48 protein-coding genes and 1 pseudogene (1 of these 49 only partly in view) are annotated in these 56556 nt (G+C 73.8%); 24 read left to right on the top strand and 25 right to left on the bottom strand.

Translation table 11 applies throughout. The annotated features are described in order from the left end of the window. Window positions 1-548, bottom strand: the 5' portion of a protein-coding gene (locus ABT048_RS34480) for a hypothetical protein (RefSeq protein ID WP_350525537.1). Its footprint begins 304 nt before the window's first position; the window shows 548 of its 852 coding nt (coding positions 1-548); the start codon lies at window positions 546-548; its stop codon lies beyond the left edge, outside the window. A gap of 247 nt (window positions 549-795) precedes the next feature. Here ABT048_RS34480 and ABT048_RS34475 point away from each other — a divergent pair, with 247 nt between their 5' ends. The 3 genes from ABT048_RS34475 (at window position 796) to ABT048_RS34465 (ending at window position 3463) form a co-directional block, all read left to right on the top strand. Further along, window positions 796-1239, top strand: coding sequence for a pyridoxamine 5'-phosphate oxidase family protein (locus ABT048_RS34475; protein WP_350525536.1), 444 nt, complete (start codon window positions 796-798; stop codon window positions 1237-1239). Between the two features lie 212 nt (window positions 1240-1451). After that, entirely contained in the window at window positions 1452-1904 is a 453-nt protein-coding gene (locus ABT048_RS34470; RefSeq protein WP_350525535.1) for a MaoC family dehydratase, read from the top strand. Between the two features lie 332 nt (window positions 1905-2236). Further along, a complete protein-coding gene (locus ABT048_RS34465) occupies window positions 2237-3463 on the top strand; it encodes an MBL fold metallo-hydrolase (protein WP_350525553.1) in 1227 nt (408 codons plus the stop codon). Between the two features lie 121 nt (window positions 3464-3584). Here ABT048_RS34465 and ABT048_RS34460 read toward each other — a convergent pair whose 3' ends face one another. Next, entirely contained in the window at window positions 3585-6302 is a 2718-nt protein-coding gene (locus ABT048_RS34460; protein ID WP_350525534.1) for a DUF7824 domain-containing protein, read from the bottom strand. Next, entirely contained in the window at window positions 6299-7741 is a 1443-nt protein-coding gene (locus ABT048_RS34455; RefSeq protein ID WP_350525533.1) for an SWIM zinc finger family protein, read from the bottom strand. Before ABT048_RS34455 ends, ABT048_RS34460 begins: the two co-directional genes overlap by 4 nt. A 136-nt stretch (window positions 7742-7877) precedes the next feature. Here ABT048_RS34455 and ABT048_RS34450 point away from each other — a divergent pair, with 136 nt between their 5' ends. Then, window positions 7878-8786 carry an acyl-CoA thioesterase gene (locus tag ABT048_RS34450; protein WP_350525532.1) on the top strand — a complete coding sequence of 303 codons (909 nt, stop codon included), beginning with the start codon at window positions 7878-7880 and terminating at the stop codon, window positions 8784-8786. 136 nt (window positions 8787-8922) lie between these two features. Beyond that, window positions 8923-9573: a TetR/AcrR family transcriptional regulator gene (locus tag ABT048_RS34445; RefSeq protein WP_350525531.1), complete on the top strand. Its 651-nt coding sequence runs from the start codon at window positions 8923-8925 to the stop codon at window positions 9571-9573. Window positions 9574-9703: 130 nt separating this feature from the next. Here the strand turns inward: ABT048_RS34445 and ABT048_RS34440 are convergent, their stop codons facing one another. Continuing rightward, a complete protein-coding gene (locus ABT048_RS34440; RefSeq protein WP_350525530.1) occupies window positions 9704-10951 on the bottom strand; it encodes a sulfite oxidase in 1248 nt (415 codons plus the stop codon). A 346-nt stretch (window positions 10952-11297) separates the two neighbouring features. Here ABT048_RS34440 and ABT048_RS34435 point away from each other — a divergent pair, with 346 nt between their 5' ends. From ABT048_RS34435 to ABT048_RS34420, 4 genes are all read left to right on the top strand, one after another. Continuing rightward, on the top strand, window positions 11298-12080 hold the full coding sequence (locus ABT048_RS34435; RefSeq protein WP_350525529.1) for an alpha/beta fold hydrolase: 783 nt from the start codon (window positions 11298-11300) through the stop codon (window positions 12078-12080). A 97-nt stretch (window positions 12081-12177) separates the two neighbouring features. Beyond that, window positions 12178-12549: a MerR family transcriptional regulator gene (locus ABT048_RS34430; RefSeq protein WP_350525528.1), complete on the top strand. Its 372-nt coding sequence runs from the start codon at window positions 12178-12180 to the stop codon at window positions 12547-12549. Window positions 12550-12787: 238 nt separating this feature from the next. Then, the gene (locus tag ABT048_RS34425) at window positions 12788-12973 is read left to right on the top strand and encodes a hypothetical protein (RefSeq protein WP_350525527.1); all 186 of its coding nucleotides are present in this window, start codon (window positions 12788-12790) and stop codon (window positions 12971-12973) included. A gap of 161 nt (window positions 12974-13134) precedes the next feature. Next, on the top strand, window positions 13135-13380 hold the full coding sequence (locus ABT048_RS34420) for a hypothetical protein (RefSeq protein ID WP_350525526.1): 246 nt from the start codon (window positions 13135-13137) through the stop codon (window positions 13378-13380). 180 nt (window positions 13381-13560) lie between these two features. Here ABT048_RS34420 and ABT048_RS34415 read toward each other — a convergent pair whose 3' ends face one another. Next, window positions 13561-15396 carry a DUF2398 family protein gene (locus ABT048_RS34415; protein ID WP_350525525.1) on the bottom strand — a complete coding sequence of 612 codons (1836 nt, stop codon included), beginning with the start codon at window positions 15394-15396 and terminating at the stop codon, window positions 13561-13563. A 307-nt stretch (window positions 15397-15703) separates the two neighbouring features. Between ABT048_RS34415 and ABT048_RS34410 the strand changes: the two genes are divergently transcribed. Beyond that, window positions 15704-16471, top strand: coding sequence for a lysoplasmalogenase (locus ABT048_RS34410; RefSeq protein WP_350525524.1), 768 nt, complete (start codon window positions 15704-15706; stop codon window positions 16469-16471). A 141-nt stretch (window positions 16472-16612) separates the two neighbouring features. On the opposite strand, the gene ABT048_RS34405 is transcribed toward ABT048_RS34410, so the two are convergent. The 7 genes from ABT048_RS34405 to ABT048_RS34375 form a co-directional block, all read right to left on the bottom strand. Next, the gene (locus ABT048_RS34405; protein ID WP_350525523.1) at window positions 16613-17209 is read right to left on the bottom strand and encodes a hypothetical protein; all 597 of its coding nucleotides are present in this window, start codon (window positions 17207-17209) and stop codon (window positions 16613-16615) included. 192 nt (window positions 17210-17401) lie between these two features. After that, a complete protein-coding gene (locus tag ABT048_RS34400; RefSeq protein WP_350525522.1) occupies window positions 17402-18205 on the bottom strand; it encodes an exodeoxyribonuclease III in 804 nt (267 codons plus the stop codon). A 159-nt stretch (window positions 18206-18364) separates the two neighbouring features. After that, entirely contained in the window at window positions 18365-20155 is a 1791-nt protein-coding gene (gene ggt / locus ABT048_RS34395) for a gamma-glutamyltransferase (protein WP_350525521.1), read from the bottom strand. 258 nt (window positions 20156-20413) lie between these two features. Further along, window positions 20414-21520, bottom strand: a complete 1107-nt coding sequence (locus tag ABT048_RS34390) for an ROK family glucokinase (RefSeq protein ID WP_350525520.1) — start codon at window positions 21518-21520, stop codon at window positions 20414-20416. After that, the gene (locus ABT048_RS34385; RefSeq protein ID WP_350525519.1) at window positions 21517-22362 is read right to left on the bottom strand and encodes an ATP-binding cassette domain-containing protein; all 846 of its coding nucleotides are present in this window, start codon (window positions 22360-22362) and stop codon (window positions 21517-21519) included. Before ABT048_RS34385 ends, ABT048_RS34390 begins: the two co-directional genes overlap by 4 nt. Continuing rightward, window positions 22359-23405 carry an ABC transporter permease gene (locus ABT048_RS34380; RefSeq protein WP_350525518.1) on the bottom strand — a complete coding sequence of 349 codons (1047 nt, stop codon included), beginning with the start codon at window positions 23403-23405 and terminating at the stop codon, window positions 22359-22361. Before ABT048_RS34380 ends, ABT048_RS34385 begins: the two co-directional genes overlap by 4 nt. Continuing rightward, window positions 23402-24427: a sugar ABC transporter substrate-binding protein gene (locus ABT048_RS34375; protein ID WP_502894104.1), complete on the bottom strand. Its 1026-nt coding sequence runs from the start codon at window positions 24425-24427 to the stop codon at window positions 23402-23404. The genes ABT048_RS34380 and ABT048_RS34375 overlap by 4 nt, the downstream gene beginning before the upstream one ends. 355 nt (window positions 24428-24782) lie before the next feature. On the opposite strand from ABT048_RS34375, the gene ABT048_RS34370 reads away from it, so the two are divergent. Further along, window positions 24783-25859 carry an alpha/beta hydrolase gene (locus ABT048_RS34370; RefSeq protein ID WP_350525516.1) on the top strand — a complete coding sequence of 359 codons (1077 nt, stop codon included), beginning with the start codon at window positions 24783-24785 and terminating at the stop codon, window positions 25857-25859. 106 nt (window positions 25860-25965) lie between these two features. Here ABT048_RS34370 and ABT048_RS34365 read toward each other — a convergent pair whose 3' ends face one another. Further along, window positions 25966-27558 (bottom strand): PucR family transcriptional regulator, encoded by a 1593-nt coding sequence (locus tag ABT048_RS34365; RefSeq protein WP_350525515.1) that lies wholly within the window; start codon window positions 27556-27558, stop codon window positions 25966-25968. A 409-nt stretch (window positions 27559-27967) separates the two neighbouring features. On the opposite strand from ABT048_RS34365, the gene ABT048_RS34360 reads away from it, so the two are divergent. From ABT048_RS34360 to ABT048_RS34335, 6 genes are all read left to right on the top strand, one after another. Next, the gene (locus ABT048_RS34360; RefSeq protein WP_350525514.1) at window positions 27968-28855 is read left to right on the top strand and encodes an FAD binding domain-containing protein; all 888 of its coding nucleotides are present in this window, start codon (window positions 27968-27970) and stop codon (window positions 28853-28855) included. Continuing rightward, window positions 28852-29337, top strand: coding sequence for a (2Fe-2S)-binding protein (locus tag ABT048_RS34355; RefSeq protein WP_350525513.1), 486 nt, complete (start codon window positions 28852-28854; stop codon window positions 29335-29337). Before ABT048_RS34360 ends, ABT048_RS34355 begins: the two co-directional genes overlap by 4 nt. Further along, complete coding sequence (gene pucD, locus ABT048_RS34350; RefSeq protein WP_350525512.1) at window positions 29334-31700, top strand: xanthine dehydrogenase subunit D; 2367 nt, start codon at window positions 29334-29336, stop codon at window positions 31698-31700. The genes ABT048_RS34355 and pucD overlap by 4 nt, the downstream gene beginning before the upstream one ends. Window positions 31701-31947: 247 nt before the next feature. Continuing rightward, on the top strand, window positions 31948-33429 hold the full coding sequence (locus ABT048_RS34345) for an NCS2 family permease (RefSeq protein ID WP_350525511.1): 1482 nt from the start codon (window positions 31948-31950) through the stop codon (window positions 33427-33429). Between the two features lie 143 nt (window positions 33430-33572). Beyond that, window positions 33573-34781 (top strand): XdhC family protein, encoded by a 1209-nt coding sequence (locus ABT048_RS34340; RefSeq protein WP_350525510.1) that lies wholly within the window; start codon window positions 33573-33575, stop codon window positions 34779-34781. Between the two features lie 80 nt (window positions 34782-34861). Next, on the top strand, window positions 34862-35155 hold the full coding sequence (locus ABT048_RS34335) for a hypothetical protein (protein WP_350525509.1): 294 nt from the start codon (window positions 34862-34864) through the stop codon (window positions 35153-35155). A gap of 43 nt (window positions 35156-35198) precedes the next feature. Here ABT048_RS34335 and ABT048_RS34330 read toward each other — a convergent pair whose 3' ends face one another. The 12 genes and pseudogenes from ABT048_RS34330 to ABT048_RS34275 form a co-directional block, all read right to left on the bottom strand. Further along, window positions 35199-35819 (bottom strand): LysE family translocator, encoded by a 621-nt coding sequence (locus ABT048_RS34330; RefSeq protein ID WP_350525508.1) that lies wholly within the window; start codon window positions 35817-35819, stop codon window positions 35199-35201. Between the two features lie 152 nt (window positions 35820-35971). Continuing rightward, window positions 35972-37714 (bottom strand): SDR family oxidoreductase, encoded by a 1743-nt coding sequence (locus tag ABT048_RS34325; protein ID WP_350525507.1) that lies wholly within the window; start codon window positions 37712-37714, stop codon window positions 35972-35974. Then, the gene (locus ABT048_RS34320; protein WP_350525506.1) at window positions 37711-38646 is read right to left on the bottom strand and encodes a M24 family metallopeptidase; all 936 of its coding nucleotides are present in this window, start codon (window positions 38644-38646) and stop codon (window positions 37711-37713) included. The genes ABT048_RS34325 and ABT048_RS34320 overlap by 4 nt, the downstream gene beginning before the upstream one ends. Window positions 38647-38663: 17 nt before the next feature. Continuing rightward, entirely contained in the window at window positions 38664-39770 is a 1107-nt protein-coding gene (locus ABT048_RS34315) for a PDR/VanB family oxidoreductase (RefSeq protein ID WP_350525505.1), read from the bottom strand. 197 nt (window positions 39771-39967) lie between these two features. After that, complete coding sequence (locus ABT048_RS34310) at window positions 39968-40885, bottom strand: metal-dependent hydrolase (protein WP_350525504.1); 918 nt, start codon at window positions 40883-40885, stop codon at window positions 39968-39970. A gap of 242 nt (window positions 40886-41127) precedes the next feature. Beyond that, window positions 41128-41907, bottom strand: coding sequence for an IclR family transcriptional regulator (locus ABT048_RS34305; protein WP_350525503.1), 780 nt, complete (start codon window positions 41905-41907; stop codon window positions 41128-41130). 341 nt (window positions 41908-42248) lie between these two features. Further along, window positions 42249-43709, bottom strand: a complete 1461-nt coding sequence (locus ABT048_RS34300) for a catalase (RefSeq protein ID WP_350525502.1) — start codon at window positions 43707-43709, stop codon at window positions 42249-42251. 294 nt (window positions 43710-44003) lie between these two features. Then, a pseudogene (gene alc / locus ABT048_RS34295) lies at window positions 44004-45113 on the bottom strand (allantoicase); the annotation flags it as partial. Next, entirely contained in the window at window positions 45061-46494 is a 1434-nt protein-coding gene (gene allB / locus ABT048_RS34290) for an allantoinase AllB (protein ID WP_350525501.1), read from the bottom strand. The pseudogene alc and the gene allB, both read right to left, overlap by 53 nt. Before the next feature lie 183 nt (window positions 46495-46677). After that, the gene (locus tag ABT048_RS34285; protein ID WP_350525500.1) at window positions 46678-47820 is read right to left on the bottom strand and encodes a glycerate kinase; all 1143 of its coding nucleotides are present in this window, start codon (window positions 47818-47820) and stop codon (window positions 46678-46680) included. A 469-nt stretch (window positions 47821-48289) separates the two neighbouring features. Beyond that, entirely contained in the window at window positions 48290-49177 is an 888-nt protein-coding gene (locus ABT048_RS34280) for a 2-hydroxy-3-oxopropionate reductase (protein ID WP_350525499.1), read from the bottom strand. Between the two features lie 72 nt (window positions 49178-49249). Then, the gene (locus ABT048_RS34275; protein WP_350525498.1) at window positions 49250-50095 is read right to left on the bottom strand and encodes a TIM barrel protein; all 846 of its coding nucleotides are present in this window, start codon (window positions 50093-50095) and stop codon (window positions 49250-49252) included. Between the two features lie 215 nt (window positions 50096-50310). On the opposite strand from ABT048_RS34275, the gene ABT048_RS34270 reads away from it, so the two are divergent. The 7 genes from ABT048_RS34270 (at window position 50311) to ABT048_RS34240 (ending at window position 56327) form a co-directional block, all read left to right on the top strand. Then, window positions 50311-50556 (top strand): thiamine-binding protein, encoded by a 246-nt coding sequence (locus ABT048_RS34270; RefSeq protein ID WP_502894105.1) that lies wholly within the window; start codon window positions 50311-50313, stop codon window positions 50554-50556. Then, window positions 50553-50933, top strand: coding sequence for a helix-turn-helix domain-containing protein (locus ABT048_RS34265; protein WP_350525496.1), 381 nt, complete (start codon window positions 50553-50555; stop codon window positions 50931-50933). Before ABT048_RS34270 ends, ABT048_RS34265 begins: the two co-directional genes overlap by 4 nt. A gap of 226 nt (window positions 50934-51159) precedes the next feature. Beyond that, entirely contained in the window at window positions 51160-51663 is a 504-nt protein-coding gene (gene uraD, locus ABT048_RS34260; RefSeq protein ID WP_350525495.1) for a 2-oxo-4-hydroxy-4-carboxy-5-ureidoimidazoline decarboxylase, read from the top strand. 144 nt (window positions 51664-51807) lie between these two features. Next, window positions 51808-52143: a hydroxyisourate hydrolase gene (gene uraH, locus ABT048_RS34255; protein WP_350525494.1), complete on the top strand. Its 336-nt coding sequence runs from the start codon at window positions 51808-51810 to the stop codon at window positions 52141-52143. Window positions 52144-52175: 32 nt separating this feature from the next. Further along, window positions 52176-53096, top strand: a complete 921-nt coding sequence (gene pucL / locus ABT048_RS34250; RefSeq protein WP_350525493.1) for a factor-independent urate hydroxylase — start codon at window positions 52176-52178, stop codon at window positions 53094-53096. 303 nt (window positions 53097-53399) lie between these two features. Then, a complete protein-coding gene (locus tag ABT048_RS34245) occupies window positions 53400-54863 on the top strand; it encodes a nucleobase:cation symporter-2 family protein (RefSeq protein ID WP_350525492.1) in 1464 nt (487 codons plus the stop codon). A gap of 78 nt (window positions 54864-54941) precedes the next feature. Continuing rightward, entirely contained in the window at window positions 54942-56327 is a 1386-nt protein-coding gene (locus tag ABT048_RS34240) for an 8-oxoguanine deaminase (protein ID WP_350525491.1), read from the top strand. Window positions 56328-56556 lie beyond the last annotated feature (229 nt).

Raw genomic sequence — 56556 nt, 5'->3', positions numbered from 1 at the left:
GGCAGTACGGCGTCCCGGCCGCGTCTGCCCGGGGTGTAGCGGCCGATCCGGCCCCACAGCGGGACGCGCGAAAAGCTCAGCAGTTCGCCCGCGCTGTCCTCGCCGCCGCGCTCCAGGGCCGCCCAGGTGTCCCGGTCGGCCACCGCGTCGACCACCAGCAGCGCCTCCTCCTGGTCCCCGTGCACCATCGCGCTGACCACCCAGTCCCAGGCGAGGCCCCGGCGGTAGGCGTTGTCGGGGGTGCTGCCGCCGGTGACCAGGGCGAGCCGGCGCCCGCGCGGGTCGGAGACCAGCTGACCGACCAGGCAGACCACCAGCCAGCGGCCGGGGTGCTGCGCCGCGTCCCGCACGGCGGTGAGCATCGCGTTGGCGTCCGCGTCCGGCGGCGCCGTGACGACCCGACAGCCGGCCGCGCCGGTGTCGAAGCACATCCCGGGCAGCACCTCCGCGAGCAGCCGGGCACCGTCCGGTGCGAGCGCCGCACCGCCGAAGGCCCGGTCGGGCCCGCCGTCCGCCCCGATCACCACCAGATCGACCCCGCCCGCCATCGGTTCCCCCCTCCTGGCCGGCCCCGGCGCACCCGGGGCCGCCGCCCTCACTGCGGTCCGCCGCGCTTCGCGGACGGGCCGCCGTCCGCGTCACCGCTCCCGGTCCGCGTCACCGTTCCCGGTCCGCGTCACCGTTCCGCCGCCGGGCAGGCTATCGCCCGGGCGGCCTCCGACGGGGCTCCCGACCCGCCCGCTCAGGGACCATGGGCCCTATCGACGCACGCGCCGACCGAGGACGATCGGACGCATGGAGCGTGAGGACCGAGTGGAGACCCTGAGCGAGGCCGAGTGCCTGCGGCTGCTCAGCACCGTGCCCGTCGGGCGCGTGGTGTACACCGAGCACGCACTGCCGGCCGTCCTGCCGGTCTCCTTCGAGGTCCTGGACGGGCGGCTGGTGCTCGCGGTGCGCCGGGGAAGTGCCACCGCGCGCGGGCTCGACGGCACGGTGGTGGCCTTCCAGGCCGATCTGCTGGACCCGGTCACCCGCACCGGGTGGAGCGTGCTGGTGCACGGGCGGGCCGACGTGGTGCGCGATCCCGAGCAGGTGCGGCGGGTGCTGCGTTCCGGGCTGCGGCCGTGGGTGGGCGACCCGGAGCCGCTGTTCGTCGCGCTGGTGCCGGAACTGGTGAGCGGTCGGCGGCTGTTCCCGACCGGGCAGGGCGCCGTGGGGGGCGCCGCGCTGCGGCCCTGAGCAGCCGGGCGGCCGCCGCGGCCCGCGGGCCTGGTTCCGGTTCCCGTCTCGGACTCGGTTCCGGTTCCGGGCTCGGTTCCCGGCTCGGGTCGGTTTCCGTCTCGGGCTCGGGCTCGGGCTCGGGCTCGGGCTCCTGACAGATACCGGTGGGTAGGCATACGCTTCCGGCGTCCTGGCCCCTCCGCGGGCCCGTCCCCCTCCAGGAGCGCACCGTGACGACCTTCGCCTCCCTCGCCGACCTCACCGCCGCCGTCGGCACCGAGCTGGGCACCAGCGAGTGGCACACCATCGAGCAGCGGCAGATCGACCTGTTCGCCGAGGCGACCGGCGACCACCAGTGGATCCACGTGGACCCGGAGCGGGCCAAGGAGAGCCAGTTCGGCTCGACCATCGCGCACGGGTACCTGACCCAGTCGATGATCCCGGTGCTGGCGAAGGAGTGCTACGCCGTCGAGGGCGTACGGATGGCGCTGAACTACGGTTCGGAGAAGGTGCGCTTCCCGGCGCCGGTGCCGGTCGGCACGGCGATCCGGGCCACCGCCGAGCTGCTCTCGGCGACCGAGGTGCCCGGCGGCGTCCAGGCCGTGGTGCGCTTCACCATCACGAGCGAGCGGAGTGCCAAGCCGCACTGCGTCGCGGAGACGATCACGCGCTTCTACGCCTGACCGGGCCGGCCCGGACGCCGCAGCCCGGCCGGGCCGGCGGCGCCGGAGCCCGCCCCGGGTACGCCGATTGGACCGCGCCGGGCCCTCCACCAGGTCCGGACGGCCCACGGCGAGTAACCTCCGACGAGATGGTTGTCGTACCGCAGTGACCCCGGCCGACGGCCGTGACCACGGCCGTCACCGAGGTGCGCGCCCCGGCCTGCCCGGTAGCCGTGACCGTCCTTGGAGGAGCCGTGCCCCGCCCCGTCCCCTGGTTCTCCCGCCTCGCCGGTCTGTCCTCGCAGTTCGCCCCGCCCGCCGCCGGCCCCGCCGCCGACCGCGCCGTCCCCGGGCTGGCCGGACTGCCCCGGGCCGCCTGGCACCGGGTGCGGACCGACGCGTTCGGCGCCGAGCCCCGGGGCGAGAGACTGGCCCGGATCCGCCGCTCCCCGCAGTTCGCCGACGGCGCCTTCCGCAACCCGGTACCGACCCGCCGCCTGGTGTACGAGCGCAGCCCGCTGGAGATCACCCGCGCCCAGCTGACCGGGGACAAGACCCGACGGGCCCCGGCCGCCGCCGTACCCGTGCACCGGCTCCTCCCGGGCGACCTGGCCACGCCGCCGGACTCCGGACTGCGGCTGACCTGGCTGGGCCACGCCACCGTGCTCGCCGAGATCGACGGACGGCGCGTCCTGCTCGACCCGGTCTGGGGCGAGCGCTGCTCCCCGTTCGGCTGGACCGGCCCCAAGCGGCTGCACCCGGTGCCGCTGCCGCTGTCCGAACTCGGGCCGGTGGACGTGGTCGTGGTCTCCCACGACCACTACGACCACCTGGACATGGCCACCATCCGGGCACTGGCCGGGACGGCGGCCGTGTTCGCCGTGCCGCTCGGGGTCGGGGCGCACCTGGAGCACTGGGGCGTACCGCCCGAACGGATCGTCGAGCTGGACTGGTGGGAGTCCGCCGAGGTCGCCGGACTGACCCTGACCGCCACGCCGGCCCGGCACTACTGCAGCCGCGGCCCGCGCACCAGCAGCCTGTTCCTGTGGGCCTCCTGGGTGGTGGCCGGCGACGGTCACCGGATCTTCCACAGCGGGGACACCGGCTACTTCCCAGGCTTCGCCGAGATCGGCCGCCGGCTCGGCCCGTTCGACGCGACGATGGTGCAGGTCGGCGCGTACAGCGACTTCTGGCCCGAGGTGCACATGACGCCCGAGGAGGGCGTCCGGGCGCACCTGGACCTCGGCGGCGAGCTGCTGCTGCCGATCCACTGGTGCACCTTCAACCTGGCGCTGCACCCGTGGGAGGAGCCGGCCGAGCGGGTGGTCACCTCCGCCCAGGTGCTCGGGGCACGCCTCGCGATGCCCCGGCCCGGCAAGCCCTTCGAGCCCGCCGACCCGCCCGCCCTGCGCCTCTGGTGGCGCGCCGTCACCGCCCCGCGCGGCATCGAACCGCCGACCGAGGAGCGGGCGGCCGCAGCGGGGGCTGAGGCAGAGGCTGCCGCCCCCGCGTCGGCGGCGTCGGCCGCGTCGGCCGCGGAGGCGGCCGAGCCGCGCGAGCAGGTGACGGAGTTCAGCTGACAACTTTCAGCGAACAGATTTCAGCGAACAGATTTCAACATCTGTTCGCTGAGATCTGTCTTCTGAAATCTGTTCGCTGTCGGCTGTCGGCTGCCGGCCGTGAGCCGCCCCCACCCTCACCTCACCCCGCGAGGACGTCCCGCAGTGCCCGGGCCTCCTTGACCAACCGGCTCGACCCGGCGCGCTCCGCCAGCGCCGTCACCTCGGCCAGCGGCCCGCGGGCCCCGGTGCGCCGGGCGCAGTCGGCGGCCAGCGCGACCAGATCGCCCAGCCCCCGCATGGACGGTTCGGCCCCGCCCAGCAGACCCGGCAGGGCCGGACCGAGCACCGACCACACCGTCGCCCGGGCACCGGTCTCCGCCGCCAGGGTGAGCGCCGCGCCCAGCCGGGTGGCCAGGACCGTACCGCAGGCCACCAGCCCACCCAGCTCCCGCCCGAGCAGGTCGCCGTCGAGCTCCCCGCGCGCGGCGAGCACCAGGAGCGCGTCCACCGCCGCCGTCCGGTCCTCGGCGTACCGGGCGCCCAGGCCGTACGCCAGTGCGAGGTGCAACGCCGGCCCGGCCGGGCCGCCGGACTCGGCGAGCAGCGGCAGGTAGCGGCCGGTGCCGCGCTCGTCCCGGTCGGCGCCCGCGGCGAAGGGGTCGAGCCAGCGCGCGGCCAGCTCCTCCCGGTGCCAGGGCAGCATCGCGAACCAGTGCGCCAGGGGCCGCCGGCTCCAGTCGTACACCTTGCGGGCGCGGGCGACGCTGGGCTCGGTGGCGTCCAGCAGGGCCCGCAGCTCGGGCCGGAGGCGCTCGCCGTCCGGCCCTGTGGGCCCGGTGCCGATGCCCGGCTGGGCGACGGCGGTCCGCTGGACGTCCTCCCACCAGCGGTCCCCGTACATGTTGGCGCGCCGCACACCCCGGCCGGGGGCGAACACGACCCGCTCGGACGGCTGTCCGGGCAGACCACCGGTGCGCAGCCAGTGCGCCAGCCGGCGTCCGGCCGGGGAGGTGAGCGCGTCCGCCGCCCTCACCACCGCCCCGTCCGTGCGCACACCGACCCGCAGCAGGGCGGCGGACAGGTCGACCTGCCCCGGCGCGACGCCCGCCGCCTCGTACCCGGCGAGCCGTTCGACCAGTACGGCGGCGTCCAGCGCGCCGGTGGCGTCCGTCGGGGTGGCCAGCAGGTACGGCGGCCGGGTGGCGGTCACCTGCCAGGCCGCCTCCTCCAGCCGGGCGGCGATGACGGTGCCGTGGACGGTGACGTGCGCGCCGCGCAGCGGGGAGCCGCCCCGTCCGCGCAGGGCGTCCCAGAGCCGGTGCGGCGGCGTCTCGCCCGCCACCGCGGCCACCACGAACAGGACGTCCCGGGGCTCGCAGTCCCCCCACTGGTCGGTGCCGCTCCACGGGTGCGCGCGCCGGACCGGTTCCAGGGCCTCGATCAGCGCGGCCCGGTCGAGGTGGGACTGCCGGACGAGCCCGTCCAGCACCCGTTCGAAGGCCGCGACGCCGGGCTCCCGGGACGCGAGCAGGGCGGACAGCTCCTCCGCGAGCTCAGCCGCCGAGGCGAGCGGCGCGCCCAGCGGGCTCGGCACGGGGACGGGCGGGAGGACTTCGGTCCACCCGGTGTCCGGGGCGTCGTCCTCGCCGCTTCCGACCGGTGCGCCGAACAGTTCGCCCGCCCGGCGGTGGTGGACCGGGTTCAGGGCCTCGGCCGCGGACCGCAGCTCCGGCAGCACCTCCCCGCCCGCCGCCCCGAGGTGACGGGCCACCACGTTGAGGGCCCGCTCCTGGACCCCTGGGTCCTCGTGGCCGAACGCCCGGGCCGCCGCGAGCACCACCGGCCCGGAGCGCACGGGGGCCCGCCGGGCGGCCCGCTCCAGCCGGCCGAGCTGGGCCCGCACCAGCTTCTTCTCCGTCCGGAACAGCACCACCTCCGAGGCCTCGTGGAGCACCTCGGGCTCGATCAGCCCGGCCTCGTCCAGCTCCGCGAGGACCTCCTGGGCGTGCCCGGCGATCACCGACGGCCCGTCCAGCAGGGCCACCACGTCCCGCACCCGGGCCGCGTACTCCCCCGGTGTCGGGGCGAGCGCCCGCAGCACGTCCAGGAAGGCCCGCTGGTCTGCCGGTTTGCCCCCGCGCAGCAGCCGGGCCACGCAGCGGTCGAGCACCGCCGCCCGGTCCAGCAGCCCGGCCGCGACCAGCTCGCCGAGCGCCTCCGTCCAGACGTCGCCGGGGCGCGGGCTCAGCCGGGACGTCAGCGGGTGGCCGACGTCCGCGAGTTCGAACAGCTCGGGGAGCAGCACCGGGGCGAAGGGGTCCGTGCGCGCCTTGCCGGCCAGGGTCGGACGGGGGCCGCCGGTTTCGAGGGTGCGGTTCAGCCAGGCCCGGACGAAGGCCTCGCCGCGCGGCACCGCGCAGCCGGTGCGCCGGACCACCGCCTCGATGAGCGGGTACATCGACCAGCCCCACCGGTGCGCCGGCCGGGCGGCCAGCCGGGTGACGACCTCGACCTGCCACTCCTGGGGCTGGGCCTCGACGACCGCGTTCAGCACGGGGTCGCGGGCCCAGTCGCGGACGCCGAGGTCGGCGGCGCCCAGCCAGACGGCGGCGCCGGCCGGGCCGACGTGGCAGGCGGCCCCGGCCACCAGCAGTCGACCCTTGGTCTCGGCCGCGTCCTGCGACCAGTCCTGGCGCAGCTCCTTGCGCAGTTCCTTGAGCCCGGGCAGGCAGGCCCGCCGTTGCGCGGCGTCCAGCCCGGCCAGCAGCTCCGGTATCCGCGCCGACCGCCCGGACCGCACGGTGGTGAGCAGTTCCTCGACCGGGCCCGGCCGCCCGGTGTCCGTGGTCGTCCTCACGCTCCGGCCCCCTGCGTCTCCGCGGCCTGCGTCTCCGCGGCCTGCGCCCCCGCCGGCTGCGCCACCTGCGACGCCCGCACCATCCCGACCGCGAGCGCGTGCTTGCACGGCCCGCGCCCGCCGCGGTACTTGCCCCACCACAGGCAGGTGCAGCCGGTCCGCCCCGCCTCGTCCGTCCGGACCCGCTGGATGTGGTCGTCGACCGTGACCACGGCCGTCGCGCCGCCCTCCTCCAGTCGCACCGCTCCCGCCTCGACCAGCGCCCGGGCCGCCCGCAGCCGCGGGTTGGCGGCCTCGGCGTGCCCGGCCTCGTAGGGGAGCTGACGGTGGAAGTACGCGGCTTCGGCGGTGTCGTACCCGATCTGCCCGCCGGTGCCGAGCCTGGTGAGCGCCGCGCGCACCCGCTCGGGGCTCAGACCGGACTGCTCGGCGAGGTCCCCGACCTCGATCCGCGGCTCCCAGGCGAGCAGGACCGACACCAGCTCGGCGTCCCGCTCGGCCGTACCGGTGGCGAGCGCGTCCAGCACCCCGCCCTCGCCGGAGAAGCCCCGCGAGGCGTCGGGCGACAGCGTCAGGGTGAGCCGCATGCCGGGCAGCACCACCTCCCAGGCGGAGGCGGTCGGCTCCCCGGTGGCCACCGGCGCGTACACCCGCAGGGCGAGCGCGTGCCGCAGCACCCTCCCCCCGCCTCCGGCCGGCGCCCCCAGCAGTGCCGCCAGCCGCTCGGGCCCGGGCAGGCAGACCGCGCCGGGCACCGGCCGGGTGGTCGGCCGCAGCGTCCGTCCGGCCGGGGCGACCCAGCCGACGCCGCCGCGCCCACCGCGCGGCAGCGAGCGCAGGAACCGCACCGCCTCGGCAGCGGGCAGTTCGGCGCGCAGCTCGAACCCGGCTGCGACGACCTGGGTCTCGGCGAAGCCGCGCAGCCACCGCTCCGGCAGCGGCACCTTCTTCTCGACCAGCGGGCCGTCGAAGCTCGTGACCTCCAGCGCGTCCGGCCCGACCGCGAGGTGCAGCGGGTCGGCGGGGCCGATCCTGGTCAGCGCCTCGCGCAGCGGGTTGTTGACGTCCACGTTGGTGGTGCCGTGCCCGATCTCGCCGCCGTCGAGCCCGGCCTGCAGCACGTCGAGCCGGGCGTAGACGCCGCAGCAGCCGGAGAAGGACTCGAAGCGCAGCCGGTCCCCGTTGGCCGTCACCACCGGGTCGAGCGAGGCCCGCAGCTGCGGCTGGTAGTAGCGCGCGGCGGCGACGTCCGCGACCGCGAGCAGCGCCGCGGCGGCCGGCGCCGGATCGGCCAGGAAGCCCGCGAAGAAGCGCGGGTTGGCGGTGGCGCCGAGCGGGGTGGCGCCGCCGGAGGTGGCCAGGTCGAGGCGCCGGCCGTCGGCGCCGTCCAGGACGGCCGACGGACGCAGATAGGCGTACGCGTGTGCGGATTGCGTCATGGCGAACACGCTAGGTGAGGGGTCTGACAGTCCGGCGGGGCACGACCGGACTGGAACGTGTTCTACACCGCCTTCGGGGTCGGCCGAGTTATCCAGGTCACACCACGGCACGGTTGGCTTCTGCCACTATGACCTCGTGACCGACCTGACCGCACCGCCCGTCCCGGCCGCCCCGGACACCCGACCGACCTCCCCGTTCGCCGAGCTGCTGGAGCTGGAGCAGCTGGACGAGAACACGTTCCGGGGCTACTGCCACGCCGGTGCCCCGATGCGCGCCTTCGGCGGCCACGTCGCCGCACAGGCGATCGTCGCCGCCGGGCGCACCTGCGAGGACCGCCGCCCGGTGCACTCGCTGCACGGCTACTTCCTGCTGCCGGGCACCCCGACCCGCCCGATCGACTACGTGGTCGAGCGGGTGCGCGAGGGCGTCTCGTACACCACCCGCCGGGTGACGGCGGTGCAGAAGCGGAACGAGATCTTCTCGCTCACCGTCTCCCTCAAGCACCCCGAGCCGGGCGCCGACCGCCACCGCGAGATGCCGCCGCTGCCCGGCCCCGAGTCGCTGCCGGACGCCGTCGCCAACGCGCCCGAGGAGGTCCGCCGGACGGTCGCCCTCACCGGCGGTTTCCGCGACCTCGACGTCCGCTTCGTCCCGCCGGGTGCTCCCGGGGTGCCGCCGTCCGTCCCCGGGCTGCTCCAGCACTTCGTCTGGATGCGCACCGCCTCCCGGCTGCCGGACGGCGACCCGCTGCTGCACGCCGGCGCGCTGGCCTACCTGTCGGACCTCACCCTGGCCTCGACCGCCGGGCTGGACGAGCAGCCGAACTTCTTCCAGCGCACCGAGCCGCCGACACTGCTGATGGCCTCGCTGGACCACGCGATGTGGTTCCACCGCCCGTTCCGGGCCGACGAGTGGCTGCTGTTCGCCCAGCGCAGCCCGTCCTCCTCGGACGGCCGCGGACTGGCCATCGGCGAGTTCTACGACCGGGACGGCCGGCTGGTCGCCTCGGCCGTCCAGGAAGCGCTGATCCGCCGGCAGGACTAGGGCCCCAACGCCGCCCCGCAGGCGAGGGTTTGAAGACGGGCCCCGGCCCTGCCGCACCCGGGTGACCCCCGGGCGAACGGAAGGGGGCCGGTCGGCGTCATACTCCTGAGCGGCCCCGGCCCGTATCATGGTGCGGGTGACCAAGGTTGACCTGTCACCACGGCCGGTGGAGGCGATGTCTCCGCGTCAGCTCGAACGCCGCGAAAGCCTGATCGCGGCCGCGCTCGCCCTGGTGAACGAGATCGGCGTCGAGCGGCTGCAGATGAAGCAGGTCTGCGAGCGGTCCGGAGTCGCCCTGGGGACGGCGTACCGCTACTTCTCGTCCAAGGACCACCTCCTGGCGGCGGCGATCGCCGAGTGGCACCGCCTGCTGCTGGCCGACCTGGTGGCCGAGCTGCGCGGGCCACGGGCCGGGCTGGGGGACACCGACCGGGCTGTCCGGTTCGTCCGGGGCGGGATGCGGGCCTACCAGCGGCAGCCCGAACTCGCCCGGCTACGGGTGGCCGTCGCCGCCTCCACCGATCCGTTCGCCAGCGAGGCGCTGCAGGGCATGGCCCGGGCCGACAGCACCGCTCTACAGGCGGTGACGGCCGACGTGCCGGCCGCGTCCAGCGACCTGGTGCGGCACATCGTCGCCCATGCCTGGCAGGGCGAGCTGACCGCCTGGGTGACCGGCCGCACCACCCTCGGGGACGCCCGGCGGCGGCTGGAGGACGTGGTGCGGCTGGTGCTGACCCCGTACGAGACGCAGTACCCGGCCCCGTACGAGGTCCAGTCCACCGGCTGATTCCCGCCCGGCCCTGGCCGGACCGCCGACCGACCCTCAGGCGGGTCGGGTCGGCGCTCCGAGCCCGGGAGCGGGCACGGGCACGGGCACGGGCGCGGGCGCGGCCGGACCGGGCAGCCGAAGCGCGCGGTCAGACCACCGTCACGGGGTGGGCCACCACCGCGCCGAACAGGTAGCCCTCCCGGTTGAGGACCGCCCGCTCGGGCTGGCCGTTGCCCCGGCGGTCCGTCGCGCGGGCGCGCAGCTCGTACCGGCCGGGCCGCCCGGGGCGCCAGTCGAAGCTCCAGCGCGTCCAGTCGTCGGCACGCGACCCGCCGTGCAGCACGGCGCGCCGCCAGGTCCGGCCGCCGTCGGTGCTCACCTCGACCCGGCGCACCGCCGCCGTGCCGGACCACGAGCGCCCGTGCAAGCGGTGGACGCGACCGGCCTCCAGCACCGCGCCCCGGGCCAGTTCGAACGCGCTCCGGACCACCTGCGCGGTGAGCGGCGCGCCGCCGCCCGGCGGGTGGTCGGGGCCGAACATCCGGTAGAAGTCGGTGTTCCACGGCGAGTGGAGCGGGTGGTCGGCGACCTCGATGCTGCCGACCCACTTGATCGAGGCGATGCCCACCCAGCCGGGCACCACCAGCCGCAGCGGCGCACCGTGGTCGGGGGTCAGCGGCTCGTCGTTCATCTCGTACGCGAGCAGCGCGTCCTCCAGCGCCTTGGCGATCGGCAGCGGGCGGCGCACCGGGCCGTGGTCGACGCCGTCGACGACGTAGTGCGCGTCCAGGCCCGTCGGCAGCACGTCGACCGCCTCCCCGGTCAGTCCGGCCGCCCGCAGCACCTCGGCCAGCCGGACGCCCCGCCAGAGCGCCGAGCCGATCGCACCGAGCGTCCACGGGGTGCCCGGGGCGCGTCGGCCCTGCTGGCGGCGGAAGTAGTCACGGCCGTTCCCGGCGCACTCGATCACCGCGCTGATCCGGGTCGCGGGCAGCGCCCGCAGCGCCGCCAGGTCGAACTCCACGGGCCGTTCGGCCGTCGGGGCGCCGCGCAGACCGCTGCCGAACAGCCGCAGCCGCCAGGTGTCGGCGTCGATCAGCGGGGTGCCGGTGTGGTTGCGGACGAAGAACCGCTCCACCGGTACGTGCCGGCCGACGGTCGGCCGGCCCTCGGCGTCGCGCAGCGCCTCCCAGCGCATCTCGGCGTTGGTGCCGTGCGGGACGAACCACTCGGCGGGCAGCGGCTTGACGATCCCCGACGTGGCGTCACCGGGCGTCGCATCACCGGACGTGGCATCACCGGGCGTGGCACTGCCCGACACGGCATCACCGGGCGTGGCATCAAAGGACGGAACGCTGCCGGACGTGGCACCGCCGGACGCGGCGTTTCCGGACATGGGGCCTGGCACCTCCTCGGCGACCACCCGGCCCGGGGCAACACCGGCGCGGCCGACGCGGGCACGGTGGGCGCCCCGGCGGCGGAGAGCGTTCGTACGGTGCCCGAACCGCGCTCCGTGCTCCCAGCGTAGGCGTTCCTGTGCGGTACGTAACCACGGCGGGGGCGGCCGGCCCGCTTCCGGCGCGCCCCCGCGTCCGGCGCGCCTCCCGGCGTACCGCGCGCCCCCGGGCGTACGGCGCGGCCTCCCGGCGCCGGTCCGGTGCCCGTGCTTGACCTTCCCACCGGTGTGAACACCTACGGTCCTCGCTGTCGGAGGAATCCACCGCCCACCAAGGAGCGCCGTCATGCCGTCCGTCCCCGCCCCGCTCGCCCGGATCGTCCAGGGCTCCGGCCCCGGCCTGCTGCTCGCGCACGGCGCCGGCGGCAGCGCCCGCGACAACTGGGGCCCGCTGCTGCCCGACCTGGCCGTCCACCGCACCGTCGTCGCCCCCGACTACCCCGGCTCCGGCGACAGCCCGTTCGAACCCGGAGACCCCACCCTGGACGACTTGGCCGAGCGGCTGGTCGCGACCGCCGACGCGGAGGGCCTGGACACCTTCGACCTGGCGGGCTACTCGCTCGGCGCCGCCGTCGCCGTCCGGATCGCCACCCGCCACCCCGAGCGGGTCCGTTCGCTGCTGCTGCTCGCCGGCGTGGCCGGCGGCTCGGCCCGGATGCGGCTGCTCTCCGAGCTGATCGTCGACCTCGGCGAGCGGCCCGACGACCTCGCCCGCCTGGTGCTCACCGTCGTGCTCGGCGGGACCTGGGTGGACGCCTTGCCCGCCGAACAGCTCGCCGGGCTGCTGGAGGCACTCAAGTCCCCGCTGTCGGACGGCTTCCGCCAGCAGTTCCGGCTCGCCGCCGAGGCCGACGTGCGGGCGGAGCTGGGCGCGATCGCCGTGCCGACCCTGGTCGTCGGCACCGCCGAGGACATGCTCGTCCCCCCGTCCCAGCACCGTCTGCTGGCCGAGGGCATCCCCGGCGCGCGCTACGTCCGCCTCTCCAGCGGGCACCTGCCGGTGGTCGAGGCGCTGCCCGAACTGCGCGGCGTGGTAATGGAGTTCGTCAAGAGCCTGGACGAGGGCTGACCGAGCGGGCCGGGGCGCGAGAGCCGGTCCGCGAGAGCCCGTCCGCGAGGGCCGGGCGGGCGGGAACACCCCGACCGACCGCGACGTTCGCCCGATCATGCGCATCGGAGAACTCGCCAGCCTGACCGGGGTGTCGACCCGGCTGCTCCGCTACTACGAGGAGCAGGGCCTGCTCCGGCCCGCCCGCACGACGGCCGGCTACCGCGAGTACGGCGAGGAGGACACCGTACGGGTGTGGCAGATCCGCAGCCTGCTGGCGGCCGGACTGACCACCCGGGTCATCGGGGAACTGCTGCCCTGCGCCACCGGCCCGGTCCCGGTCCTGGAGGCCTGTCCGGACCTGCTCGCCACGCTGCGCGGCGAGCTCGCCGAACTCGACGCCCGGATCGACGACCTCACCGGCAACCGCGTCGCCCTCTCCCACTACATCGCCACCGCGCACGGCCCTGACGCGGAACACGCAGCCTGACGGGACACCCCTCCGCCGTCCCGGCCGGCCTCCGGGAAGTCGCCACCCGGGTCACCGCCCGGGTCGGCGTCCGAGTCACCGCCCGGGTCGCCGTCGGCGATCGATCGACACGGCGCTGACCAGCGCGTACGCCCCGCTCGGGAGGGGTGGGGCGTACGCGGCCAACCGACGCCCAACCCCCGTCCGGACTTCACCCGCGCGTACCGACCGTTCACGCCGCAATGGCAACCTCCGGGTCATGAACGCCAGCCCTCAGGCGCCCTACCAGGAACCGCGCTTCCCGCTCCCGCAGCGGCACCGTCGTCTGCTCGCCTGCACCGCCGTCCTCGCCTCCATCGCCCTCGGCACCCTGGGCGTCGGCGCCACCGTGGAAACCGTCGAACACGGCTCCCTCGTCAGCGCCACCGCCACCGCCGGCAAGTAACCGCACCCCGGCTCCCAGCACCGCCGCCCGCAGTCCGGGCGCGGTGCTTCCGTCTTCCCGGCCCCCGTCCTCCCGGCCCCGTGACGGAGCCGCCGTCCACGGCAGCCGTCCGCCGGCACCGTGCCATGCTGGGCCGAAACGTTCCGGTCGGGGGAGGACAGATGGTCGAGGACGGACACCGGGGCAGTGGCAGCCCGACGGATGCCGGGCGAGCGCCGCACGCAGGCTTCGACGTGGCCCGGCGGGGCTACGACCGGGCCCAGGTCGACGAGTACTTCGCACTGCCGGCGCAGCGGCGCCCCGACCGCCCGCAGTTCGACCTGGTCCGCCGCGGCTACGACCGGCGCCAGGTCGACGAGGCCATCACGCTCGCCCGCGCAGCCGGCCCCCATCCGCCCACCCCGTAGCCAGGCCCCATAGCCGGGCCCCGTAGCCGGGCCACGTAGCCGGGCCCCGGAACCGGACGGAAGCGGCGGTCGCACCGGGCCGGCACCCACCGACCCCTGCTCGGCACCGTGCCGACCGCTACCGCCCTGCCCGTCCCGGCCGCCCGCACGATGCAGGGCGACGAACGGGCGCTACGCGCGCTACGCGCGCTGTCCGGCGCGGGGGCCCGGGGGCGACGGGATGAACGGGGCCGGGCGGGAGTGGCGGCCGGTGCCGGGGGTGGGCTGGAGGTCCGGGGCGGGGGCGAAGCGGGCGGCGTGGGGGCGCAGGTGCCAGGTCGGCGGGCGCTTGGGCTGCGGGGTCGGGGTGATCAGGCCGAGGCGGTGGAGGAGGTCCAGGGCGTCGCGACGCAGGGCGGTGCGGTCGGAGAGGTAGCGGGCCGGGAGGCCGTACTCGTCGGTGATGTCGCCGAGGACGCCGTCTATCAGCGCGTCGGCGATCGGCACGTCGCCCTCGCTGGTCTCCGCGGGCAGCGGGCGGACCTCCTCGACCAGGCGCTCGACCAGCAGCAGGGTGGCCTGGGCGAGGGTGCCGGCGCCGGGGAGGGCGAGGTCGGTGAGTTCGGCGGCCGGGTCGAGCAGGGCGACGCCCTCGGCGCGCAGTTCGGTCTCCAGGCCGAGGAAGTCGGCGAGCGCGGCGGGACCGCTGAGCCGGTGCTCGTGCAGCCAGGTGCGGCAGTCCTCGGGGAGGTCGGCGGCGAGGACGGCGGGCGTCTCGGCGAGGAGCCGGCGGACGGCGGTGGCGGGTTCGGCCTCGGCGGCGCGGCGGACGAGGTCGGCGGCGTCGGCGGCCAGGGCGGGCGGGCCGACCGGGACGGCGCGGGCGAGTTCGCGGTCCACGGTCAGGACGAAGGTGTCGGCGGAGGGGCCGACAGGGGCATCGGCGGCGGGGTCGGTCGGCAGCTCGCCGAGCACCTGCCATCCGGCCAGCGCGGCCAGCGCCATGTCGAGGTCGGCCGGGTCGGCGGTCAGCCCGGGGGCGGCGGCCCGCATCGCGTCGAGCAGCCTCCGGTACTCCAGCTGCTCGGGGGCGTCTACCAACAGGGCCAGGGCGAGCGCGAGTTGGGCGTAGCCGCCGGGGGTGAACGGCGCGCCGGTGACGGGGTGTTCGAGGCGGCGGGCGGCGCCGAGGCCGAGGCCGGCCTTGCACAGCCGGGCGTGCCAGGGGCCGACGTCGAGGCGGTAACCGAGCAGCGTGTCGAAGCGCTCGGCCAGCCAGTCGCGGTGACGGCGGATCAGCGGGAAGCCGTCGGCGTGCGGACCGGAGGCGGTGACCAGCGGGTGCGCCAGCAACAGCCGGGCGGCGATCCGGCGTTCGGCGGCGGGGAGCTCCTCGCCGGAACGATCCTGCGCGACCACGGGCGGAGGCGGGCCCGCACTCGCGGCTTCCTCCGGCATCAGCGGGATGCGCTCGGGCTTGCGGTGCCTGCCGGGCCTGCCCGGCTTGGCGCCTGACCGGACGACGGGCAGCTCGGCGGAGTCGCGCCGGGCGCGGCGCAGTCCGCCGTCGGCGCGGCCCTCACGGGAGCGCGCGGACGCGAAGCCGTGGGCGGTGGGTCCGTGCCACCAGCTGACGTCGGGGTCGGCGGGCTCGGCCGGCGCGCCGAGGTGGCGGGCGGGGTAGAGACCGAAGGAGGCGGTGCAGAGGTCGTCGGCGGCGGCGGGGGTCGCGGCCGCGAACCAGTGGGCCAGCCGCAGCAGCCCCGGGTCGGGCGAGAGGGCGACATCCCGGGCAGCACCGTGGGCGCCACCGGCGGCCTGTGCGTCGTCGGCACCGTCCGCGGCGCCGGTCCCGGGTTCCACATCAGCGGTGTCGGCGGAGCCGGCGGCATCGAGGGCGTCGGCCGCATCGGCCCGCGCGGCTTCGCGTACGGCGAGGACGGCGGCGGCGGTCCCCCGACCTGCCCCGCCCGTACGTCCGTTCGGCCGACCGGCCGCCACCCGGGTGGCACCGACCGCGTACTCCTGCTGATCCATGTCGGAGTCCAGAGTAGACGGTGCCCGGGTCACCCGGTGGCAGCAACCGCCCTCCTGAGGAAGTCTCCGCAAGAGCCCTGGAATCGGCCGCTACCCCTCCGCTCCGCGGCCCACCGCTCCCCGGCCGCGCCGTCACCCGCCCGACGCCGCCCGGGTTACGCACCGGTAACCTACCCTTCCGGCCCCCGTTCGGCTCCCTTAGGGTCGGTACGGACCCGCCACCACCGGTACGGATCCGCCACCGCCCGAGCCCCGGAGGCCACGCCGGCATGAGCGAGCCCCGCGAGCGATTCACCAAGAGGTGCACATGAGCATTCGTACGACCACCCGTGCCGTCCTCGGTGCACGCCTGCGGTCGACCGGCGGCCTGCTGGGCGGCTTCGCAGCCACCTCGGCGGCGCACCTCGGCTCGATCCTGTCCGGCGCGTCGGTGCTGCAGAACGCCACCAAGCCGGCGCTGATGCCGCTGCTGGCGGCCCACAGCGTGGCGGCGGCCAGGACCGCCGAGCGGGAGGCGCCGAAGCTGCTGGCACCGGCGCTGCTGCTGAGCGCGGGCGGGGACGTGCTGCTCCAGCTGAAGAACGACCCCGCGTTCCTGGCCGGCATGGGTTCCTTCGCCGCCGCGCACGTCTGCTACGTGACGATGTTCGTCCAGCGCGGGGCGCTCAGCGACCGCCGGCGCGCCCTCGTCGTCGCGGCCGCGTACGCGACGGCCTGGGTGGCGCTGGTCGGTCAGCTCTGGCCGGACCTCGGGGACCTGCGGGTCCCGGTGGCCGGCTACAGCCTGCTGCTGACCTCGACGGCCGTCACCTCGGCCGGACTGGGCTGGCGGACCGGACTGGGCGGGGCGCTGTTCCTGCTCTCCGACACGCTGATCGCCACCAAGCTGGCGAAGTGGCGGGAGCTGCCGGGGCATCAGTTCTGGATCATGGCCACCTATGTGCTGGCCCAGTACCTGCTGGCCAGCGGCCTGCTCGCGCACGAGGAGGGACGCGCCCAGGAGGACGGCACCACCGAGTGGAGCGGGCTCGCCCGGCGGACCGGAGTCGCGCCGCTGGAGCCCCGGACCGTCTGAGCCGTTCGACCCGCCCGAACTGCGACCCGTCCGAACTACGGACCCGGCGGACCTGCCGACCCGGCGGACCGCCCGACACCGCACCGCACCGCCGGTCCCGTCAGGGTCCGGCGGTGCGGCACAGGGGTATCGGGGACGCCATCAGGCACCGCGCCTCCGGAGCAGCCAGAAGCCGCCGACGCCTCCCGCGACCAGGGCGAGGCCACCGGCCAGCTCCGCCGGGTTCTCCGCGACCGAGCCGCCGAGGCCGGTCTGCACGGCGCCGTGCGGGGCGACCTGCTGGCTGCCGGCGCCGGACTGCCCGAGCGAGCCGGCCCACTCCCCCGCCGCCTTGCCCCAGTCGCCGAGACTCTTGTCGGGGGTGGCGGGGGTGGCGGGGGTGACGGTGGCGACGGTCACCGTGGTCGAGAAGGCGCCGCCGTCCGGGCAGGTGCCGTCGACCTTGCTGTCCCCGGACTGCTGGGAGGCCAATCGGGCGGAACCGGTGTGCTTGCCGTCCTGGCCGAGGGTGAGGGTCGCCGGGCCGCCCTCGAAGGCGGCGGAGTGGGCGGTGATGGTCTTGGCGTCGGGCTTGTCCGACTTCTCGCAGGAGACCGTGACCGTCACGGTCTGGCCCGGTGCGGCCTGGGACGGGCTGACCGAGGCCGAGCCGTCCCTGGCGGAAGCGAGGGGGGCCGTCAGGCCGGTCAGCGCCGTCGCGCCGATCAGGGCGGCGGCGGCCGTACGCATGGGGCGCATGCCGGAACCTCCGGGATTCTCGGGCGCAGCCGGGGACTCCCATGTCCACGTGGTCGATCAACCGCACCCGGTCATTCACCGACGGTAGGCACCCGCCCCGCACTCAGCCAGCGCTCAGGACCGTTCGGGTTACCGCGCCGCTACCGGAGGTCACCGGCCGGGCGGCCCGGCAGCCCCCGGCGATCGGGGTGCTCACAGGTCGAGGTCCACCACGACCGGCGCGTGGTCCGAGGTGCCCTTGCCCTTGCGGGCCTCGCGGTCGACGTAGCTGTCGGTGACGGCGTCGGCGAAGGCCTTGTTGGCGTACGTGAGGTCGATCCGCATGCCCCGGTTCTTGGGGAAGGCCAGCTGGCGGTAGTCCCAGTAGGTGTACGGACGGTCGTACTTCAGCGGGCGCGGCACGACGTCGTGCAGGCCGATCTCGCCGAGGGCCTCCAGGGCGGCGCGCTCGACCGGGGTGACGTGGGTGAGGCCCTCGAAGGCGGCGACGTCGAAGACGTCCTCGTCGGACGGGGCGATGTTGAAGTCCCCGAGGACGGCGAACGGACGGGCGCCGGCGGCGTCCTCGACGGAGGCCTTGCGCAGCGCCTCCAGCCACTCCAGCTTGTAGTGGTAGTGCGCGTGGCCGACCTCGCGGCCGTTGGGCACGTAGACCGACCAGACCCGGACCGGGCCGCAGGTGGCGGCGATGGCGCGCGGCTCGACGTCGGGCAGCAGGGCGCCGTCGGCGAGGTAGCCGGGCTGGCCGGGGAGGTCGCGCACGACGTCCTCCAGGCCGAGCCGGGAGACGATGGCGACGCCGTTCCACCGGCCGGTGCCGTGCGCGGCCGTCTCGTAGCCGAGCTCGCGGACCTCGTCGTACGGGAAGGCGTCGGCCGCGCACTTGAGCTCCTGGAGGCAGAGCACGTCGGGCTTGGCGCTCTCCAACCACTCCAGGAGCTTGGGCAGCCGCGCGGTGACGGAGTTGATGTTCCAGGTGGCGATGCGGACGGTCACGGCGGGCGGCCTTCCCGGTGGTTCGGTACGGACGGGGTGCTGACGAGGTGCTGGCGGGGTGCTGACGGGGCGGGCCGGCCCTCGTGAGGGAGACCCACCCCGAACATACCGTCCGGCACTGACAATCCGGACGGCCCCGGCGTGCGGCCGCCGACCGGGTCAGCGTGCGGGCCGGACCACCGCAGCCGAGCCGCCGCCGCGCCGCACCGGTTCGGCCGCGGCCACCCAGCGCCCGTCCGGCAGCCGTTCCACGCCCGTGGCGGCGCCGATCTCCGCCACGCCGGCGAAGGCGTGCCCGAGCGCTTCCAGCCCGGCCCGCTCGGGCAGCGCCAGGAAGGCGGGCTCGGCCTGCGTCGCGGCGGTGTTGCGCTGGCTGGCGCGCGGCGCGGCGATCGCCTGCTCCAGGCTCAGGCCGCGGTCCAGCCGTCCGAGCAGCACCTGCAGGGTGGTGGTGATGATGGTCGCGCCGCCGGGGCTGCCGGTGGCGAGGAAGGGCTCGCCGTCGCGCAGCACCACGGTCGGCGACATCGAGGAGCGCGGCCGCTTGCCCGGGCCCGGCAGGTTGGGGTCGGGGACGCCGGGGGCGAGCGGGGTGAAGTCGAAGTCGGTCAGCTCGTTGTTGAGCAGGAAGCCGCGGCCGGGGACGGTGATGCCGCTACCGCCGGTCTGCTCGATGGTGAGCGTGTAGGAGACGACGTTGCCCCAGCGGTCGGCGACCGTCAGATGGGTCGTGTTGGGGCCCTCGTACGGTTCGGCCACGGCCTGGCCGGTGTCGGCGCAGTCGGCCGGGTGGCGCGGGTCGCCAGGGGCGAGCGGGCTGGTCAGCGCGTGGTCGGGGCTGATCAGGCAGGCCCGGGAGGCGGCGTAGCGCTCGGACAGCAGTTGCCTGGTGGGGACGTCGACGGAGGCCGGGTCGCCGACCCAGCGGTTGCGGTCGGCGAAGGCGATCCGGGAGGCCTCCAGGAAGTGGTGGTAGTACTGCGTGCCGCTGTACGCGGAGACGTCGCCGCCGTCCTCCAGGATGTTCAGCGCCTCGCCGACGGTGGTGCCGCCGGAGCTGGACGGGGCCATCGAGTAGACGTCGTAGGCACCGTGGGCGACGTGGGTGGGGGCCTGGTCGCGGACCCGGTAGGCGGCGAGGTCGGCGGCGTCCACCTTGCCGGGGCGGGCGTTGCGGCCGGAGGCCGGGTCGACCGGCGGGTGCTGCAGGGTGTTGACGACGTCCTCGGCCAACTTCCCCCGGTAGAAGGCCTTCACGCCGTCCTTGGCGAGCAGCCGGTAGGTGGCGGCGAGGTCCGGGTTGCGCAGGACGCTGCCGACCTCGGGGGGCTTTCCGCCAGGTAGGTAGAGCGCGGCGGTGGCCGGGAAGTCCTTGAACCTGGCCTGGTTGTCGGCGGTCTGGCCGCGGAAGGTCTCGTCCACGACGAAGCCGTTGTCGGCGATCCGCTCGGCGGGTTCGAGGGCCCGGGCGAGCGAGCGGGTGCCCCACTGGCGGAGCGCGGCGTCCCAGGTGGCCGGGGTGCCGGGGACGCCGACGGAGAGGCCGCTGGTGACGGCGTCGGCGAAGGGCAGCGGCTTGCCGTCCTCCAGGAACAGCCCGGTGTCGGCGGTGCGGCCGGCGGTCTCCCGGCCGTCGATGGTGTGCACCCGGCCGGTGGCGTGGTCGTAGTAGACGAAGTACCCGCCGCCGCCGATGCCGGAGGAGTACGGCTCGGTGACCCCGAGGGCGGCCGCGGCGGCGATCGCCGCGTCCACGGCGTTGCCGCCGTTGCGCAGCACCTCGATCCCGGCGGCGGTGGCGTCGGCGTCGACGGTGGCCACCGCTCCGCCCCAGCCGACCGCCTCGGGCACCTTCGGCGGCGGGGCCGCGGCCCCGGCCGGCAGCGCGGTGGACCAGACCAGTGCGGTGGTGAGCAGCAGTGGTGGTGCCAGACGGGTCAGAGCCCTCATCCGAGTCCTCCTGAGTCGACGTCAACTCAGTTGTTCCACAGGAGGGATGATCCGACAACCACACGGTGCCGCTACCGGCGGGTAGTTGACGAGACGGAAGCACGGACGACAGAGTTCGGCGAACGAAGTTCAGCGGACAAAGTTCAGCAAACAGAGTTCAGCGAACAGATTTCATCATCTGTCCGCTGAACTCTGTCGGCCTCGGGCAGCACCCGGCATCCCCCGCCGCCGCCCCGCAGCCCCCACCACCACGGCGCACTACAGCGCGCTGCGCTCCACCCGCCGCCGCTTGATGGTGCGGAAGCGCCGGGCCACCTGCCGGGCGAGGTCGGCGGCGCCGACCAGGCCGGCCTCGTTGCCGAGGGCGGCGTGCACGATGGCGGCCTCCGGGCGGAAGCCGCGGCCGGTGAGGGTACGGCGGAAGGTGTCGCGGGCCGGCCCGAGCAGCAGGTCGCCGGCCTCGGAGACGCCGCCGCCGATGACGAAGCGGCCCGGGTCCAGCCCGGCGGCCAGGTTGGCGATGCCGACGCCCAGCCAGGTGCCGACCTCGTACAGCAGCTCGATGGCGGTCGGGTCGCCGTCCTGCGCGGCCTCGGTGACCAGCGGGCCGGTGATGCCCTCGACCGTCCCGCCCGCCCGGGCCAGCAGCGGCTGCACCACCGGGGACTCCTCGGCGACCAGTTCGCGCGCGTCACGCACCAGCGCGTTGCCGGAGGAGTACTGCTCCCAGCAGCCGCGGTTGCCGCACGGGCAGCGGTGGCCGCCGGGCAGCACCTGCATGTGCCCGAACTCGCCCGCCAGCCCGTACTTGCCGCGGTCGACGTAGCCGTCCCGGACCACCGCGCCGCCGATGCCGGTGCCCAGGGTGAGCATCACCATGTGGTCCTCGCCGCGCCCGGCGCCGAAGCGCCACTCGGCCCAGGCGGCCGCGTTGGCGTCGTTCTCCACGATCACGGGGAACCGCAGCCGCTCGCTGAGCGCCTGCTGCAGCGGCTCGTTGCGCCAGTTGAGGTGCGGGGCGAACAGCACCCGGGAGCGGTCGGCGTCGACCCAGCCGGCCGCGCCGATGCCGACGGCGTGGACGTCGTGACGGTCGGAGAGCTGCAGCACCAGCTCGACGATGACGTCCTCGACCACCTTGGGGCTCTTGCTCTTGTCCGGCGTGTCGGTGCGCAGCTTCTCCAGCACCTTGCCCTCGCCGTCCACCACCCCGGCGACCACCTTGGTGCCGCCGATGTCGACGCCGATGGTGGGCAGTCGCAGTATCCCCGCGGGCAGGGCACGGCGGCGGCGCTCGGCGCGCGGACCGAGGCCGAGCAGGGTGGGCAGGACGGGCGGCCGGGTGCTGCCTTGAGGGCTGGTCACGGCTGCGGACGCTCCTCACGGGAGTCGGGGACGGAGGGACGGGCCAGCTCGTGCGAGAGCTCGGCGAGGTCGGAGCCGCCGGCCATCTCGGTGGTGAGCTGTTCCAGGCTGATCTCGGCGCGCGGGTGGCTGCCCGCCATCCGGCCGCGCTTGAGCAGGGTGAAGTGGTCGCCGACCAGGTACGCGTGGTGCGGGTTGTGGGTGATCAGCACGACCCCGAGCCCGGCGTCGCGCGCCGCGGTGACGTACTTGAGCACCACTCCGGACTGCTTGACGCCGAGCGCGGCGGTGGGCTCGTCCAGGATCAGCACCTTGGCGCCGAAGTGCACGGCGCGGGCGATCGCCACGCACTGCCGCTGGCCGCCGGACAGGGTGCCGATCGGCCGGTCGACGTCGTGCAGGTCGATGCCCATCCTCGCGAGGGCCTCGCGGGTGGTGGCGCGCATGCCGTCGGCGTCCAGGCGCAGGCCGCCCCAGCGGCGCGTGCCCCGCTCGGAGCCGAGGAAGAAGTTGCGCCAGACCGGCATCAGCGGGACGACGGCGAGATCCTGGTAGACGGTGGCGATGCCGCGGTCCAGGGCCTGGCGCGGGGAGTCGAAGGCGACCTCCTCGCCACCCACGGTGTAGCTGCCCGCGTCGTGCCGGTGCAGTCCCGAGATGATCTTGATCAGGGTGGACTTGCCGGCCCCGTTGTCGCCGAGCACGCAGCTGATCTCGCCGGTCCGCAGGGTCAGCGAGACGTCCTGCAACGCCCGGACGGTGCCGTAGCTCTTGCCGACGCCGTCGAGGGAGAGCAGTTCGGTGCCCGCCGGTTCGGTGCTCGTCACGTGTTCGGTGCTCATCGCGGCCCCCGCTCGGCCCGGCGCTTGACGTAGGCGTTCAGCAGCGCGGCCAGCAGCAGCATCGCGCCGAGGAAGAACTTGAACCAGTCCGGGTTCCACTCCGCGTAGATGATCCCCTTGCTGGCCATGCCGAAGATCAGCGCACCGAGCGCGGAACCGACCACCGAGCCGTAGCCGCCGGTGATCAGGCACCCGCCGATGACGGCCGCCACGATGTAGATCAGCTCGTTGCCGACGCCCTCGCCGGACTGCACCGTGTCGAAGGAGAACAGCAGGTGCTGGCCCAGCACCCAGGCGCAGAAGCCGACGCCCAGGTACAGCAGGGTCTTCGTCCGGGCGACCGGCACGCCGACCGCGCGGGCGGCGTCCGCGTCACCGCCGACGGCGAAGATCCAGTTGCCGAAGCGGGTGCGCAGCAGCACCCAGCTGCCGACCACCAGCAGGCCCAGCCACCACCACACGGTGGCCTTGACGGTCAGTCCGCCGATGGTGACCTCGGAGGCGAACAGCCAGCGACAGGACTCGAAGCCCTCCATGTCGGCGATCGGCTTGGTGGAGACGGTGCCCGAGACCGCCTTGGTGACGCCCAGGTTGGCGCCGGTCAGCATCAGGAAGGTGCCGAGGGTGACGATGAAGCTGGGCAGCCTGGTGCGGCCGAGCATCCAGCCGTTGAACCAGCCGATCGCCAGCGTGGTCGCCAGCGAGACCACGACGCCGACCCAGGTCACCGCGGTGAACTGGTACGAGACCATCGAGGAGGTCAGCGCGGCGGTGGTGACCAGCACGCCGGCCGAGAGGTCGAACTCGCCGCCGATCATCAGCAGCGAGACCGGCACCGCCATGATGCCGATGGTGGACGCCGCGTAGAGCACGGTGCCCAGCGAACCGAGCCGCAGGAAGGGCCCGGCGGCGACGGCGAAGACCGCGAACACCGCGACGGCGGCGATCAGCGAACCCAGCTCCGGGCGGGCGAGGAGCCGCCGCAGGGCCGCCGGACGGTCCTGCAGCAGGCCGTCCTGGGCGAGGAGGTCCGAGCTGCTCACCGGGTCCCCCTCGCGACGTACTCGGCGAGCGCGTCGGCGTTCTCCTTGGTGAGGATCTGCGGGCCGGTCTCGACCGGCTTGCCCCCGCCGAGCATGTCCAGGTTGGACTTGTAGAGCCAGAGCAGGTCGACGCCCTCGTAGCCCTGGAGGTAGGGCTGCTGGTCGACGGCGAAGCCGACGCTGCCGGACTTGAGCCCGGCCACCACCTGCTGTCCCAGGTCGAAGGTGTCCAGCTCCACGGGGCGGCGGGCGTCCTGGATGGCCTGCAGACCGGTGGCCGCCATGGGGCCGGAGAGGGTGAGCACGGTGTCGATGCTCGGGTCGGCCTGGAGCTTGGCGGAGACCGCGGCGCGGGCGTCGGGCATGTCGACGCCGTTCACGTAGAGCACCTGGAAGGACCCGCCGGCCTTGGACTGGGCGCCGGAGCAGCGCTGCTCCTGACCGACGTTGCCCTGCTCGTGGATGACGCAGAGCACGTTCTTGCGCCCGCGCTTGGCCAGCTCGGCGCCGGCCGCCTGGCCGGCCGTGGACTCGTCCTGGCCGATGTGGGTGAGCGCGCCGAACTTCTGGGAGTACTCCTGGCCGGAGTTGATGGTGATGACGGGGATGCCGGCGGCCTTGGCCTTGGCGAGGACGTCGGCCATGGCGTCGCCCTTGGCGAGGGTGACCAGCAGGCCGTCGACCTTCTGGTCGATGGCGGCCTGGACGAGCTGGACCTGGTTCTGGGTCTGCGCGTCGTTGGAGTACAGGAAGGTGATGTTGTCCTTGGCGGCGGCCTGCTCGGCCCCCTTGCGCACGGTGTCCCAGAAGGCGTCGCCGGCCCCGGAGTGGGTCACCATGGCGACCTTCCAGCGCGGGGTGGTGACGGCGCTGCCGCCGGCGGCCGCGGCCTTGGCGCGGGCCTCCTCGGCGCGTCTGCCTCCGGTACTGCTGCAGCCGGCCGCCGTGACCGCGAGGGCCAGGACGGCGCACACGGGCCAGAGGCGTCGGGACGGGCGAAAGCGGGTGATGCTCATCCCCATAGTCTCCCTGGCCCGCCCGTGCGCGATCGCACCGCCTCGCCCGGCGGCCGGAACGCCCTGGGAGGTAAGGTGCCCCGGGGGACCTTTCCTGGAAGTTCGCTGAACATCTGGTCCGGACGACCTTCGTCCGGATGACAGACTAGGCGCCGATCCGAATGGGGTTCATCACGCGAACGTGATGTTCCTCTCAGGTTCCGCACAGATTCGGACGGCAACCGATCCCCGGTTCTCCCCGTCTGATGACATTGACGTGCGTTCGGGCGACTGGGGCCCGGGCGGCGAGCGACCCGGATACGAGAACGCGATGGAACTGACAGGTACGCCATTCCTCATCCTCACCGTCATCCTTGTGCCGGTGTCCATCACAGTGGCGTTGCTGTTCTGGGGGAAGGTCGGCGGCCCGCAGCCGGTGAAGGCCCTCACCCGGATCGTCATGATCATGTTCTGCCAGGTCACGGCCGTGCTGATGGTCTTCGTGATGGTCAACAACGCCAACCTGATCTACGGGAGCTGGGACGACCTGCTCGGCACCGGCAACCACGTCCGCGCGGTGCCCCCGGTGCCGCCGGCGGACGCGGCCGGCGCGGGCGGGAGCGGTGACGCCGCCAAGGAACCGCCGAAGGTGAAGCAGAGCTTCGGCGGCGTGAACGACCCGGCGGTGCCCAACGACGTGCAGAAGACCACCCTCAAGGGCCAGGTCTCCGGCGTCGACGGCGAGGTGCTGGTCTGGCTGCCGCCGCAGTACAACGACCCGGCGTTCAAGGACAAGAAGTTCCCCGTGGTCGAGCTGATCCCGGGCTTCCCGGGCTCCTCCTCCACCTGGTACGGCACGCTCAAGGTCTCCGAGCAGCTCAAGCCGCTGATGCAGCAGGGCAAGGTCGCCCCGTTCATCCTGGTCTCGCCGCGCACCCTGCTGCTCGGCCAGAGCCAGGACGCCGGCTGCACCGACATCCCCGGCAAGATCAACGCCGACGCCTGGATCACCCGCGACGTCCCGCAGATGGTGCTGGACAACTTCCGCGCCGACCCGTCCGCGGACCGCTGGGCGATCGCCGGCTACTCGGCCGGTGCGCACTGCGCGGCCAAGCTGTCGCTGGCCCACCCCAACCGGTACCGCGCCGCCATCGCGATGTCCGGCTACAACGACCCGGCGACCGAGAAGGACTCGCTGGTCGGCAAGGACCCCAAGCTGCGCGAGGCCAACAACCCGGTCACCATCCTGAAGGCCGCCCAGCAGCCGCCGAAGGTCGCCATGCTGATCAGCGGCGCCAAGGGCGACGGCTACGAGGACGGCGAGGCGATCCGCGGCGCCGCCAAGGCCCCGACCACCGTCCAGGTCGAGGAGGGCACCGGCCCGCACACCACCGAGATGTGGAAGAAGATGGTCCCCGGCGCCTTCCAGTGGCTGACCTCGATCATCCCGGCCCAGTAGCGGCCGACCGCACGACCACCGGACGACCGGACCGCCCGGCGACCGCACGACGAGGGCCCGCCGCGACATCGATCGCGGCGGGCCCTCGCACGTGCCGGAGCCCCCGTCAGGCCAGTTCGAGCGCCAGGTAGAAGTCCACCCGGTCCTCCAGCCGGGAGAGGTCACGCCCGGTCAGTTCCTCGATCCGGCCTATCCGGTACCGCAGGGTGTTCACGTGGACGTGCAGCTGCGCGGCGCAGCGGGTCCAGGAGCCGTCCGAGCGCAGGAAGGCCTCCAGGGTGCGGACCAGGTCCGCCTGGTGCTCGATGTCGTACGCGATCACCTTGTCCAGCAGCCGGCTGCGGAACGCGCGGCGGACCTCGTCCGGGACGGCCGCCAGCAGCAGGACGTGCGAGGCGAGTTCCTCGGGGCCCGCGACGCAGACCCGGCCGACCCGGGAGGCGGCGATCCGGCGGGCGTGCCGAGCCTCCTCCAGGGCGCCGCGCAGGCCGCCGGCCTCGGAGGCGGGGGCGGAGACCCCGAGGGTGATCCGGCCCTCGGAGCCGAGCCCGGCCTCCAGCGGGGCGAGCAGGTCGCGCAGGGCGTCGGCGGGCACCGGGCTGTCCGGGGCCGGCAGCACCACGACGGCGCCGGCGCCCGTCCCGGCGACCAGCGCGCGGTCGGAGGTGGTGCCGAGCGCCTCCTCCAGGACGGCCCGGACACTGCCCTCGGGCAGGCCGGTGCCCTCGGCGCTGAGCACCAGCCAGGAGGCGTCCTCCGCCGGGGACTTGGACTCGGGGCCCTCGTAGCGGGCGGCCATCGCCGAGGAGGCGTACAGGGTGCGGCTGATCTCGGCCGGGTCGGCGTCGCGGCGCAGCAGTGCGAGCACCTCGTCGGCGAGGCGGCGGCGCAGCCGGCGTCCCTCGTCGCGGCGGTGGCGCTCGGCGGCGACCAGCCGGGCCAGGTTCTCGGCGAGCTGCTGGCGCTTGGTGGTCCACTCGGTGATGTCGCCGGCGACCGCGAGCATCCAGTCGGCGAGCGGCACCTCGTGCTCGGCGGAGGCCGCGGCGGGCAGCAGCGAGTAGGAGCCGGCGGCCAGACGGACCCGGTGCGGGGGGCGGCGGCGCTGGCGCTGGGCGGCGAGGTGGGCGCGCACCAGCTGGTCGCGGTCCTCGGCGGAGAGCCGGTCGGCGGGGCCGGCGATCACCGCGCCGGTGGGGGCGAGGACCCAGCAGTCGAGGTCGAGGTCGCCGCCGAGCAGGTCGAGCACCGCGTCCAGCCCGCCGCCGCCGGCCGCCGAGACGAGCAGCCGGTGCCGGTCGACCAGGGCGGCGAGGTCGGCGGCGCGGTCGGCGGAGACCTGACGGCCGATGAACTCGGTGACGGTGCCGAACGCGATGTCGTCGGGGACGGCCAGCAGCGGCATCCGGTGGCGGCGGCAGGCCTCGACCAGGTCCTCGGGCACCGGGCCGACCTCGGCCTCGCCGGCCGCGAGGGCGACCGCGCCGCCGGCCGCGAGGGTCCGCACGAAGCGTTCGGAGTCGGCCGGGACGGTGCGCCAGAGCATGCCGGTGAGCACCAGCTCACCGCCGTGCAGGTAGCGGCCGGGGTCCTGCAGGTCCGTCGTCATCACGCCGCTGACCTGCCGGTCCAGCTCTTCCTCGGCCGCGAGCAGGCGCAGTCGCGGGGCGCCGGGGGCGAGCAGGTCACGGACACGCATCCGCGGACTCCTTAGGGGCTGGATCGAGGGGATCGAGAGGGGGGATCAGGGGGTCGAGCGGAGGGATCGGGAGGGGGTTCGGGCGGGGGGATCGGGGGGAAGGGGGCACCGGACCGTCGGTCCGGGGGTCACAGTGTGCCCGAACATCCGTGCTCGGTGTTACGCACCAGCGGGCGGCCGGATCACGGGCCCGTAGCCCGTCCGTCACGGCCGGATTACGGTCGTAGGTAGCACCCGGCGAACACCTGGGCTGCGAGATTCTGCTCCTTAGAGGAACGTACAGGATGCCGGGCGGGACCACAGCCGGGGCTTCATGCCATCGGTGACTGCCAGTGGGCCGCGTCACAGGGGTTCACTGGGCGACACGCCGCCGGACACCCGGCGGGCGACGACTTGAGGAGACACCCGCATGGAGTTCCTTCGGCCCGCCACCTGGGACGAGGCACTCGCGGTGAAGGCTGAGTACCCGACCGCACTGCCCATCTCGGGCGGGACGGACGTCATGGTCGAGATGAACTTCGACGTGCACCGGCCATCCGCGATTCTCGATCTGAACCGCATCACCGAGCTCACCGAATGGTCCAACGACGGCAGCGTCGTCAAGCTCGGCGCCTCGGTCCCCTACACCCGGATCATCGACGAGCTGTCCGGGCCGCTGCCCGGCCTCGCCCTGGCGGCCCACACCGTCGGCTCGCCGCAGATCCGGAACCGCGGCGGCGTCGGCGGCAACCTCGGCGGCGCCTCGCCGGCCGGTGACGCGCACCCCGCGCTGCTGGCGGCCGGACGGGACGTGTTCGTCGAGGCGGCCTCGGTGCGCGGCACCCGGATGATCCCGATCGACGAGTTCTACGTCGGCGTGAAGCGCAACAGCCTGGAGGCCGACGAGCTGATCCGGGCGGTGCACATCCCGGTGGCGGACGGCCCGCAGCAGTTCTCGAAGATCGGCACCCGCAACGCGATGGTGATCGCGGTCTGCGCCTTCGGCTTCGCCCTCCACCCCAGGAACGGCACCGTCGGCACCGGTATCGGTTCGGCTGCCCCCACGCCGCGCCGCGCCGTCGAGGCCGAGGAGTACCTGCAGGGCGTGCTCGCCGAGCGCGGGCTCTGGGAGTCCGGCGAGCTGCTGGGCGCCGAGGTGATCCAGCGGTTCGGCGAGCTGGTGAAGGACGCGGCCTCGCCGATCGACGACGTCCGGGGCACCGCCGACTACCGGCGCCACTCCCTGGCCGTGATGGCCCGCCGCACCCTCACCTGGTGTTGGAACGACTACGGCAAGCAGATCAGGAGCGCGGCATGAGGGTCACTTTCACCGCCAACGGCAAGCCCGTCGAGGCCGACGACGTGTGGGAGGGCGAGAGCCTGCTCTACGTGCTGCGCGAGCGGGTCGGCCTGCCGGGCTCGAAGAACGCCTGCGAGCAGGGCGAGTGCGGCTCCTGCACGGTCTACCTGGACGGCGTCCCGGTCTGCTCCTGCCTGGTCGCGGCCGGCCAGGTGCAGGACCGCGAGGTCCGCACGGTCGAGGGGCTGAGCGAGGAGAACGGCGAACTGGGTCTGGTCCAGCAGGCGTTCATCGACGCCGGCGCCGTCCAGTGCGGCTTCTGCACCCCCGGCCTGCTGGTGCAGACCGACGCCCTGCTGGAGCACGACGCCCAGCCGAGCGACAACGACATCCGCGAGGCGCTGTCCGGCAACCTGTGCCGCTGCACCGGCTACGAGAAGATCATGGACGCGGTGCGGCTCGCCTCGGCCCGCAAGTGCGCCGGGAAGGGTTCGGCATGACCACCAGGACCATCCAGGGCCAGAAGAACCTGCAGAACATCAACCAGGCGTCCAAGGACGGCATCGGCGGCTCGCCGCTGCGCCCGGACGGGAACCTGAAGGTCAAGGGCGAGTTCGCCTACTCCTCGGACATGTGGCACGAGGACATGCTGTGGGGCATGGCGCTGCGCTCGCCGCACCCCCGCGCCAACATCCTCTCGGTGGACATCTCCGAGGCGCTCAAGGTGCCCGGCGTGTACGCGGTGCTGACCCACGAGGACATCCCCGGCTCGAAGTACTACGGCCTGGAGATCCAGGACCAGCCGGCCCTGGCGATCGACAAGATCCGGTACCACGGCGAGGCGATCGCGCTGGTCGCCGCCGACCACCCGGAGACGGCCCGCCGCGCGGTGAAGAAGATCGCGGTCGAGTACGAGGTGCTCACCCCGATCGTCACCGAGGAGCAGTGCCTCGACCCGGAGACGCACGGCTACGTCCACGAGCCGCACGAGTACAAGTCGCACGCGTACGGCAACATCTGCCACGAGCAGCGGCTGGTCTCCGGCGGCGGCGTGACCGACGAGGTACGGGCCCTGGCGGACGTCATCGTCAGCGGCGACTACGAGGTCGGCATGCAGGACCAGGCCTTCCTCGGGCCGGAGTCCGGCCTGGCGGTGCCCGCCGAGGACGGCGGCATCGACCTCTACATCGCGACCCAGTGGCTGCACGTGGACCGCGAGCAGATGGCCCCGGTGCTGGACCTGCCCGAGGAGAAGGTCCGGCTCACGCTGGCCGGCGTCGGCGGCGCCTTCGGCGGCCGCGAGGACATCTCGATGCAGATCCACGCCTGCCTGCTGGCCCAGCACACCGGCAAGCCGGTCAAGATCGTCTACTCCCGGGACGAGTCCTTCTACGGCCACGTGCACCGCCACCCGGCGAGGATGCACTACGAGCACGGCGCGACCCGCGACGGCAAGCTGGTCTTCGCCGACTGCCGGATCGTGCTGGACGGCGGCGCCTACGCCTCCGCGTCGCCGGCCGTGGTCGGCAACGCGGCCTCGCTCGGGCACGGCCCGTACGTCATCCCGAACGTCCGGATGCACGCCATCGCGCTCTACAGCAACAACCCGTCCTGCGGGGCGATGCGCGGCTTCGGCGCGGTCCAGGCGGCGTTCGGCTACGAGTCGCAGATGGACAAGCTGGCGGCCGAACTGGGCATGGACCCGGTGGAGTTGCGGCAGCTGAACGCGATGTCGGAGGGCGACTTCATGCCCACCGGCCAGCAGATCGACTCGCCCGCGCCGGTGGCCGAACTGCTGCGCCGGGCCAAGGAGATGCCGCTGCCGCCGCCGCTGGACACCGAGCACCTGGACGTCCGTGCGCTGCCCGGCGCGCTGTCCAACACCTCGCACGGCGAGGGGATCGTGCGCGGCGTGGGCTACTCGGTCGGCATCAAGAACGTCGGCTTCTCCGAGGGCTTCGACGACTACTCCACGGCCCGGGTGCGGCTGGAGGTCATCGGCGGCGAGCCGGTCGCGATGGTGCACACCGCGATGGCCGAGGTCGGCCAGGGCGGCGTCACCGTGCACGCCCAGATCGCCCGCACCGAGCTGGGCGTCGAGCAGGTCACCATCCACCCGGCCAACACCGAGGTGGGATCGGCCGGTTCGACCTCGGCCTCGCGCCAGACGTACATGACCGGCGGCGCGGTGAAGCTGGCCGCCGAGGCGGTCAAGCGGGAGCTGATCGACAAGGGCCGGCGGCGCTACGGCTGGAGCCACAAGGACATCGTGCTGGCCGGCGGCAAGGTCGTCTCGGAGAGCGCCGGCGTCCTGGTCTCCATGGTGGACCTGCTCGGCGACGAGGCCATCGACCTCACCCGCGAGCACCACCACCGGCCCACCCAGCCCTTCGACAAGGAGACCGGCCAGGGCTTCGGCCACGTCCAGTACACCTTCTGCGCCAACCGCGCCGTGGTGGACGTGGACGTGGAGCTGGGCCTGGTCAAGGTGGTCGAGCTCACCGCCGTCCAGGACGTCGGCAAGGCGCTCAACCCGCTCTCCGTGGTCGGCCAGATCCAGGGCGGCTGCACCCAGGCGCTCGGCCTCGCCGTGATGGAGGAGATCATCGTGCGGGACGGCAAGGTCCGCAACGCCTCCTTCACCGACTACCTGATCCCCACCATCCTGGACACCCCGCCGATCCCGGTGGACGTCCTCGAACTTCCCGACCCCCACGCACCGTACGGGCTGCGCGGGGTCGGTGAGGCGCCGACCGTCTCGGCGACGCCGTCCATCGTGGCCGCCATCCGCAACGCCACCGGTCTCGCGCTCAACCGGATCCCGGTCCGCCCGGAGCACCTGACCACCGAACAGCCCGGCTGATCCCGGCAGTTCACGCTTCCCCGGGGCGGCGACCGTCTTCCCCGCCGCCCCGGGGGCACCACCCCCCACCCGCTGCCCTGCCCACGCCGGGGTCAGCAGCGGTGCGCACCACCCTCCAAGCACCGCCGGCACTCCCCCTCATTTCGAGTGCCCCCCAGTGAGTCGATGCGTCCCCCTACGCCGCTTCGTTGACCGGCAGTCAGGTCGGCTCGCCCACCCCAACCCCCTTTGACACTTGGGAGTGGACATGACCAGGATCCCCACGGAGCCCGGCACCACCGAAGACAGACCCGCCGGGGGCGACACCCACCCGTCGTCCCCGGCCCCCCGCCCGTCGAGCGCACTGGACGCCTACTTCAAGATCTCGGCCCGCGGCTCGACACTCGCCAACGAACTCCGCGGTGGTCTCACCACCTTCATGGCGATGGCGTACATCATCCTGCTCAACCCGCTCATCCTGAGCGGCGCGGACGTCACCGGCGTCAAGCTGGACCACGCCGCACTGACCACCGCCACCGCGCTGGCGGCGGCCGTCACCACCATCCTGATGGGCGTGGTCGGCAACGTGCCGCTCGCCCTCGCCGCCGGCCTCTCGGTCTCCGGCGCGGTCTCCGCGCTGGTCGTCCCCCACACCACCTGGGCGCAGGCCATGGGCCTGTGCGTGATCTACGGCCTGCTGATCGTGCTGCTGGTGGTCTCCGGACTGCGCGAGAAGATCATGAACGGCATCCCGCTGCCGCTCAAGCACGCCATCACCATCGGCATCGGCCTGTTCGTCACCGTGATCGGCCTCTACAAGGCCGGATTCATGCACACCGGCGGCCCCACCCCGCTGTCCCTCGGCCCGACCGGCGAACTGGCCGGCTGGCCGGTCCTGGTCTTCTGCGTCACGCTGCTGTCGATCTTCGTCCTGATGGCCCGCGGCGTCCGCGGCGCGATCCTGATCGGCATCGCCGGCGGCACCGTGCTCGCGGTGATCGTCAACAAGGCCGCCCACGTACCCGCCGACGCCTGGAAGAACTCCGTGCCGGTGTGGCCCGGCAGCCCGGTCTCCGCGCCCGACTTCAGCCTGTTCGGCCACGTCGACCTGTTCGGCGCCTTCGGCGCCCGGGGCATGGGCGCGATCAGCGCCTCGGTCGCGGTGTTCACCCTGGTGCTGGCCGGCTTCTTCGACGCGATGGCCACCATCATCGGCGTCGGCACCGAGGCCGGACTGGCCGACAAGCAGGGCCGGATGCCCGGTCTGTCCAAGGCGCTGTTCATCGACGGCGCCGGCGGCGCGGTCGGCGGCCTGGCGGGCGCCTCCGGCCAGACCGTCTTCGTCGAGTCCGCTACCGGCGTCGGCGACGGCGCCCGCACCGGCCTCGCGTCCACCGTCACCGGCGGGCTGTTCGCGCTGATGCTGTTCTTCTCGCCGATCGCCGGCATCGTCCCGGTCGAGGTGGCCTCCGCCGCCCTGGTCGTGATCGGCTCGATGATGATGAGCCAGGCCCGGCACATCGACTGGTCCGACCGCGAGGTGGCCATCCCGGCCTTCCTCACCTGCGCACTGATGCCGTTCACGTACAGCATCACCGCGGGCGTCGCGGCCGGCGTCATCTCGTACACGGTGATCAAGGCCGGGGTCGGGCGCTGGCGCGAGCCCGGGGCGCTGATGTGGATCCTCACCGGGGTGTTCGTGCTGTACTTCGCGCTCACGCCGATCAAGTCCTGGCTCGGCGTGCACTAGCCGGCCCCGCCGGCCCCGTTTCGCGGCCGGCCCCGCCGGTTCCACAGGCGCGACCGGCCCCTCGCAACACCGCCGCCGTACGGGATCGTTTCCCGTACGGCGGCGTCCACCGCTACTGTCGAACCGTGTAAGGAGCCTCCGCCATGCAGGACATCGCCGAGCAGCTGCAGGCCTGGCACGCGGCCGGGCGTGCGTTCGCCGTGGCCACCGTGGTCGGCGTCTCCGGCAGCGCACCGCGCGATCCCGGGGCGGCGCTGGCCGTGGACGCGGGCGGCGAGGCGATCGGCAGCGTCTCCGGCGGCTGCGTCGAGGGCGCGGTGTACGAGCTGTGCCAGGCCGCGATCGAGAGCGGCGAGCCGGTGCTGGAACGCTTCGGCTTCAACGACGAGGACGCCTTCGCGGTCGGCCTGACCTGCGGCGGAGTCCTGGACGTGTTCGTCCAGCCGGTCGTGCCGGGGGCCGACGCCGGACTGGACGCGGGGATCGCCCACATCGCCGCCGGGACACCGGTCGCGCTGGTGCGGGTGATCGCCGGACCGGCCGCGCTGCTCGGCGCCACCCTCGCGGTCACCGCCGACGGCCTCTCCGGGGCGCTGTCCGTCGGGCCGTCCACCGTCGGCGGGCTGGAGCGGGCGATCGTCGCGCAGGCCCGGGCGATGCTGGAGGCCGGACGCACCGGCCGGCTCGTCCTCGGCCTGGACGGGCGCCCCTGCGACGAGCACGAGCTGGGCACCGTCACCTGCTTCGTCGAGTCCTACGTGCCCCCGCCGCGGATGCTGGTGTTCGGGGCGATCGACTTCGCGGCCGCGGTGGTGCGGATCGGCAAGTTCCTCGGCTACCACGTCACCGTCTGCGACGCCCGGCCCGTCTTCGCCACCACCCGCCGCTTCCCGGAGGCCGACGAGGTCGTCGTCGACTGGCCGCACCGGTACCTGGACTCCCAGCTCGGCCGGATCGACGGACGCACCGTGCTCTGCGTGCTCACCCACGACGCCAAGTTCGACATCCCGCTGCTCGAACGCGCCCTGCGGCTGCCGGTCGGCTACGTCGGCGCGATGGGCTCGCGCCGCACCCACCGGGACCGCGAGGCGAAGCTGCGCGAGGTCGGGCTCACCGAGGCCGAACTGGCCCGGCTGCGCTCCCCCATCGGCCTCGACCTGGGCTCGCGCACCCCCGAGGAGACAGCGGTCTCGGTCGCCGCCGAGATCATCGCCCACCGGCGCGGCGGCAGCTGCCTGCCGCTGAGCACCGGCGACGGACCGATCCACCACGACACGGCCCGGGCCGCGGCGGACGACGGCGCCCGCACCGGTGCGGAGGAGGCGCGGCCGCCGCGGACCCACGCCGCCTGAGCGTGACGTTGCGTGCCCACCGGGGCGGCGGGACGCTGGAGTTGCGGACTCGCCCCGAGCCCGGGGAAGGAGCGGGGACCATGCGCGCCCTGCTGGAAATCGAACTCGACACGGCCACCGCCAACCAGGCCATCACCAGTGGAGAGATGGCGGACGGCCTCCGCGAAGCCCTGGCCGAACTCAAGCCCGAGGCGGCCTACTTCTTCGCCCGCAACGGGAACCGCGCCCTGATCGCCGTGATCGACGTCGCGGACGAGGCCGCGGTGCCGTCCATCGCCGAGCCGTTCTGGCTACGCATGAACGCCAAGGTCGACCTGCACATCTGCATGAACGCCGACGACCTCATGACGGGCCTGCAGCGACTGGCCTCCTGACGCCCCTCGGCCCCGCCCCCGGGCCCCGCCGGCGGGCCCCCGGTCAGTCGCCCAGCGCCAGCTTCACGCCGAAGCCCACCACGACCGCACCGGTCACCCGGTCCATCAGCCTGCGGGTCGCCGGCCGGCGCAGCCAGCCCCGCAGTACCCGGGCGAAGCCCACCAGCACCGTCGACCAGAGCACCCCCTCCACGACGTGGACGCAGGTCAGCGCCACGCCGGCGGCGAAGTGCGGGGCCCCGGCGGGGATGAACTGCGGGAGCACGGCCACGTAGAAGACCCCGACCTTGGGGTTCAGCAGATTGGTCAGCGTGCCCCGCCGCCAGCCGTGCCCGAACCCGCCCTCCGTCGGCTCGTCCTCGACCGCCACCCGGGCACCCCGGTCGCGGAGCATCCCGATGCCCATCCACACCAGGTACGCCGCGCCCGCCCAGCGCAGGACGTCGTACGCCAGTTGCGAGGCGGTGAGCAGCGCCGTCACCCCCGCCGAGGTCAGCGTCCCCCAGATCAGCGTGCCGGTCTGGATGCCGAGCACGACCCCCCACGCCTGGCGCCGCCGCCCCAGCGCCGACGTCCGCAGGACCAGCGCGGTGTCGATCCCGGGCGTCAGCGTGAGCAGCCCCACGACGAGGGCGAAGGACCACAGCGCGGTTGTCATCTCCATGGCCCTGGATGCTCTCACAGGGCCCGGACACCGCCCCGGGCGGCGTCAGTCCGCGGCACCGGACGGCACGACCCACCGGGTCGGCCGGCCGGTGAGACCGGGCAGCCCGCCCGCGGCCGACCGGTCGATCCGTTTCGGCGACGTTCACCCGGTCAGGTGACGTTGAGGCGGGCGGCGAGGCGCAGCAGGCCGGGGCTCAGGCGGGACAGGAAACGGGCCGCCTTGGCCTCGGGGGTGACGGGGACGACGGGCTTGCCGGTGCGGACCGCGGCGAGGACGGCGGTGGCGACCTTCTCCGGGGGGAAGCCGCGGCGGGCGTAGAGCTTGGCGGCACGGGCCTGCTTGGCGGCCTGTTCGGCGGCGGTGGTGGCGGAGAAGGTGGAGGTACGGGTGATGTTGGTGTTGACGATGCCGGGGCAGATGGTGGAGACGCCGATGCCGTGGTCGACGAACTCGGCGCGCAGGCAGTCGGAGAGCATGAACACCGCGGCCTTGCTGGTGGCGTAGGCGGTGAGCGCCTTGGACGGCAGGTAGGCGGCGGCCGAGGAGACGTTGACGATGTGGCCGCCCTGGCCGCGGTCGGCCATCAGGGTGCCGAACGCGCGGCAGCCGTGGATCACGCCCCAGAGGTTGACGTCCAGGACGCGCTGCCACTCCTTCTCGGTGGTCTGCAGGAAGGTCCCGGAGTGGCCGATGCCCGCGTTGTTGACCACCACGTCGGGCACCCCGTGCTCGGCGGCGACGGTCTGCGCGAAGGCGTCCACCGCCGCGCCGTCGGAGACGTCCACCCGGTAGGCGTGCGCCGCGGGGCCGATCAGCGAGGCGAGTTCGGCGGTGCGCTCGGCGGACGCGAGGTCCAGGTCGCAGACCACTACCCGGGCACCCTCCTCGGCGAAGGCCAGCGCGGTGGCCCGGCCGATGCCGCTGCCGCCGCCGGTGACGACCACCAGCCGGCCGTCGTCCAGGGCCGGTCGCTCCCCTGCGGCCTCGCCGGCGCGGCCGGCCTCCGTGCGGGCGGTGAACTCGCGGACCATTCCGGCCACGGTGGCTCCCTTCTCCAGCAGCGCCGACCAGTGGCCGGCGTGCAGCGTCCTGCGGGTGAGGTCGGGCACCCAGCGCTCCAGGCCCTCGGAGAGGTAGGTGCCGACGTAGCGGTCCCGGGTGAGGGTGATCAGCTGGACCGGCACGAGGGTCGGCCGCTCGCGCGGACTTCCCATGGTGGGGCGGAAGTTGGCCCGGTACAGCTCGATGCCGCGCACGGCGTCGCGGCGCAGGCTGCGCTGCGGGTGGTCGGCGCGCGGGGTGACGTGCTCCAGGTCGCGCAGCACCCTCGGCCAGGCCCGGGCGAGGCCGAGGCGCCAGACGCCGGGGGCCAGGTAGGGCAGGTGGAAAGCGGTGATGTACCAGGAGTGCAGGCCCTGGTGGAGCAGTTGCCGCAGGTGGCGCGGGGTGGGGCGGCGCAGCCGGTGGCGCAGCCAGTACCCCATGTGGTCCAGGCTGGGGCCGGACATGGTGGTGTAGGACGCGATCCGGTGCGCGGCGCCCGGCGCGGTGACGGCTTCCCAGGACTGAATCGAGCCCCAGTCGTGGGCGACCAGGTGGACCGGGCGGTCCGGGCTGACCGCGTCGGCGACGGCGAACAGGTCATCGGCCAGCCGCTCCAGGCGGTAGCCGTCGCGGTCCGCGGGGACGCCGGACTCGCCGGCGCCGCGGACGTCGTAGCGGACCACGTGGTGGTCGCGGGCGAGGTCGGCGGCGATGTCGTCCCAGACGGCGTGGGTGTCGGGGTAGCCGTGGACGAGGAGGACGGTGGGGGCGGCCGGGTCGCCCTGCTCGAAGACGGCGAGCGGCAGGCCGCCGGAGTGGACGGTCCGGCGGCGGGTCGGGGTCGTCATCGGGTGGCCTCCAGGGTGCTCGGCTCGGCGGTCGTTGCGGCGGGCGCGGGCGTCGCGGTGGTCGCGGTCGCGGTCGCGGTGGCGGTGGCGGCGGCGGCGGCGGCGGCGGTCCAGCGGCGGACGTGCGGCAGGTCGTCGTCCAGCCAGTAGGCGTCGTCCTCGGTGACCACCAGCAGCTCCTCGAACTTGATGCCCACACCGCGGAAGCCGATGTGCGGCTCGACCGCCCACAGGCCGGGGGTGGGCGCGTGCCGGGACGACCGCCCGTCCGCCCAGAGCGGTGAACGGCCGTGCAGGCGCTCGGAGATGAGCTCGCGGCCGAGGGTCTGCAGGGTGCGCACGCCGAAGCCGAAGACGTTCACCCCGGCCGGGCCGCGGGCCACGGTCCGGGTGACCTGGTGGCCGATCACCCGACCCGGGTAGACCTGGTGGCGGTTGTCGTAGCCGTGCGCGGCGAGCTGCGCGTCCACCGCCGCGTACACCTCGTCGAGGGGCTTGCGGGCCCGCACCTCGGCGAGGATCAGCTCGCGGTAGACCCGCAGGTCGGCGGCGAGCCGGTCCCAGACCCGGTTCTCGCCGACCTTGCCGCCGTAGCCGATGTCGGCGGTGTAGCCGTCCACGACCGGCGCGCAGTCCAGGACGTACGGCATGCCCTCCTCCAGGCGGCGGTTGCCGGCGAAGAACTGCAGCGGGGTGTGGAAGTGCCGGAACGCCGTGCGGTCCCCGAACCAGGCGAACGGGACGTGGAAGAAGTCCTGTACCCCGGCGGCGACCAGACGGCGGCGCAGCTCGGCGGTGGCCTGCCGCTCGGTGACGCCGGGTTCGATCCAGGCGGCGACCTGTTCGGCGCAGTGGTAGGCGAGTTGCTGGGTCTCGCGGAAGCGGGCGAGGTCGCGCTCGGTGTAGCGGAAGGCGGGGGTCGCTTTCGCCATGGCGGGGGCTGCTCCTTCTAGAGGTCGAGCACGAGGGTCTCACCCTCGGCGGCCCGGGAGACACAGGGCAACAGGGCACCGGCGGCGCGCTGCTCGGGGGTGAGGCGGCGGTCCCGGTGGTCGGGCGAGCCGGCCAGCAGGCGGACCTCGCAGGTGCCGCAGAAGCCCTGGTGGCACGAGTACGGGAGGCCCGGGCGGGCTTCCCGCAGCACGTCCAGGGCGGACCGGTCGGCGGGCACGTCGAGGGTCGGGCCGTCCGTGCCGAGGCGGACGGTGAAGGGCTCGCCGTCGGTGATCGGGGCGGCGCCGAAGCGCTCGAAGTGCAGCGCACCGCTGGGCCCGCCGGACCCCTCCGGGCCGCCGTCCAGGGCCCGCTGCACGGCGGCGAGCATCGGCGCCGGGCCGCAGCAGTAGACGGCGGCACCGCGCGGGGCGTGGGCCAGCAGCTCGGCGCCGGTGGGGACGCCGCCGTGCTCGTCGTCGGTGCGCAGGACCACCCGGCGCGGATCGAGGGCGCGCAGCTCGTCCGCGTACGGGAGGGTGTCGGCACTGCGGCCGACGTGCACCAGGCGCCAGTCCAGGCCGTGGCGCTGCGCCTCGCGGGCCATCGGGAGCAGCGGGGTGATGCCGATGCCGCCGGCCAGCAGGAGGACGGCGGGTTCGGCGCAGAAGGCGAAGCCGTTGCGCGGGCGGCGGGCGGTGAGGCGGGCGCCGGGGTGCAGGGCGTCGTGGATCTCGACGGACCCGCCACCGCCCCCGGGCAGCCGCCGGACGGCGATGCGGTAGGCGGTGCGGTAGGCCGGGTCACCGGTGAGGGAGTAGTGGCGCTCGCGGCCGGAGGGCAGGGCGAGGCGCAGGTGGGCACCGGGCTGCCAGGCCGGCAGCAGGCCGCCGGAGGGGTCGGCGAGCTGCAACTCGACGACGTCGGCGGCCAGTTCGCGGCGGGCGGTGACGACCAGCTGCAGCTGCGGGGTGGGGCGGCTGAACGGGCGGCGGGGGTTGCGGCGCAGCAGGGGGCCGCCGAGGGCCGGGGAGTAGCGGTCGCCGAAGGCGGTGAGCCAGCGCATGAACGCGTCGGCGCGCGGGCGGCCGTAGAGGTCGGGGGGCGGGGTGAGCAGGTCCATCCGGCGGGGTTCCTTGGCGTCGGGAGAGGCGTCGGGCGGGGCGTCGGGCGCGGGGCGGATGACGGGTGACAAGTGACGGGTCACAGGCGACGGAGGACGGCTGACAGATGACAGATGACAGATGACAGATGACGTTCTCTGAAATCTGTTCGCTGTCATCCGTCCGCTGTCATCGGTTCACTGAACCCTGTCCGCCGTCAGCCGCGCGCGGCGGCCGCGCGGGCGGCCGGCGAGGTGGCGAGGTAGCCCAGCGCCTGGCTGGAGGACCCCTCCTGGGTCGGGTGGTAGCCCGGCCGCAGGTACCGCAGCCCGGAGCGGATCGACCCGATCGGGTCCGGCAGCAGGCCGCGCTTGGCGATCCGCCCGGCCTCGCGCCAGCTGGGCTTGAGTCGCCCGGCCAGGGTCGGGTCGGCCGCGAGCAGGAAGCGGGCGCCGCGCACCCAGAGGTGCACCAGCAGCGGCCCGGACACCGCCATCCCGCGGATCCGCCGGAAGTAGCCCGGATCCAGGTGGACCATCAGGTCGTAGGCGACGCTGCGGTGCTCGACCTCCTCGGCGCCGTGCCAGCGCAGCAGGTCGAGCATCGTCGGGTCGGCCTTGGCCCGGTCCAGGCCCGGGGAGTTGAGGGCCCAGTCGCCGAGGAAGGCGGTGAAGTGCTCGATGGCCGCGATGAACGCGACCCGCTCGATGATGTTCTCCCGCCGCCGCGCCGGCGTCAGCCCCGGCTTGTCGCCCAGGACCCGCTGGAACAGCCAGGAGACCTGTCGGACGTACGGACGAGGGTCCAGCCCCTGGCCGAGCAGGTGGTCCAGGACTTCCTGGTGCGCCTCGGCGTGGATGGCCTCCTGCCCGATGAACCCAAGGACCTCTTCGCGCAGTTGGTCGTCCCGGATGAGCGGCAGCGCCTCCTTGAACACCTTGACGAACCAGCGCTCGCCCTCGGGCAGCAGCAGGTGCAGCACGTTGATGACGTGGGTGGCCATCGGCTCGTCCGGGATCCAGTGCAGTGGCAGCTGGGCCCAGTCGAAGCGGACGTCCCGGGGCTCCAGGACGAGGCTGTCGTGCACGCGTGCGGCGGGGGCGGCGAGGGCGGGGACGGGGGTGGATCGGGGCATGGCAGGCCCTCCTGACCTGGGGGCGGCGGCTCGGCTCAGGGAAACGTACTCGCGGGTAGCGGCCGGGACAAGGGTTTCGGCGACCCTTATCGACATCGAGTCTAATAAGTGATGTGCACCGCTGGACGCCCCCGGAAACATCCCGGGAACCACGCGGCGGAACACGCGAAGGAAACGTTCGGCGAGAAACGCACGGGCCCCGCCGGACGCGACACGTCCGGCGGGGCCTTCGGGCGGACGGCTCAGACCGCCATCGCCAGCATCAGCGGCGCCGCCCGGGCCGCCAGCAGTTCGGCGGCGGCCTTCAGCTTGTGGATGTTGTCCGCCGACATGGAGGTGGCCAGGCAGCCGACCGTGCTTCCCGCCGTGATCGGCACGGCGGCGCACACCGTGCCCAGCGCGTACTCCTGGATGTCCAGCACCGGCACGGTGGCCGGCTGCCGCTCCAGACGGTGCATCAACTGGTCGGCGTCGGTGACCGTTCGGGAGGTGAGCCGGGCGACCGGGTGCCGGGAGAGGTGGTCGCGCCGGGCGTCCGAGTCCAGCTGGCTGAGCAGGCACTTGCCGATCGCACTGGCGTGCGCCGTGGCCCGGAAGTCCACCCACTCCTGGACCGCCGGGGCGTAGTCGGCCGCCGAGACCGCCTCCACCGACAACTCGCCGTCGTGGTAACGGCTGAAGTACACCGCGGCGCCCAACTCGTCCCGGAGTTCGGCCAGTTTGCGGTTCAGTCGGGCATTGACCAGCTGCTCGCGGTTGTTCTGCCCGAGCAGGGCGAAGGTGCCGCCGAGCACCCAACCGCCGTCCTGGCACTGGAGATAGCCTTCGATCTCCAGGATCTCCGCGAGCCGCCGCACGGTCGGCAGCCCGAGCGAGGTCTCCCGCGCGAGGCCCACCAGGGTGGCGCCGTCGGGGTGGCGGTCGACCGCCTCCAGCAGTCTGAGGGCGTGCTGCAGGGAGGTGAACGGGCCGGTCAGGCCCTGGTCCAGCGCGGCGTGACGACCCGGGGCTGGTGTCGACATGTCGTCCCCTTCCGATGTCCCCCCACGGAGCGACCGCGGGCACGCACCAGCCTATCGACCCGGCGGGCCCGACGACTGCCGTCCGTGAATATCCGTGAACATTCCGTGGAGCAACCTCCGGTCGACCTGGGGAAACGCGCCCCGGAGGTCACGGTTCGGCGGTTACGGCCCGGTAGCGACAACCGGCAGTGACGAAGCAGACGGTGACGACCCGACAGCCCGCCCCGGGCGAACGCCGCGACGGGCCCCTCCCCCACTGCCCAGGGGGGAGAGGCCCGCCGTGCGGCCACCGGGTGCGGGCCCGGTGGCCGGGGAGGGTGGTCGGTCGGCCGCGGCGGCCGTCAGCCCTCGTCGCCCGCGCGCAGCTTGGCGACGGCGGCGGCCAGGCGGGCGCCGTACTCCTCGTCCGCGGCGTGGAAGTGGGCGAGGTTCTTCTCGACGATGTCGTCGCGGGTCACCTGCGCCAGGAAGCCGGCGATGTTGTCGATCAGACGGGTCTTCTCCCCGGCCGACATCAGCCGGTAGAGCTCACCGGCCTGGAAGAAGTCGTCGTCCTTGCTGTGGGCCGGCGTGGTGTAGGTGCCGGTGTGGCCGTCGACCTTCACCGGCGCGGCGAGCGCGGCGTCGGTCTGGGCCGGGCCGTCGTACGAGTTGGGCTCGTAGTTCTTGCCGCGGCCCGCGGTGTTGGCGGCCATGAGGCCGTCCCGGCCGTAGTTGGCGGCCTCGGTGGCGCGCGGGGCGTTCACCGGCAGCTGGGTGTGGTTGACGCCGAGGCGGTAGCGCTGGGCGTCGGCGTAGGCGAACAGCCGGCCCTGGAGCATCTTGTCCGGGGACGGGCCGATGCCGGGCACGAAGTTGTTCGGCGAGAACGCGGACTGCTCGACCTCGCCGAAGACGTTCTCCGGGTTCCTGTTGAGCACCAGGCGGCCGACCTTGACCAGCGGGTAGTCGGCGTGCGGCCACACCTTGGTCAGGTCGAACGGGTTGAAGCGGTAGTCCGCGGCCTCGGCGACCGGCATCAGCTGGACGTAGAGGGTCCAGGACGGGAACACCCCGCGCTCGATGGCCTGGTGGAGGTCGCGCTGGTGCGAGTCGGCGTCGGCGCCGAGCACCTCGGCGGCCTGGTCGCCGTCCAGGCAGCGGACGCCCTGGTTGGTCTTGAAGTGGTACTTCACCCAGTAGGCGTCGCCCTCGGCGTTGACCCACTGGTAGGTGTGCGAGCCGTAGCCGTTCATGTGGCGGTAGGAGGCCGGGATGCCGCGGTCGCCGAACAGCCAGGTGATCTGGTGGGTCGAGGCGGGCGAGTGGGCCCAGAAGTCCCAGACGTTGTCCGCCTCCTGCACGCCGGTGTACGGGTCGCGCTTCTGCGAGTGGATGAAGTCGGGGAACTTGATCGGGTCCTTGATGAAGAACACCGGGGTGTTGTTGCCGACGAGGTCGTAGTTGCCGTCCTCGGTGTAGAACTTCAGCGCGAAGCCGCGCGGGTCGCGCACCGCGTCGCCGGCGCCCAGGTTGCCGGCCACGGTGGAGAAGCGCAGGAAGACCTCGGTGCGCTTGCCGACCTCGGAGAGGAAGCCCGCCCGGGTGTAGCGCGACACCTCGTCGGTGACCTCGAAGTAGCCGTAGGCGCCGGAGCCGCGGGCGTGCACGACGCGCTCCGGGATGCGCTCCCGGTTGAACCGGGCCAGCTTCTCCAGCAGCTGCTGGTCCTGGATCAGCAGCGGGCCGTACTCGCCGGCCGAGGCCGAGTTCTGGTTGTCGGCGATCGGGGCGCCGGACTCCGTGGTCAGGATCTTGGACATGGAGGGTCCTTCAGGTGTCGATAAGGGCGGTGCGTGGAGGGTGGGCTGACGATCCGTCGGGCTGTTGCGCCGACCGGGGGGTCAGGCCCCGAGCAGGCGCCAGGCGGCCGCGCGGCGGCGGGAGGAGTGCTCGCCGTCGGGGCCGTCGGTCGGCCGGAGCGCCGCGACGGCGGCGCCGACGGCGGCCGGGTCCGCCAGCGGGCGGGCGGCGGTCAGCGCGGCGGCCTCGTCGGCGGTCAGCCCGGCCTCGGTGAGGGCGGTGGCGGCCTCGTCGGCCGGGACGGCGTTGAACCAGCGCAGCGCGAGGGCCGCGCGGCCGGCCTCGGTGAGGCGGCCGGTGAGCCGGAGGCGGGCGAGGCCGCCGTCCGGGTAGACGTTGATGCGCACGTGGGTCACCGGGCGGCCGGTGTCGAGCCGGAAGCGGTGCCGGGTGTCGGGCTGGAGCCGGGTGCGCGGCAGCAGCTCGAACCACTCGCCGTCGGCCGGGTCGGCCCCGGTCGAGGCGTCGAAGCCGATCAGGTCGGCCCAGCCGGGGGCGTTGGCGACGAAGTGGGACGTGTCCACCTCGGCGGCCAGGACCTCGCCGCCCCCGGCCAGGGCGATCTGCACCCAGTCGTTGGCCTTGTCGCGCCGACGCCGGGTCTCCCAACCGTCGCCCATGACGGAGGCGCGGCCGGGAGCGTTCAGGTTGTGCGGGGAGGAGAAGTAGCGGTCGGACGCCGCCTCGGCCACGCCGCCGTACTCCTGGGCGGCCAGGTCGAAGGTGAGGCCGTCCAGCTCGCGCGGGTCGGGCAGCACCTCGCCGTGCACGCGCAGCCGGGCGACGCCGCCGTCCGGGAAGATGTTCAGCCGTACGTGGGTGTAGCGGGCGTCGTCGTCGACGGCGAACTCGTGCGCGGTGTTCCCGCGCAGCGGGGTGCGCGGCACGATCGTGGTCCACCGGGCGGCCTGCAGCTCCTCCGGCGAGGGGTGGCCGGGGACGGACACGGCCTGGACCGAGCCGGATTCCGGGTAGTTGCCGGTGAAGTGGGCGGTGTCCACGATCACGCCGCGGATCGCACCGGCGACGCCGAGCCGGACGATCGCCCAGTCGTGGTCCTGGTCGGTGGGGTGCGGCTGCTCGGCGGAGACGCCGCGGCGGCGCTTGGACTCCCAGCCGTCCATGATCTGGCCCTTGTGGCCGAAGGTGTGCGGGCGGAACTCGGCCGGCTTGGCGACCAGCAGGTTCTCCGCGTCCGCGAAGGTGTCCTCGTTGGTGGCGACGACGCCCGCGCCGAGCAGTCGGGAGGCCAGGTCGACCAGCTCGGTGAACGGAGCGCTCGGGGTGTCGGCAGTGGTCACTGACTCTCCTTCAGGAGCGATCGGACGGGGTGGCGGTACGCGCGGCGGTACGGTCGATGGCAGGAGCGGCGGCAGGAGCGGCAGCCGGGGCCGCGGGCCGGGCGAGCTGCCGGCCGAAGGGGCGGGCCGCGGTGTCCACCTCGCGGCCGCGGAGCCAGGTGGTGCGCACCGCGCCGGTGAGGGTCCGGCCCGCGTACGGGGTCACCGGGTTGCGGTGGTGCAACCCGCTCGCCCGGACGGCGAACTCGCCGTCGGGGTCGAAGGCGACCAGGTCGGCGTCGTGGCCGGGCGCGATGGCGCCCTTGGTGCCGGTGAGGCCGACCAGTTCGGCCGGTCCGGCGGACATCCAGCGCACGACGTCGGACAGGGTGTGACCGCGGCGGCGGGCCTCGGTCCAGACGGCCGGCAGGCCGAGCTGCAGCGAGGCGATGCCGCCCCAGGCGGCCGCGAAGTCCCCGCTGCCGCCGTACTCGGGCAGCAGCTTGAGGTCGGGGGTGGACGGCGAGTGGTCGGAGACGACGGCGATGAACTCGCCGTTCGCCAGGGCCTCCCAGAGGGCGTCCCGGTTGGACTCGTCGCGGATCGGCGGGCAGCACTTGAAGGCGGTGTCGCCGTCGGGCACCTGCTCGGCCGCGAGGGTCAGGTAGTGCGGGCAGGTCTCGGCGGTCACCCGGACGCCGTCCTCGCGCGCCCGGCGCAGCAGGGGCAGCACGGCGGCGGAGGAGACGTGCAGGATGTGCACCCGGGCGCCGGTGCGCCGGGCGGTGTCGAGCAGGTGGGCGACGGCCGCGGTCTCGGCGTCGGCGGGGCGGGAGGCCAGGAAGTCCCGGTAGTGGACGCCGGGTTGCTGCGGGGCGGCGGCGAGGACGGTCGGGTCCTCGGCGTGGATGATCGCCAGCGCCCCGATCCGGGCCTGCTCGGCCAGCGCGGCCTCCAGGTCGGCGGCCTCGACGTGCGGGAACTCGTCCACCCCGGAGGGGGCGAGGAAGCTCTTGAAGCCGAACACGCCCTCGCGGTGCAGGGGTTCGAGGTCGGCGACGTTGCCGGGGACGGCCCCGCCCCAGAAGCCCAGGTCGACCCACGCCTGGCCCTCGGCGGTCTTCCGCTTGACCAGCAGTCCCTCCACCGTGGTGGTGGGCGGGATCGAGTTGAGCGGCATGTCGATGATCGTGGTGACGCCGCCGGCCGCGGCGGCCCGGGTGGCGGTGGCGAAGCCCTCCCACTCGGTGCGGCCGGGCTCGTTGACGTGCACGTGGGTGTCGACCAGGCCGGGCAGCAGGGCGGTGTCGCCGAGGTCGGCGAGCTCGCGGTCGCCGGCCGGGAGCGAGCCGTGCGCGGCGACCTGCTCGATCTTCCCGTCCCGGATCAGCACGTCCGCGGGGCGCTCGCCGTCGGGCAGGACCACCCGTCGGGAGCGGATCACCGTCGGCTGACTGAAAGGCATGGGAGACCTCCGGGGCCAAGGAGTCGGGGGTGGTGGTTGGGGGGCGCTTCGCAACGGTTCGCCGGGAAGGGTTCGCGGGAGGGGCGAAGGAAGGGGCGAGGAGGGAGGCGAGGGAGGAGGCGGGGATTGCGGGGAGCCTAGGCCCGCCTTCAACAAAACGTCAATGGATGAACCTACGAGGGTTCAGCGCGGCAGCAGCACACCGGCCAACCGCTCCCCCGCGACCTCGGCCAGTTCGGCGGCCCTCGCCATGCTGTCCCCGGGCTGTTCGGCCAGGTCGGTCAGCGCGATCGCGGCGGCGAAGCCGGCCGCCCGCCACTGCGGCTCGGCGAGTTCCAGCCGGCCCGCCACGGCAGCCACCCGAACCCCCGCCCGGGCGGCCGCCGCGGCAACCCCGGCGGGGGCCTTGCCGTGGAGCGTCTGCGCGTCCAGGCAACCCTCGCCGGTCACGACGAGGCGTGCCCCACGCACGGCCTCGTCGAAGCCCAGCAGGTCGAGCAGCAGCTCGATGCCGGGTCGCATGGTGGCGCCGAGCAGGGCGAGGGCGGCGAAGCCCACCCCGCCCGCGGCGCCGGCGCCGGGAGCCTCCCGGACGTCCCGTCCGGTGGCTTCGGCGACGAGGTCGGCGAACCGGGTGAGTCCTTCCTCCAGGACCACCAGGTCGTCGCCGTCCGCGCCCTTCTGCGGACCGTAGACGGCGGTGGCGCCGCGCGGCCCGAGCAGCGGGTTGTCCACGTCGCAGGCCACCACGATCTCGACACCGCCCAGCGCGTCGGCCAGCGGGCCGAGCTCGATCTCCGCGAGCCTGCGCAACGCGGCACCGCCGGGCGGGAGTTCGGCGCCGTCGGCGTCCCGCAGGCGCACCCCGAGCGCCTGCACCATGCCCGCACCGCCGTCCGTACAGGCGCTGCCGCCGAGGCCCAGCACGATCCGCTTGACGCCGAGCGAGACGGCCCGGGCGATCAGCTGGCCGACCCCGAAGGACCCGGCCGCGAGCGGGGCGGTCCGGCCGCCGGGCAGCCGGGCGAGGCCCGAGGCCTGCGCCAGTTCGACGACGGCGGTGTCGCCCCGGACGGCGAGCGCGGCGTCCACCGGCAGACCCGTCGGACCGGCCACCTTGGCCGGCACGCGGTCGAAGCCGGCCGCGAGCGCGGCGGCCAGGGTGCCCTCGCCGCCGTCGGCGACGGGCAGCTCGCGCACCTCGGTGCCGGGCGCGGCGCGGCGGATGCCGGCGGCGATCCGGGCGGCCACCTCGGCGCCCTCCAGGCTGCCCTTGAACTTGTCGGGGGCGACGACCACATGGCCCTGGCGGGGGGTGGGGGGCATGGTGCGGTCCTCGCTTCCGTACGGGTGTGGCGGTGGTACTGCGACGTGCGTCAAGCATGTGCCCGGAGGTCCGGGGGTGCGAGCCCCTCGGCCGAACCGGTGTGAACGGGGCCTGCCCGGACCGGTGTGAACGAGCCCGGTGTGAACGAGCCTGGTGTGAACGGGCCCGCTCTGAACGGGCCCTGCCCCGGGAGGGTGCGACCCCCTCCCCGCCGTTCCCCCCGTCCCGCTTCCGACGTACGGGGGGCTCCCCTCGGCGGGGAGGGGGCCAGGCGACGCGCAGGCACGACCGAAGTGCCCCCTGGTGGGAGTACGCATCACCGGCTGGATCGACCGGCGGGCGGGCGGATGAGCCCCAGCCCGCACGCCGGTCGGGTTCGACCTCCTGGCGGCGCGGGCACGACCGGATGGGTACACGCCGCCAGGAGGAGTCAGGGACGGGGGCTCCGCGCGGGAGCCCCCGAGGGTGTTACGCGACCTCGCGGCCGGAGAGCCGCTCGACGCCGCGCAGCAGCGCCGAGTGGTCGAGCGAGCCGTCGCCGTTGGCCCGGGCGGAGGCGACCAGCTGGGCCACCACGGCGCCGACCGGCAGCGCGGCGCCCACGGCGCGGGCGGCGTCGGTGACGATGCCCATGTCCTTGTGGTGCAGGTCGATCCGGAAGCCCGGGGCGAACTCGCGGTTCAGCATGTTCGCCTTCTTGCGGTTGAGCACGGTCGAGCCGGCCAGGCCGCCGCCGAGCACGTCCAGCGCGGCCTGCAGGTCGACGCCGGCGTTCTCCAGGAAGACCACGGCCTCGGCCAGCACCTGGATGTTGACGGCGACGATCAGCTGGTTGGCGGCCTTGACGGTCTGGCCGGCGCCGGCCGGGCCGACGTGGATCACGGTGGTGCCCAGCGCGTCGAACAGCGGCTTGGCCTCGGCGAAGTCCTCGGCGGCGCCGCCGACCATGATCGACAGGACGGCCTCGACGGCACCGGCCTCGCCGCCGGAGACCGGGGCGTCCAGCGTGCGGACGCCCTTCTCCTTGGCGGCCGCCTCGACCTTGATCGAGGTCTGCGGGGTGATCGAGGACATGTCGATCACCAGGGTGCCGGGCTTGGCGTTCTCCAGCACGCCGCCCTCGCCCAGGATGACCTGCTCGACGTGCGGGTCGGCGGGGACCATGGTGATGACGACCTCGGCGTCCTGCACCGCGTCCGCGATGGAGGCGGCGCCGTGGCCGCCGGCCGCGACCAGGGCGTCGATCTGCGGCTGGGTGAGGTTGAAGCCGGTGACGTGGTGGCCGGCCTTGACCAGGTTGGCGGCCATCGGGCTGCCCATGATGCCGAGGCCGATGAAGGCGATCTTGCGGCTCATCGCGTCGAGTTCCTTACGTGTGCGGGGTTGGAGGGTGGGTCGGCGGCGCGTCGCGTCGCGGCTCGGCGAGCGCTACGCGGCGGCGCGCAGCTCGCGCGGCAGCCACCCGAAGCTGTCGGCGCTGACGCCGGTGGAGGGGCGGTACTCCAGGCCGATCGGGCCGGTGTAGCCGGCGGCGGTGAGCCGGGCGAACAGGTCCTCGAAGTCCAGGCCGCCGGTGCCGGGCTCGTGGCGGCCCGGGTTGTCGGCGATCTGCACGTGGCCGATGCGGTCGGCGTACGTGTCGATGACCTGCGCCAGGTCCTCGCCGTTCTTGGCCAGGTGGTAGAGGTCGCACAGGAACCGGGCGTTGCCCAGGCCGGTGGCGGCATTGACCTTGTCGACGACCTCGACCGCCGCGGCGGCGGAGACCAGCGGGTAGTCCGGGGACTCGGCCCCGTTCAGGGCCTCGATCAGCAGGACCGCGCCGATCCCGTGCGCCGCCCGGGCGGCGAGCACCAGGTTCTCCAGCGCGAGGGCGTCCTGCTCGGCCGCCTCGACGCCCGCCACCCGGTTGCCGTACAGCGCGTTGAGCGCCTTGGTGCCGAGCGAGCCGGCGATCCCGGTGGCGACCGGGACGTTGGCCCGGAAGCGGTCCCGCTCGGACGGTACGGAGACCGTCCCGCGGGCGCCCCTGCCGAGGTCGTCCAGGAAGTTGAGGCCGGTGAGCCGCACCCCGGCGTCGGTGAACGCCTTGCGGAGCGCGTCGATCTCGGCCTCCGAGGGGTCGTGCTCCTCGCCGAAGGGCCACCAGAGCTCGGCGGCGGTGAAGCCGGCCGCGGCGGCCGCGGCGGGGCGCTCCAGGAGGGGCAGCTCGCCGAACAGGATCGACAGGTTGACCGTGAAGTGGTGCTTGGCAGCGGCCGTCACGTCAGTCACCTCTCATCTCTCTTCCGTCATCCGCAACTTCCACGATCCGGAAGAGGGATTCTGTGTGGTGGAAGCATCTCCGGACGGCGAAGCGAGTGTCAAGGGCGCCGCAACAATTTGTTGAAGACGCTCGGAGCGCACTCCGCCACCCTGGACCCGGCTGTTCGATCACCCAGCCCCTGCCCGCCCGCACCCCCGCTCGATACAGTGATCCCGTGCGATTGATGGTGGAGTTCACGACAGAACCGTTCGAACTGGACACGTTCCCGGAGCACGCCGCGGCGGCCCGCAAAGCGGTCGACGAGGCCGGCCTGGCCGTGTCGGTCGGCCCCTTCGGGACCGGCGCCGAGGGCGAGGCCGACCAGGTCCTCGCCGCGGTGACCAAGCTGCTCCGGGAGACCCTGGACGCGGGCGCGACCCGCATCTCGGTCCAGGTCAGCGTCCTGGACGAGGAGGGCGGTACGCCGTGACCGAGCACGTGGAACACCCGCTCGCCGCGGCGATAAAGCCGCTGCTGGACGCGGTCGGCGCGACGCCCGTCCCGTTGGACGAGGCGAAGCCCGAGGACGTCGTCCTGGAGTGGGAGGGCACGCCGGCGCTGGCCGTCCGACTGCCCCACCTCAGCAGCGCGCTGGACCGGCTGCTGGCCGAGATGACCCGCCAGTTCGACGGCCGCCCGCTGGCCGAGCTGGACCGGCTGGAGAAGCAGCGGGTCGTCGCCCTGCTGGAGGAGCGCGGCGCCTTCACCGTCCGCCACGGCGTCGAGACGGTCGCCTCGGCCCTGGGCGTCAGCCGCTTCACGGTGTACAACTACCTGAACCGCCAGGACGGCTCGAAGTCCTCCTGACGGGCTTCCCGAAGCCCCCTCGCGGGGGCTTCCGAACGGGTGACCCCGTCGGTGCGGCCAGTCTGGATCGGCCCGCGGCGGGGCACACTTGGCGAATCGCACACGAAAGGGCCCGGCACGGCGGGCCGGTTCAAAACGTAACCACCAACCGTTCAACAAAGTGTTGACGACCGGGTGGGGTCGATCTAGCTTTTCCGGGTGGCACCACTCTTCAGGAGGTCCACCCGTGACCAACCACCCCCACGCCCTTGACGCCCTGGCCGCGGCCGACGCCGCCGAGCTGGAAGCGATCCTGCTGGAGGTATGCTCCAGCCCCCGCTGGGCCGCCGCGGTAGCGGAGGCCAAGCCGTGGTCCGACCGCGGGGCCCTGCTCGCCGCCAACGCGGCGGCCATGGCGTCGCTGACGGCCGAGGACCTGCGCGACGCGATGGCCGGCCACGCCCGGATCGGCACGCCCAAGCCGGGCGACGCCACCTCCGAGCGCGAACAGGCCGGGATCCAGGGCGTGGACCAAGCGGTCCTCGACGAACTGCGCGAGGCCAACGCCGCCTACGAGGCGAAGTTCGGCCACGTGTTCCTGATCTGCGCGACCGGCCGCACCGCGACCGGCATGCTCGCCGCCCTGCGCGAGCGCCACCCCAACGACGCCGCCACCGAGGCGGAGATCGTCCGCGGGGAGCTGCGCAAGATCAACGACATCCGGCTCAACCGTCTGATCGACACGGCCTGATCGACACCACCCGATCGACACCGGCCCGACAGCAACACCTCTGATCGACCGTCAGCCCGTGTCGCTCCCGCACCCGGACAGGCCGGCATGTCACAAGGAAACTGACGCACCATCACCTCTGCCATCAGTAAGGTCACTTCGCCCATGACTGGCATCTCCACCCACGTGCTCGACACCAGCCTCGGCCGCCCGGCCGAGGGTGTCCCGGTCGAGCTCGCACTGCACACCGAGGGTGGCTGGCAGGTGCTCGGCACCTCCGCCACGGACTCCGACGGCCGGGTCAAGGACCTCCCGGCCGTGGAGGCGGGCTCGGTCGTCCGGCTGCTCTTCGACACCGGCGCCTACTACGCGCTCACGTCCACGGAGCCGCCGTTCTTCCCCGAGGTCTCGATCGTCTTCACGGTCGCGCCCGAACAGCACCACTACCACGTGCCGCTGCTGCTCAACCCGTTCGGATACTCGGTCTACCGCGGAAGCTAGTAGACCGACCTGGAAGCTCTAGGAGCCACGTCATGGCCCACGTGCTCGGTCAGAACCAGTACGGCAAGGCGGAGAACCGCATCGTCCGGATCTCCCGCGACTCCACCCGGCACGAGATCAAGGACCTGAACGTCTCGGTCTCCCTCCAGGGTGAGTTCGAGGACGTCCACCTCACCGGGTCCAACGCCAACTGCCTCCCCACCGACACCACCAAGAACACCGTCTACGCCTTCGCCAAGGAGTACGGCATCGAGTCGGCCGAGGCCTTCGGCATCGTCCTGGCACGCCACTTCGTCGACAACACCGAGCGCGGCGTCGTCCACGGCGCCCGGATCCGGATCGAGGAGTACTCCTGGGACCGGATCAAGACGCCGGACAGCTCGGCCCGCTTCATCGGCTCGGAGGAGGTCGGCCACTCCTTCGTCCGCACCGGCCAGGAGGTCCGCACCACCGAGATCTCCTACGACGGCGAGACCGTCCGGGTCATCTCCGGCCTCAAGGACCTCGTGGTGATGAACTCCACCAACTCGGAGTTCTGGGGCTACATCAAGGACAAGTACACCACCCTGCAGGAGGCGTACGACCGCATCCTCGCCACCCAGGTCACCGCCCGCTGGAAGTACGGCTACAGCGGCAGGGACGGCGAGGCCCAGCCCAACTGGAACCGCTCCTACGCCCACGTGAAGCGGCACATGCTGGAGGCGTTCGCCGAGACCTACTCCTACTCGCTGCAGCAGACCTTGCACGCGATGGGCACCCGGGTCCTCAACAACCGCGCCGAGGTGGACGAGGTACGCCTCGAACTGCCCAACAAGCACCACTTCCTCGTCGACCTGGAGCCCTTCGGCCTCAAGAACGAGAACGAGGTCTACTACGCCGCGGACCGCATGTACGGCCTGATCGAGGGCACCGTGCACCGCGAGGGCGTCGTCCCGGTCATCCCGGTCGTCTGACCTCCTCCGCCCGTGGACACCGCCCGGAATCGCCGCACCCTCCGGCCCTCGCAGGCCGGTCGAGCCCGGGCGGGCAGGTCCACGCGCACCACCCGCACCACCCGCACCACCCGTTTCTCCACCCGCACCACCCGCACCACCAGTTTCTCCACCCCCACCCACCGGAGTTCGTGTCTGCCTCGCGGCGGCCGGCCCGGGGCACTGGAGAAGCACCCCGAGGAATCCTTGCTCCGCCGTCCCGTCCTCGGGGGGTCTCCAGCGCCGCGGGCGCGCCGGGAGCCACGGGCACAAGAGGGGCTCGACATGGCACCCAGCAACACCAGCAGTACAGACGGCGGTTCCACCCCTGCAAGAACCCACGGCCCGGAGGGCTCACCGGCACACCTCCCCGGTGATCCCTCCGGCCACGGGCCCCACCCCGTGGACGAGTTGCTGCCCCCGGTGAAGCTGGTCTCCACCGGACTCCAGCACGTCGCCGCGATGTACGCGGGAGTCGTCGCACCCCCGCTCATCGTCGGCGCCGGCGTCGGGCTCTCCCCCGCCGAACTCGCCCTGCTCATCTCGGCCAGTCTGTTCACCGCCGGACTGGCCACCCTCCTCCAGACGCTCGGCGTCTGGAAGATCGGCGCGCGGCTGCCGTTCGTGAACGGCGTCTCCTTCGCGGGGGTCGCGCCCATGATCGCCATCGCGAAGGAGCACGGGCCGAAGGACGCCCTCCCGGTGATCTTCGGAGCGGTGATCGTCGCGGGGCTCCTGTGCTTCCTCGCGGCGCCGTACTTCTGCAAGCTCATCCGGTTCTTCCCCCCGGTCGTCCAGGGCACCGTGATCACCCTCATCGGGGTGTCCCTGCTCCCGGTGGCGGTCAACTGGGCGCGCGGCGGCTCGCCGAGCGCCCCCGGGTACGGCTCCATGCGGGCCATCGGCCTCGCCGCGACCACCCTCGTCGCGGTGGTGCTCTGCAACCGGCTGCTGCGCGGCTTCTGGCAGCAGCTGTCCCTGCTCATCGGCCTGGCGTTCGGCACCCTGACCGCCCTCCCGCTGGGACTGGCCGACTTCGGCGCGGTCCGGGACGCGAAGGTCTTCGCGCTCCCCTCCCCGTTCCACTTCGGCGCGCCGATGTTCGACGCTGCCGCGATCGCCTCGCTCTGCATCGTCATGGTGGTCTCGATGACCGAGTCCACCGCCGACATGCTCGCGCTCGGCAAGATCGTCGACCGCGAGGCCGACGAGCCCACCCTCGCCGCCGGTCTGCGGGCCGACGGCCTGGCCACCGCGCTCAGCCCCGTCTTCAACGGCTTCGCCGCCAGCGCCTTCGCCCAGAACATCGGGCTGGTGGCGCTGACGAAGATCCGCAGCCGCTTCGTGGTCGCGGCCGGCGGCGGCATCCTGGTCCTGCTGGGGCTGTTCCCCGTGCTGGGCTCGGTCGTCTCCCTGGTGCCGCAGCCCGTCCTCGGCGGCGCCGGGATCGTGCTCTTCGGCACGGTCGCGGCGAGCGGCATCCGCACTCTCGCGGAGGCCGGCATGGAGTCCAGCTCCCACACCATCCTGGTGTCGGTCTCCCTCGGCGTCGGCATCATCCCGATCGCGGTGCCGACGTTCTACGACTCCTTCCCGGAGGCCGTCCGGACCCTGATGCACTCGGGGATCTCGGCCGGCTGCGTGATGGCCGTCCTGCTCAACCTGCTCTTCCACCACGTCGGAACCACCCGCCGGTCCAGATCCGGCCAGGCCTCCGGCGCGACGGTGCCGACGGCGACACCGTCCTGACCGGCCCGGGAGGGGCGCGTGCCACCCGCACACGCCCGACGCGCGCCCCTCCCGGCCCTCCCCCCTAGGAGTGACACCATGGCAGTCCAGCCCCCACCCGCCGACCAGCGGATCGTGATCGAGAACGTCGCGATCGCCACCGTGGACGCGAACGACACCGAGTACGCCCGCGGACACGTGGTCATCCTCGGCAACACGATCGAGGCGGTCGGCTCCGGCCCCGCCCCCGCGTGGCTGGACAACGTGGTGCGCCGGATCAACGGCGAGGGCCACCTGGTCACCCCCGGCCTGGTCAACACCCACCACCACTTCTACCAGTGGATCACCCGCGGCCTCGCCCAGGACGACATCCTGTTCGACTGGCTGGTCGCCCTCTACCCGACCTGGGCCCGGATCGACGACAAGCTCGTCCACGCCGCCAGCCAGGGCTCCGCCGCCGCCCTGCTCAAGTCCGGCTGCACCACCGCCTCGGACCACCACTACGTGTTCCCCAGGGACGGCGGCGACATCCTCGGCGCCTCGATCGAGGCCGTCCAGGAACTCGGCCTGCGCTTCACCGCGCTGCGCGGCTCGATGGACCGCAGCAAGAAGGACGGCGGCCTGCCGCCGGACCACGCCGTCGAGGAGCTGGACGACATCCTGGCCGCCTCCGAGGCCGCCGTCGACCGGTACCACGACTCCTCCTTCGGCTCGATGCTGCACGTCGCCATCGCGCCCTGCTCCCCCTTCTCGGTCTCCACCGACCTGCTCCGCCAGTCCGCCGAACTCGCCCGCCGCAAGGGCGTCCGGCTGCACACCCACGGCTCGGAGACCGCCGAGGAGGAGCAGTTCTGCAAGGAGCTGTTCGGCATGGGCCCGACCGACTACTTCGAGTCGGTCGGCTGGCTCGGCGAGGACGTCTGGATGGCGCACTGCGTCCACATGAACGACTCCGACATCGCCAAGTTCGCCGAGACCGGCACCGGCGTCGCCCACTGCCCGTCCTCCAACGCCCGCCTCGCCGCCGGCATCGCCCGCGTACCCGACATGCTCCGGGCCGGCGTCCCGGTCGGCCTCGGCGTGGACGGCACCGCCTCCAACGAGTCCGGCGAACTCGGCACCGAACTGCGCAACGCGCTGCTCATCAACCGGCTGCACGGCTCCCCCAAGGCCCTCACCGGGCGGCAGGCGCTGCGCCTCGGCACCATGGGCGGCGCCCGGGTGCTCGGCCGGCAGGACGAGATCGGCTCGATCGAGGTCGGCAAGCTCGCCGACCTGGCGCTCTGGAAGATCGACGGGGTCATGCACTCCTCCATCGCCGACCCGGTCGCCGCCCTCACCTTCGGCGCGCTGCCGCCGCTGTCGGTGCTGTTCGTCAACGGCAACGCGGTGGTCGAGAAGGGACAGCTGACCACCGTCAACGAGGACCGCATCGCGCGCGACTGCGCCCGTGCCGCCAGGGAGCTGGCGGCCCGGCCGGTCTGACGCACCCTCGGACTCCGGGGCGCCCAGGGACGGTGCGCACCCGGACTCCGCGCACCCCGCCGCGGGTGCGCGGACCGGGGGCCCCGCGCCCCGCCGGGGGGGCCGGGCCGCCGCCCCGCCCGGGGCGCACGCCCAACAGCGGGGCGGTCCGGTGGGCGCCCGCGGCGCGGTGGCCGCGGCGGATCACGTGCAGGCACAGGTCGACGCCGGCGGCCACACCCGCGGAGGT

Origin of the sequence: Kitasatospora sp. NPDC096140 (genome assembly GCF_040303045.1) — a bacterium.
GTDB lineage: Bacteria > Actinomycetota > Actinomycetes > Streptomycetales > Streptomycetaceae > Kitasatospora.
This window is presented reverse-complemented; position numbering and strand designations above follow the sequence as displayed.

Bases quoted from the DNA above. Each gene is read 5' to 3' on its own strand.
- ggt (WP_350525521.1), bottom strand. From the start codon at position 20,155: ATGAGGGCTCTGACCCGTCTGGCACCACCACTGCTGCTCACCACCGCA.
- ABT048_RS34340 (WP_350525510.1), top strand. From the start codon at position 33,573: ATGCAGGACATCGCCGAGCAGCTGCAGGCCTGGCACGCGGCCGGGCGT.
- ABT048_RS34415 (WP_350525525.1), bottom strand. From the start codon at position 15,396: ATGGATCAGCAGGAGTACGCGGTCGGTGCCACCCGGGTGGCGGCCGGT.
- ABT048_RS34270 (WP_502894105.1), top strand. From the start codon at position 50,311: ATGGTGGAGTTCACGACAGAACCGTTCGAACTGGACACGTTCCCGGAG.
- ABT048_RS34315 (WP_350525505.1), bottom strand. From the start codon at position 39,770: ATGGACCTGCTCACCCCGCCCCCCGACCTCTACGGCCGCCCGCGCGCC.
- ABT048_RS34385 (WP_350525519.1), bottom strand. From the start codon at position 22,362: ATGAGCACCGAACACGTGACGAGCACCGAACCGGCGGGCACCGAACTG.
- ABT048_RS34285 (WP_350525500.1), bottom strand. From the start codon at position 47,820: ATGCCCCCCACCCCCCGCCAGGGCCATGTGGTCGTCGCCCCCGACAAG.
- ABT048_RS34360 (WP_350525514.1), top strand. From the start codon at position 27,968: ATGGAGTTCCTTCGGCCCGCCACCTGGGACGAGGCACTCGCGGTGAAG.
- ABT048_RS34455 (WP_350525533.1), bottom strand. From the start codon at position 7,741: ATGACGCAATCCGCACACGCGTACGCCTATCTGCGTCCGTCGGCCGTC.
- ABT048_RS34410 (WP_350525524.1), top strand. From the start codon at position 15,704: ATGAGCATTCGTACGACCACCCGTGCCGTCCTCGGTGCACGCCTGCGG.
- ABT048_RS34405 (WP_350525523.1), bottom strand. From the start codon at position 17,209: ATGCGCCCCATGCGTACGGCCGCCGCCGCCCTGATCGGCGCGACGGCG.
- ABT048_RS34325 (WP_350525507.1), bottom strand. From the start codon at position 37,714: ATGACGACCCCGACCCGCCGCCGGACCGTCCACTCCGGCGGCCTGCCG.
- ABT048_RS34475 (WP_350525536.1), top strand. From the start codon at position 796: ATGGAGCGTGAGGACCGAGTGGAGACCCTGAGCGAGGCCGAGTGCCTG.
- ABT048_RS34280 (WP_350525499.1), bottom strand. From the start codon at position 49,177: ATGAGCCGCAAGATCGCCTTCATCGGCCTCGGCATCATGGGCAGCCCG.
- ABT048_RS34310 (WP_350525504.1), bottom strand. From the start codon at position 40,885: ATGCCCCGATCCACCCCCGTCCCCGCCCTCGCCGCCCCCGCCGCACGC.
- ABT048_RS34430 (WP_350525528.1), top strand. From the start codon at position 12,178: ATGCGCATCGGAGAACTCGCCAGCCTGACCGGGGTGTCGACCCGGCTG.
- ABT048_RS34440 (WP_350525530.1), bottom strand. From the start codon at position 10,951: ATGTCCGGAAACGCCGCGTCCGGCGGTGCCACGTCCGGCAGCGTTCCG.
- ABT048_RS34355 (WP_350525513.1), top strand. From the start codon at position 28,852: ATGAGGGTCACTTTCACCGCCAACGGCAAGCCCGTCGAGGCCGACGAC.
- ABT048_RS34345 (WP_350525511.1), top strand. From the start codon at position 31,948: ATGACCAGGATCCCCACGGAGCCCGGCACCACCGAAGACAGACCCGCC.
- ABT048_RS34425 (WP_350525527.1), top strand. From the start codon at position 12,788: ATGAACGCCAGCCCTCAGGCGCCCTACCAGGAACCGCGCTTCCCGCTC.
- ABT048_RS34305 (WP_350525503.1), bottom strand. From the start codon at position 41,907: ATGTCGACACCAGCCCCGGGTCGTCACGCCGCGCTGGACCAGGGCCTG.
- ABT048_RS34375 (WP_502894104.1), bottom strand. From the start codon at position 24,427: ATGGGGATGAGCATCACCCGCTTTCGCCCGTCCCGACGCCTCTGGCCC.
- ABT048_RS34245 (WP_350525492.1), top strand. From the start codon at position 53,400: ATGGCACCCAGCAACACCAGCAGTACAGACGGCGGTTCCACCCCTGCA.
- ABT048_RS34240 (WP_350525491.1), top strand. From the start codon at position 54,942: ATGGCAGTCCAGCCCCCACCCGCCGACCAGCGGATCGTGATCGAGAAC.
- ABT048_RS34365 (WP_350525515.1), bottom strand. From the start codon at position 27,558: ATGCGTGTCCGTGACCTGCTCGCCCCCGGCGCCCCGCGACTGCGCCTG.
- ABT048_RS34320 (WP_350525506.1), bottom strand. From the start codon at position 38,646: ATGGCGAAAGCGACCCCCGCCTTCCGCTACACCGAGCGCGACCTCGCC.
- ABT048_RS34435 (WP_350525529.1), top strand. From the start codon at position 11,298: ATGCCGTCCGTCCCCGCCCCGCTCGCCCGGATCGTCCAGGGCTCCGGC.
- uraH (WP_350525494.1), top strand. From the start codon at position 51,808: ATGACTGGCATCTCCACCCACGTGCTCGACACCAGCCTCGGCCGCCCG.
- allB (WP_350525501.1), bottom strand. From the start codon at position 46,494: ATGCCTTTCAGTCAGCCGACGGTGATCCGCTCCCGACGGGTGGTCCTG.
- pucD (WP_350525512.1), top strand. From the start codon at position 29,334: ATGACCACCAGGACCATCCAGGGCCAGAAGAACCTGCAGAACATCAAC.
- ABT048_RS34335 (WP_350525509.1), top strand. From the start codon at position 34,862: ATGCGCGCCCTGCTGGAAATCGAACTCGACACGGCCACCGCCAACCAG.
- ABT048_RS34330 (WP_350525508.1), bottom strand. From the start codon at position 35,819: ATGGAGATGACAACCGCGCTGTGGTCCTTCGCCCTCGTCGTGGGGCTG.
- ABT048_RS34300 (WP_350525502.1), bottom strand. From the start codon at position 43,709: ATGTCCAAGATCCTGACCACGGAGTCCGGCGCCCCGATCGCCGACAAC.
- ABT048_RS34420 (WP_350525526.1), top strand. From the start codon at position 13,135: ATGGTCGAGGACGGACACCGGGGCAGTGGCAGCCCGACGGATGCCGGG.
- pucL (WP_350525493.1), top strand. From the start codon at position 52,176: ATGGCCCACGTGCTCGGTCAGAACCAGTACGGCAAGGCGGAGAACCGC.